Consider the following 55,054-nt stretch of genomic DNA (forward strand, 5'->3'; position numbering starts at 1 on the left):
GATGGCGGCATTGGAGGCGGTGGTCTCGCTGGCCGGGCAGGGCGACAAGCCCGCGCGCGATATCGTCGTCGTCGCCTGGATGAACGAGGAAGGCTCGCGCTTCGCGCCGGGCATGATGGGCTCGGAGGCCTTTACCGGTGAGCGCGACATGGACGCGATCCGCGCTGCGCGCGATGCAGACGGCATCAGTGTCGGCGAGGCGCTCGACCGCCTCCACCAGGCTTTTCCCGATATGCCGCGCCGGTCGCTCGGCTTTGCCGCCGGGGCCTATCTCGAATTACACATCGAGCAGGGACCCCTGCTGGAAGCGGCCGGCTGCACCATCGGTGTCGTCACCGGCATCCAGGGCAAGAAGACCTTTCAGGTCGTGCTCGAGGGTGCCGAGGGCCACGCCGGCACGCTGGCGCAGCAGGAGCGGCGCGATGCGCTCGCGGCTTTTGCCCGGATGGCGACCGCGCTGCATTCCGAGATCGGCACCATCGATGCCGACATCAAGTTCACCATCGGCCGGATCGCCGTCGTGCCGAACGCGCCGTCGGTGGTGCCGTCGCGCGTCAGCTTCAGCATCGATCTGCGTCACCCTGACAATGCGGTGCTCGACGCGGCCGGCGCGCGCATCAACACTCTTTGCCGAGAGAAGGCGCCGCCGTGCTCGGTTACTGTGACGCCGCTCGTCGATGCGCCGTCGAACGTCTTCGATTCGCGCCTACGTGCGAGCATCGCGAAGGCGGCGCGGGAGCAGGGGCACCCCGCCATGGACATCCTGTCGGCCGCCGGTCACGACGCGCGTCATCTCGCAAAAATCTGTCCGGCCGCGATGATCTTCATCCCGTGCCGCGACGGGGTGAGCCATGTCGAGCACGAATGGGCCGAGCCCGATCATGTCGCCGCCGGCGCCTCCGTGCTAGCGCAGGTGCTGCGCGAACTCGCATATCCGCCCGCGGCGGGGGCGTGAGGATGACGATGCGGAGCGTGGCCTCTCAGGATTATCGCGACGCGATGGCCTGTCTCGGTGCCGCCGTCAGTATCGTGACGACCGACGGCAGCGCGGGCCGCGCTGGGTTTACCGCATCTGCGATTTGCAGCGTCACCGACGATCCGCCGACGCTACTGGTCTGCATCAACCGAGCGTCTTCCGCCTATGCCAGCGTGACACGCAACAAGGCGGTCTGCGTCAACGTGCTCTCGGCGCGGCACGAGCCGCTGTCTCGCCTGTTCGGCGGCAAGGTGCCGGCCGAGGAGCGGTTCGCCGCGGCCACATGGTCGACGCTCGAGACGGGAGCGCCGCTCCTCGTCGACTGCACTGCTGCGTTCGATTGTCGGATCGCCCACATGGTCAATGTCGGCACGCACGACGTGCTGTTCTGTCGCGTGGTCGCGCTGCAGAGGTCATGCTATACGGATAGTTTGATCTATTTCGGCCGTGCTTACCACGCTGTTGGGACAGGCTCGGGCTGAGATCGGCGAATGGGGTTGATCCCACCCATTCGATCGCTATGGTCGCGCGGCTCTAGCCTTCGAACATCAGTGGTGCGCCGCAGCCTTCTGTCCGGAAGGACGGCTATTTGACCGAAGAGAATGCCGTCGGGGCCAGAATCTGGCTGACGATGTTGGCGATGATCTGGCCGTCCGCATGGGACTTGTTGCTCGCCTCGTGCCAATCCGGATCGGCCACGAACGCGCCCCATTTCTTTTCGCGTTCGGCGAGCGACTCCCAGGCCAGGAAATAGGTCAGCTCCTGGTTAGATTCGCCGATCATCGTGGTGAAGAACCCGGCCTGCTTGATGCCATGCTTCTCCCAGATCTTCAGCGTGGCAGTCTCGAACCGCTTCAGCAATGCCGGCAGGCGGCCGGGTACGCAGCGATACTGGCGCATTTCGTAGATCATTCTCGTTTCCTCTCTGAACAGTCCTGCGGTTATAATGACGGGCCATAACCCGTGAATGGCCCATCGTGTTCGGCGACAAGATGGCGATCGCGCTGCTCGAGCGCCTCACTCATGATTGCGACACGTGATTCCTCCGTAGCACTTGGTCATTCCCTGGATGTCCAGCCGGCATGCCTGGTCTGGCCCTCGGCCGGCGACCAGTCAGGGGCGAGGCGCCCGTTTCGATAAGCCTCGTCACCTGCGTGCTGCGTGAAGAGGACGGTGAACATCGCAGCAGGGACGGCGAGATGGGTTTCGCAGGCTTCGGTCAGTCTGCGAGCGAACCGCGTGCGCTGATCGACACTGCGTCCTGCCCTGATATCGACCATTGCGAGCGCCACCGTCTCAATCGGCGCGAAGCCTGTGCGATAGAGATTATCGCACCCGAGCTCTACAAAGCCGATGTTCACTACCCCCGGCGGCGCCAGTAGTTCCTCGCAGTAGAGTTTGCCGATGACTTCAGCTGCCTTTCGCTTGGCTGCGGCTGGGTAATGTCCCGGAAGGTTCAGCTGAACATAAGGCATTGGTCCCCCTTGTGATCGCGCAGGTCTAGGCGAGCATGAGATGTGCAAGCTTGCGGGGCAGTCAGCATGGGCTGTGGCCAGTTTGCAGCTGATGGTAATTGCAGTCCACGCTTGTACTGAGGTATTCCGCAGCGAGGGCGCGCTATAGTGTCCGCGGGGCGACCTGCAGGGCACCTCACAGCGATCGTTACCATGCCTGGCATGTTTGCCTGCGCATGAACCTGCTCGGAATAGTGCCCAAGAGCCATGGCGCCACAAAGGAATGCTCGTCTCCACAGCATCTCTAACACGATCTCTCAGAGCTCGTCCCGCGTCAGGAACCATACTGGTCCTTCGAACGAAAGCGTGCCAACGGAAATTGTACAAAAAAGCTCCAGTCTGTGCGCTATGCGCACAAGGCGAATGGACCGTGCTCCTACGGCAGCATCGACGAAAGCTCGCCCGCCATCCCCTTCAGCTTGGAGACAAATTCTCCAGCCAGTTTTTCCCTGTTGGCGCGCGCCGAGCTCGTGCTCGCATTGAGCGTCGCGACGACAAGACCGGCTCGATTGAACACCGGAACCGAGACGCTGACTAAACCGTCCTCCAGCTCTTGGTAGTTGATGCAGTAGCCCTTCACCTTGCTCTCGACGATCAGCGAAAGAATCTCGCGCTTGAGCATGACCGTGTGCCGCGTGTGGCGGACGATCCTGGTCCGCGCCAGCAGCCGCTCCACTTCGACGCGTGGCTTGTAGGCGAGCAACACGCGTCCGGATGCGGAGGAGAACGCCGGCAGTCGCATGCCTGTCGTGACGACGTAAGACAGTCGCCGGCCGGGAATGTCGGATCGCGCGACGAATACGACTTCAGCTTCGTCGAGCACGGCGAGTGAGACTGTCTCGCCGATCGAACGGGCGAGCTGGTCTAGAAATGGTTGCAGGGAAGCGCCGAAACCGGCGGACGACAGAAACGAGTAGGCGAGCCGGAGCACGCGCGTTGTCAGCTCGAAGCGACGCTCATGCAGGCGAGCGAAGCCAAGCTCCACCAGCGTAAGGAGGAGGCGACGCGCCACCGCCCGGTCCATCCCGGTACGTTCGGCGACCTGCGCCAGCGTCATGGCCCTGTTCTCGGCGCCGAACGACTGGATGACCGCAAGTCCGCGCGCAAAAGCCGTTACGAAATTCCGGTTCAGTTTCTCCTCCGCAATCGGCCGACAATACCGCGGTTTCGACGATGCCATCGATCAGATCTCCACTGCTGTGCGTATAGCGCACACTTTGGCACGAAAACGCACAGTTCGCCCTAGCGTCCAGTCTCGGCCTGCGCACATAGTCCGGATAAGAACACGGGCGTTGAACACGCGAGCGAAGGGAAGGAGCGCCATGACCATCGGCAGTAGCGAGGTGTTGCAAAGGGCCGGCCGGCTTCCGCCGGTCTGCTCGGGTGATCATTTTGATATCGTGGTAGCCGGCGGGGGTGCTTCGGGTCTAATGGCGACGGTGTCTGCCGCCAGGCAGGGTGCACGCGTCCTCGTCGTGGAAACATCCGGCTGCTTCGGTGGCGCCGGCACAACGTCGATGGTGGCGCAGTGGCTCGGCTTCTACAATGGCGAGACATGCGCTGTCGGCGGCCTGCCCATGGAATTCGCCGAGCGGGTGATCGCCCGGGGCGGATCCAACGGCTTTGAAAACTACGTGCTGGCGGAAGCCACCGTGCGTCCCCTTCACCTCAAGCGCCTTCCGTTCAATCCCGAAATCGTAAAGCTCGTCGCCGATGAGCTCGTCCTGGAGAGCGGGGCGTCTGCATTGGTTCATGCCCGGATTTGCGGCGCCTCCCGAGACGACGACCGTGTGACCGGGGTGCAGATCGAAACGTCCGGCGGACGGCTCAACGTGGGGGCGAGCTGCTTTATCGACGCGACCGGGGATGCGGTCGTTGCGCGCCATGCAGGAGCGCCACTGGCGGACGTACAGGCAGGTCGGCACCGCATGGGAATGAGCCTCGTCTTTCGATTGTCCCACGTCGATGTCGCTCGCTTTCGCGCCCTCTCAAGGCAGGAAAAGCGCGCGATTGCTCTCGAGGGCATGGCCACAGGTGAGCTGTTCTGGGATGTCCTGTCCGTCTCGCCGGTCGGCACGTCTGACGCCATCTGCCTGATGAGCCATCTGGATGGGCTCGATAATCTCGACCCCAACGATCTGACCAGGGCGGAGTTTATCGGACGCTATCAGGTCAGTCGCATCGCCAGCTTCCTCAAGCGGAGAATGCCGGGATTTGCAGCTTGCGAGCTGGCTGGAATTGCAAGCCATGTCGGCGTGCGAGAAAGCGTTCGGCTGGTCGGCGACTACCTGCTTACGGAACAGGATGTGGTCGGTGCCACACCGTTCGAGGATGCGGTAGCGCTGGGCTGCGGTCCCTTGGATGTGCATGAGGAAGATGGCAAGCTCCGGCTCTTCATGCCGGCGCAGCCGTTCGAGATTCCAGCGCGCAGCATGACCTGCATTTCGGTCAGGAATCTCGTCGTCACTGGTCGGGCCATCTCGGCGACCCGCGAGGCGAATGGGGCGATCCGGCACCAGGCCACGGCCATGGCACTGGGCCAGGCCGCCGGCCACCTCGCGGCGCATGCCGGGGCGTACGGCTGGGACGTGCGGGCGTTGCCGCACGGGACTGTTCAGAAGAGTCTGACTGCAGCAGGGGCCCTGCCGTCGCGTGGCCATCTGCCGCCGGCAACTGCCGTTAGCTGAGCGGATGATCGAGACCAATACCATGCGCACAGCGCCCCGCTTGACCAAGCCGGCCGGGGCGGATCTCGACACGATCTACGTGAGTTGCGAAGCGCCTGCAATGGCGGCGATCGACCCGTTCCGGGCGCGTGCACGACAACAACAGGGTTGGCGCTTCCAGGCCATCCCCTCGTCGCACGCCTGCATGGCGACCGCGCCGGAGCTGACCGGCAAGACACTGGAAAGGGCCGTCCCATGAATGTCGTTGCGAACACGCGACCGCGCGTTGCACAGGATGATGCGACAAGTGCATCTACGGGGGGCGCCAATGCAGGGGTTGGCGCGTCAGCAACGGCTCCGGCCGAGCCGAAAGGTTCGGTTGGTTCTTATCGATGGGTGGTCCTTTCGGTCGTTTTTGCCGCTTTCCTGGTGACCTTCCTCGACCGGCTGGCATGGGCGAATGCCAATCTCATGGCCAGCAAATCACTGGACATTCCGGTCGCAACACTCGGCCTGTACGTGACGGCCTTCTACACCGGCTACGTGATCGCGAGCGGCCTTGCAGGCTTCGTAACCGACCGTATCGGATCGCGGCTGATGCTGTTTTTCGCGCTCGCGCCGCTTGCCGCGTGCACGTTTCTGTTCGGGTTGACCAGTTCATTCGCGATGGGGCTCGTACTGCAGGCCCTGATGGGCCTGTTCGCCGGCGCGGACTATGCTGCTTGCGTCAAGGTTGTCGCCGATTGGTTCGGCCGAACCGAGCGCGGCAGGGCGCTTGGTCTGTTTTCGACGGCGCCGTCGATCGGTGTCGCCGCCGCAAACGCGATCTTTCCGATGCTGCTGGGCGTCGTGGGCTGGCGCGCGCTCTATTGGGGCCTCGGTGGCCTCACGGTACTCGTTGCCGTGATCTGCCTGTTCCTCTTGACCGACTTGACGCCGGCGGGGGCCGGCGAACGCAACTCGAAGACGCCCGATCAGGTGACATGGCGCCGCGGATTTGCAGCACTGTGGGCCGACAGGAACCTCGTTCTGATCGCGCTTGCCGGCTTCGGTGCCAATTGGGGTACGTGGGGATTTGCGTTCTGGGCGACCGCGCTGATGATCCGGGGCTATCAGCTCAGTCCAGTGGATGCGGGCGCGATCGCCCTGATCTTTGGTATCGCGGCTGCAGTCTCAAAGCCCCTCTATGGACTGCTCTCGGACATGCTTGGCGGCAAGCGCCGCAATCTTGTCATCTGCGACCTTCTCGCGTTCGCCGCGATGCTGATCGTATTCGGTATGATGCACACGAAAAGCGGATTCCTGATCGCAGCGCCGCTCCTTGGGTTGACTGCCGTGGTCTACAGCCCGCTGCTTGCCGCAATGATCACCGAGAGGGTCGACATGCGGATGACGGCGACCGCGACCGGTATGATCAATGCTCTCTGGCAGCTCGGAAGCGTGATCGTTCCGAGCGTTGTTGGCGTGGTGTTCGCGGCAACCGGCTCGTTTGCGGCGGCCTTTGCTGTCCTCGCGGCAGGACCCCTCATCGGAACCTTGTGCATGCTTGCGGTCCACGAGCGATGATCAGCATGTGTTGACCAGAAGACACGCTGCAAAGGATTCCAAGGCCGGGATCAGACGGGCAGGGCTCCTCCGCGGCGCAATCGATGTTCGACGGATCCGTATCAAGCGGTCATCTTAAGACAATTCAATACGTTGCGCGCCCTCCGGAAAGATCGAAGACGGCGCCGGTCGAGAACGAGCATTCATCGGAGGCGAGCCAGGCGACCAGCGCGGCGACTTCCTTCGGCAGGCCTGCGCGTCCGAGCGGGATCTTTGCCAACACGTTCCGATAGGCTTCCTCCGTCATCTGCTTGACGAGATCGGTGGCGATCACGGCAGGTGCAATGGCGTTGACGCGAATTTCGGTACCGGCCAGCTCCTTGCCGAGAGATTTCGTTAGCGCGATCACGCCGGCCTTTGCCGCGGAATAGCCGGTCATGCTGGCATTGCCTTCCTTGCCCGCGATCGAGGCCAGGTTGACGATGCGGCCACCGTTTTGCTGTCGCATCGGTGTGATGGCGGCCTTGCAGCAGAGGAAGGTGCTGGTCAGGTTCACGTCAAGAACACGCCGCCAATCGGCAAGGCTGTACTGCTCGATATTGACCGTGGGGCCGGTGATGCCGGCGGCATTGACAAGAACGTCGATGCGGCCGTGTCGCGCAAGGAGGCGCGCCATCGCCTCGTCGACGGCGGTCTCGTCGGTGAGATCGACCCGTTCATCTGCCTCATCCGCGACATCCCAGACGAGCACTTTGGCGCCATCGGCTACAAGCCGTTCGCGAACCGCCCGGCCGATGCCGCCGCAGCCGCCCGAAATGACGGCGATGCGACCTTCAAAATTGAGCCCGGTCATGCGCTCGCCGTCCCCCTTGCCGCGTGCGCGACGGTCGTCTTGGCTGCGGCCAGCGCCCGCCGTGCCCATTCCTCCGCTCCGAGCTTCGGAAGCCACTCGTCGTTAGGAATCTCGAGACTGAGCGGAAGATCGTCCGGCAGCGCGCGGACGATCCCGGCGAGATCGATGCCGCCGTCGCCCGGCAGAAGCCGCGCGCAGCGCGCGGTGTGGATCAGCTCGTCATTGCTGGTGGGGATGCCGGCGGGTGCATCGCAGAGCTGGGCGTAGCTCAGCAAGTCGTGCGGCAGGCACGCGATATCGGCGAGAGTGGTCGCGGAGCGCGCGGCGTGCAGCGCGTCGACCAACACGCGGCCGTTGGGCTCATTGGCGTTGGTCACGATCCGCAAAGCCTCCTTGGCGTTCTTCACCGCTGTCCATGGCATGAATTCGAGATCGGCGGTGAGGCCGTAAGGCGCGGCGGCGCGGCAGAAGTTTGCGAACGACTCTGTCAGCCGCGCTTCGTCTGGATCGTCGCCAGCGACCAGAATCGCGCGCGCATTCAGCCGTCCGGCCGTGTCGAGAAAGGACGCGAAGCGCTCCGGCTCGAAATCCACCCCCAGTCGTGCGATCTCGACGTCGAACACTGCAACTCCCGTATCGTCGATGCGCCGGATGGTTTCGCGCAGCATGGCTGCATCGGTGGTGAGCGGTGAGAAGTCGCCGCCCGGCGCCGCAGGCGCGATGCGAACCCCGATCGCCTGGTAGCCGAGCTTGGCGGCGAGGACCAGCGCATCCGGGGGCGCCATTGGCGCCGAAGTGAGGTAAGCGAGTGAATAGATGTGCGGCATGATCGTCGCCTCAGGCCAGCGGAGAGATTGCCGTTGGCAGTGCAATGATCGAGCGCATGTCGCCGGTCAGCCAGTCGGGTCCGCCCTTCGGCGGCCAGATGCCATTGGCAACGGACTCGGCGCGCACCGCGGCGCGGGCATCCAGGCTGGCGAACGGCCAGATATGAGTGAAGCGTGGCGGCCCGTCGAGCGCATACATTGCGATCGAGAGCGGCGACAGCTTGCCGCGCTCGGGCATGGCTGCTTCCCATGCCGCGATCGTCGGAGGAACGCCGCCGTGCTTGAGACGATAGGTGCGGATCTCGTAGACGCTGCCGTACTTGCCCGGCGCGAGCGGCGGCAGGAACGGAAACGGCGCATAGGTATCGAAGCTCATCCCGGTGATGGCGTCGCCGGCTCCGAAGGGATTTGTCGTACGCAATGCACGCTCGCGCTCGGCGCGCCACGCCTCGTGATCGCTGAATGAGCGCAGCACCAGGAGCTGGTTGAGCTCGCCGATCTCGCTGGCCCAGCAGCCGAGCAGCGTGCCATTGGCGCCCGATGCGCTGACGTAGTCGCCGATGCCGGCCACGGCCTTGGCCGCGGTGCCGAGTTTCACCGTCAGGGTTGCGATCTCGTAGAGCATGTTCTTCTCCATGCGGTCAGGCCGCGGCCGACCGGTTGTTCGCGAGTGGAATTCCGCCGGCATGGTGCGCGGCGATGTAGCCGAAGGTCATGGCTGGGCCGAGCGTAATGCCGCCCGACGGATACCGCCCGGCCATGATGCTCGCCATGTCGTTGCCGACGGCGTAGAGGCCGTCGATCGGCGTGGCCTGCCCATCGAGCACGCGGGCATATTCGTCGGTGGCGAGGCCTGCGAACGTGCCTAGACTGCCGGCCACGATCTTGACCGCATAGAACGGGCCGGATTCGATGGGCGCGATGCAAGGATTTGGCAGATGCGCCGCATCACCCTGCACGCGATTGTAGGGCGCCTCACCGCGCCCGAAGGCGGGATCTTCACCGCGGGCGGCGAAGCGATTGTAGTGCTCGATCGTCGCTACGAGTCCGTCGGCGGAGATGTTGCAGGCCCGCGCGAGCGCTGCGATGGTCGCGCCCCGCTTCAGATAGCCGTTGCGGATCCAGGGCGCGACGGGGAAGGGCGGGGGACGCACGCGGCCAAGACCGTAACGCTTGAGGAACTTTGCGTCGCAGATCGCCCAGGCTTCGGCCGGCGTGCCTTTCGGCGTGGCGGCAAACAGCGCCTTCATCACGTCATGATAGGAATCGGCCTCGTTGGCAAACCGCGTCCCGTCGCTGCGCACCATGATCAGCCCGGGCTTGGCGCGCTCGATCAGATGCGGGAAGTGAGCGAACGAGCCGTCGCGATGCGGTACCAGCGACACGGGCGCCCAGGCCCCTGCATCGGAGAGATCGGTCCGCAGCCGCCCGCCGACGGCTTCGCCGAGGCGGATGCCTTCGCCGGTGTTGCTCGCGGGTGCCGCCGACCAATGCTCGTGGCCGGTCGGGGCATGGGCAAACAGCGCAGCCTTCCGTTGCGCGTCGTGCGGAAAGCCTCCACAGGCGAGCACGACGCCGCGGCGCGCGCGAATCTCGACCGTCGTCCCGTCGCGCCCAGCGCGGGCGCCCACGACGCGAGCCCCCTCCCGCAGCAACGATTGCGCGGGTGTCCCCGGCATGATGCGGACGCCGAGGCTATCGGCGGATTTCAGCAGCCGTGCCACCAGGGCATTGCCGTTGACGAGATGCATGCCGCGACCGAAGCGCAGCAGATCGAGCATATGCCGCGCAAGCCGGCGGGCGACGTGGAAGAACGAGGTCGGAGACGAGCGGGCATTGAGGAAATGCCTGAGATCGGCGCCGGAGGCGATGCCCATTCCGAACGGGGCGACTTCATCCAGAGGCGGCTTGAGATCGCGGATACGAGGGCCGAGCTCGCGGCCGTCGATCGGCGCGGCGCAGACCGAGCGGCCGCCCGTCACCGCACCCGGACTCCTGCCGTGAAAATCCGGAATCTGATTGCCGTCGATGAAGGCCAGATGGGTTTCGCGCCGGAAGAACTCGACCATGCGCGGACCTTGCTCGAGGAACATCTCGACCCGGCTCTCGTCATAGCCGTCCGCGAGTTCGTGCCGCAAATAGAGTCTCGGTTGCTCGGGAGGCTCGACGATGCCGGCGGCTTTCGCCAGCGGATTGCCCGGGATCCACATCCAGCCGCCCGACCAGGCCGTGGTCCCGCCGAGCTGCTCTTCTTTCTCGATCAAAATGACGTCGAGACCGAGCGAGGCGCCGGTGACCGCCGCCGCCAGGCCGCCCGCGCCCGAGCCGATGACGAGCAGATCGCAGTCGAGATTGTGGTCGCCTGTCAAATCAGCCTCCGGATCACGCTGCGCGCCGTGCCTGGGCCGCGCCGACGGCGTGCCGCACTGCGCGGTAGGCGAACGTGATGGCAGGACCGATGGTGATGCCGGGCCCGGGATAGGTGCCGCCCATGATCGAATTGGCCTCATTGCCGCAGGCATAGAGGCCCGCGATCGCAGTGCCGTCGGCGCGCGTGACCTGCGCCCATTCGTTGATGACGAGACCTGTGGCCGCCCCGATGTCGCCGGGATAGAGCCGCACGGCATAGTAGGGCGCGGTCGAGATCGGACCCAGCGTCGGATTGGGCCCGATGGATGCATCGCCATTGACGCGGTGATAGGCCGTGGTGCCGCGGCCGAAGTCGGGATCGACGCCGCTTGCGGCATAGCGGTTCATCGCCGCGATCGTCGTTTCGAGACTGGCCGCCGGCACGCCGATCCTGGCGGCGAGGTCGGCGATACTGGCGCCTTCCATCAGGTAGCCGTCGGCAAGATAAGGCGTGAGGTCGCGCGTGCCCATCCGCACCATGCCGAGACCGTATTTCGAGAGCCCGACCGCGTCGGTGATGATGAAGCAGGGGATGCACGGCACCTGCTTGTTGTGCTCGAACATCGCGCGTCCGAACAGGTGATAGGAGACGGATTCGTTGACGAAGCGTCGTCCCGTCTGATCGACACAGACCGTCCCGGGCTTGCTACGATCCATGACGAAATGCGGGAAGCTCGCCGTGCTGCCGTCAGCGCGCTTGCGGATCGAGACCGGCGCCCAGAAGGCGTTGTCGAGATTGCCCTCGCCAAACCGGGCGCCAAGCCGCAATGCGATGTCCTGCATGGCGCCGGTATGTCCCGGCGCCGAAGGGCTGTACGTTTCGCCCTGGGGCAATAGCTCGGCGCGGCGTCGCGGATGCCGGTTGAATCCGCCGGCCGCGAGCACGACGCCGTTGGTGGCCGCGACGCGGCGGGTCGTGGCGCCCGATTTGAGGATCGCGCCGGTGACGGTGCCGTTCTCGCTCACGAGATCCTGGACCTCGGTCCGGATCAGGATCTCGACGCCGCGCGCATTCAGAGACGCCAGGAAACGACCGATCAATGCGTTGCCCATCACCAGGCGCGAGCCGCGCCGGCCCCTGAGCCGATCGCCGGCATAATGTGCGAGGATCTTGATAGCGTGAGCCGCGGAGCGCGCCGATTTCCTGATCGCGAGCAGGTGGCCGATGTCGGTGCGGTCGACCATCATGCCGCCGAAGATCGTGAACTCCGGGATCGGCGGGCGGATCTTGTCGAGGTCGGGTCCGAGGCTGCGGCCGTCGAACGGCACCGGCTCGAGCGCCCGGCCGCGCATGGTGGCGCCCTCGAACTGCTGCTCGTAATCGGGATGGGTGGCGTAGGGGCGGAACTTGACCACGCTGTTGGCTTCGAGCGCCGCAATTGCTTCCGGCGCGCTGTCGAGAAAGGCCTCGCGCATCGACGGGGCGGAATGATTGCCGACGACGCCGTCGAGGAACTTGCGCGCCTTGTCCCGGCTGTCGTGGGGGTTGACGCTCCTGGAATGGTGGGAGTTGGGCACCCACGTGGTTGCCGCCGACAGCGCGCTGGTCCCGCCGACATATTCGGTGCGCTCGACCAGGAGGACCTTGCGCCCTTCGATTGCGGCGAACAGGGCGGCTGCCATCCCGGCGGCACCGGAGCCGATCACGACCAGATCGTAGGGCGCGCCGTCGGAAATCTCGTTGATGTTCCTGAACATGGCGGTTACCTCGAGCTGTCGCTTTGAAGCAGGAAATCGACCATCGAGCTCTGCAGCGCGTTGTACATCTCGCTGCCCGTCGACGTCTTGCAGCCGAGACGGCGCGCTGCTTCAACGAGCGGCGAGATCACAGGGCTCGTGATGACGCAGCCGACGAACGTACGTTCGTTGAGCTTTGACACGTCGAGCGGCAGCGGATCGCCGGCCTTCATGCCGAGCGGCGTCGCGTTGGCGACGAGATCGAAGCCGGACGGATCGGCGGAGCCCGGGCCGATCTCGGCCTTACCCAGCGTCTTCAGCTTTCCGATCAGCTGGTCGCGCCGGGCCACATCATTGTCGTGGATGGCGAGGGTGCGTACGCCGGTTTCGACCAGTGCCATGGCGATCGCCGACCCGGCTCCGCCGGCGCCGACCAGCAGGGCGCGCTTGCCGGCCGGATCGTAGCCGCTGGCGCGCACCGCCCCGACGAAACCCAGCCCATCGACATGATCGCCATGCCACCCCCCCTCGCGGCGCCGCCGCATGATGTTGACAGATCCGAGCAGGCGGGCGCGGTCGGTCGCGCTCGAACAGAATTCGTAGCAAGCGAATTTGTGCGGGACCGTGACGATGACGCCGTCGAGGTTGCGGATCTCGGTCGCGGTCGTCAGCAGTGCTTTCAGGTGGTCGTTGTCGATCTGCACCGGCACCAGGATGGCGTCATAGCCGCGGTCGACGAAAGCCTGCGTCACACCGGCAGGCGATTTCACCTGGGCGATGGGATCGCCGACGATGATGTTGAGGCGCGTTGCGCCGGTCAGGTTCAGGCTGATCATTGTTGTTCTCTTCTCGGTTAGGCTGCTCCGCGGGCCTGTGCCGTCTCGGCTTGGACCACGCCGAGCAGGCGCGCCTGCAACTCATGATCCCGCTCCAGGATCTCCGCGTCGCCGGCAAAGGCGATCTGGCCGTTCACCAGCACGTAGGCGCGGTCGACGATCGGCAGCACGGTCTCGGCGTGGTGCTCGACGATGACCATGGCGACCTTGCCGCGCAGCTTGACGAGCGCGTCCATCACTTCCTTGACCACGGCCGGCGCGAGGCCCTCGAATGGCTCGTCGAGCAGGATCAGCTTGCTCGGCACGACGAGGGCGCGCGCGATCGCGACCATCTGCCGTTCGCCGCCCGACAGCATTTCGGCCTTCGCGGACCGGCGCTCCCGCAAGCGCGGGAACAGCTCAAACACCTCCGCAAGCCCGAGGCCGCCCGGCCGCGCGGCAAGCTGCAGATTTTCGGTGACGGTGAGGTTGGGGAACAGCCGGCGTCCCTCGGGGACCAGCGAGATGCCGAGGCGATTGATCTCGTAGGGCTTGAGGCGCGCGAGCGGCGTTCCTTCGAGCGCGATGCTGCCGCCGGAGATGGCGAGCGTACCACTGAGGCTGCGCAGTAGCGTGGTCTTGCCGACGCCGTTGCGGCCGAGCAGGGCGACGGCCTCGCCGGCATGAACGGCGAGATCAACCGCCTCGAGGACCGTGCTGCCGCCGTAGCCTGCCGACACCGCATTTGCCGCGAGCAGCAGCGGGGCCTTGGCGTGGGCCATCCGCTCGATTGCGGGCGGCGGCGACTGGCTGCCATCCCTGGCGGCGCCGAGATAGGCCGCGACCACGTCGGGGTTGGCGGCGACCTCCGCTGGCCTGCCGTCGGCGATCATCCGGCCCTGGTGCAGAACCGAGATGCGGTCGGAGATCGCGAGAACGCGGTCGATGTCGTGCTCGATCAGGAGCACGCCATGCGTTTGCGTAAGCTTCCGGATCAGATCGGCGACGATGACACGATCGGCCTCGGCGAGGCCGGCGAGCGGCTCGTCGAGCAGCAACAGCCTGGATTCGATTGCGAGCGTAATGCCGATCTCCAGCAGCCGTTTCGCCCCGTGCGGAAGGTTGACACAGGGTTCGGCCGCGACATCCGCGAGGCCGACGGCATCGAGGATCGACCAGGTCCTGGCGTTGGTCTCCTCGAGAGCATAGGCATCTCGGAGCAGCCGGCCCGATCCCTTGCGCTGGGCCTGTACGGCAACCCGGACGTTCTCGAACACGGTCAGGTTCTGGAAGATCGACAGGATCTGGAACGAGCGCCCGATCCCGAGTCTTGCGCGAACATGCATCGGCAGGCGGGTGATGTCGCGGCCGTCGAACACGATGCGTCCGCCGCTCGGCTTAAGCGCGCCGGACAGCATGTTGAAGAACGTCGTCTTGCCGGCGCCGTTCGGCCCGATGATGCTGTGGAGCACGCCGCCATGGATGTCGAGGTCGATGCTCTTCGCCGTCACCAGGCTACCGAAGTTCTTGCTCAACCCGATGGTCTGCAGCAGCGGCTTGCCACGGTGGAGCCCGCTGGCGCTGCTCGCGAAGGGCGCAATGACGTCGGGACGCGGCGGAATATCGGCACGCACCAGCGTCCAGCGCTGGCGGCCGAACAGCCTTTGCCACAGGCCCTGGATTCCTTCCGGCGAGGTCAGCGCGAACAACATCAGGATCGGCGCGAAGATCAGCCACCAGTTTTCGGTGATCGCGGACAGGCGGTCCTCGAGCAGGATGAAGGCGATCGCGCCCCACAGCGGCCCGAGCACGTGATGCACGCCGCCGAGCACGGTCATCAGAAGGGAATCGCCGGCGTGCTGCCAGCTCAGATTGTTGGCATACACGCCTTCGAGCATCAGCGTGAGCAGGCCGCCGCCGAAGCCGACGAAGGTGCCAGTCAGGATCAGGGCGCCATGGCGGAACCGGTGGACGTCATAGCCGAGGCTGCTCGCCCGCTGCTCGTTGTCGCGCAGTGCCTGCAGCACGCGGCCGAACGGCGAGTGCGCGATCCGCCACATCAGCCAGATGCAGAGCACGGTGGCCGCGACCACGAAGACGTGAAACGACCACGGCCCGGCAAAGCTCGTGCGATAGACGCTCTGCAGGCCGTTCTCGCCGCCGGTCACCGCGGTCCATTTGAAGGCGATCTCGAAGGCGATCTGGGAGAAAGCCAGGGTCAGGAGCGAGAAGTACAGTCCCCTGCGGCGCAGGATGATGGCGCCGATCACGAGCGCCAGCAGGGCGGAGAAGGCCGTCGCAAGCAGCAGCGAGACGAGATCGTTGCCGTAACGGCCGAGGATGAAGAAGGCCGCCGCATAGCTCGCGCAACCGAAGAACACCGACGCACCGAACGGGACGAGGCCGGTATAGCCGACGAGAAGGTTCACGCCGGCGCCGTAGAGCGTATAGATCGCGATCTGCGTGATCAGTGAGATCGGCGCGCCGAGCAGGGACCACACGGCCGTCAGTGCGGCGAGAACGAGCGCTGTGACGAGCGCCGGATGGCGCAACATGGCGAGATGTCTCACTCGAACCTCTCCCAGCGTTCACCGAACAGCCCGCGCGGGCGGATGAGGAGAATGGCAGCCATCAGGATGTACATGGCCGCGCCCGACCATTCCGGCTGGAACTGGATGGTCATCGCGGTGGTGATGCCGACCAGGAGGCCGGCGACGACAGCGCCGAGAAACGATCCGAGGCCGCCGATGGTGACGATCACGAAGGCCGGCATGATCGCGCCGGCGGCCATCGAGGGCGTGATGGTCCACAGCGGAGCGGCGAGCAGTCCGCCGAGGCCGGCGAGCAGGCAGCCGATGCCGAAGACGCCGCTGAAGACGATCGGCAGATTGATGCCGAGCAGGCCCACCATCTCCGGATCGCGCGATCCTGCGCGGATGATCCGGCCGTAGGGCGTGTAGGCGAGGAAGGCCCAGAACGCGACGAGCACCGCCGCGGTCGTGATCAGCACGAACATCCGGTATCTGGTGATCAGGATCGGGCCGTATTCGACGAAGCCGGCCAGGAATTTCGGTGCGGCGAAGGGCACGGGCGCGCCGCCGAAGACCAGCCGCAGCACGGCCTCCGCCAGCAGCGCGAGCGCGAAGGTCAGGATCAGGCCGAGCAGCGGCTCCTTGCCGTAGAGATGCCGGATCAGGGTCATCTCCACGATCACGCCGATGATGCCGGTCAACAGCGGTGCGGCGAGTGCGGCCCACCAGCCGAACTCCCGGCTCAAGGCGTAGGCGAGATACGCGCCGACGGCGAAGAAGGCCCCATGCGCGAAATTGACGATGCCGAGCATCCCGAAAATGATCGAGAGCCCGATCGCGATCAGAACGTAGAGAAAGCCGAGCACCAGGCCATTGACGGCTTGCGAGAGGATCATGTCGAGCATGGCGACATCCGTTTCGGATCGGGCGAGGCGATGGCGCAGGCGCGGGGCCTGCGTCACGGCCTCATTCCAAGGGAAGGAAGGCTCAGAGAGTGTCCATCTTGCAGGCGCTGTCGCCGGCAGAGCCGAAGGCCTTGGCGAGATCCTCCGACGTCTTCGGCAACTCGGCCTTGACGTCGAAATAGTCCCATTTGTCCGTGATCTTGGGATGGATGCCGGCGACCAGCAGCCGGCTCGTCATTTGATGATCGAAATCGCGGTAGCCGATATCCAGGTCGCCGCGGCGATACGTCCAGCCCTCGAGCGCCTGCACGATGGCAGCAGGCTCGGTCGATTTCGCCATCTCGATGGAATCGAGAAGGCTCTTCATGCCGAGCCAACCCATCCAGGCCTTGTCAGCCGCCGGCCTGTTGTATTTCTTCTCGTAGGCGGCGGCCATCGCCTTTTCCTCGGGCGAATTGTTCGGATTCTTGTACCACCAGGTGATGGTATAGAGCCCGTCCGCCGCTTCGGGACCGACGCCCCAGAGGTCGGTGTTGCCGACCGAAATCTCGGCAAAGGGAATCTTGCCTTTCATGCCGAGCTCGTTCCACTGCTTGAGGAAGGTGGTGAGATCGCTCGCGGCGATGCCGCCGATCACGACGTCGGGCTTGGCGGCGCGGATCTTCAGGATGAACGAGGAATAGTCCGGCGTGCCGACCGGGACCTCGTCGGCGCCGACCACGGTGCCGCCATTGGCTGTGATGTAGTCGGTGAAGGCGCGCTTGATGTCCTGGCCGAACGCGTAGGATGCCGTCAGCAGGTACCATTTCTTGCCGATCGAGGCGCAGTAGGGCGCGAGGATGCGCGCGTGCACGTCGACGGGAGGCTGAAGGCGGAAGGTGTACTTGTTGCAGGACTTGCCGGTGAGGTCGCCGGTGGCGGCATTGGCAGCGACGTAGGGGATCTTGGCCTTCTTGGCCACCGAGGAGATCGCTAGCGCGAAGGAGGACAGCGCGCCGCCGACCATGCCGACGACCTTCTGCTCGCCGACAAGACGCTCCGCGCTCTGCTGCGCGCCCTGCGGATTGGGCTCGTCCAGCCAGACGATCTCCGCGGGCCGTCCCAGCAGCGTGTTGTTGCGCTGCTCCAGCGCGAGCATGCCGCCCTGGGCGAGATATTCGGCCTGGTCGACGATCGAACCGGTCTTCGCCCAGATCATTCCGATCTTGATCGGCTCGGCCGCGGCCGCATTGCCGATATAGGGCATGCCGAGGCGTGAGGCCGCGAGTGAGGTTGCGCCGAGGAGCAGGCCGCGACGGCCGATGCGCAAGCCCGTCATGGCCGATGTCGTCTTCCGATCCGTCATTTGTTTCCTCCCGTTCCGACATGCGCCGGTCGCTGCCGGCGGGCCGTGCAAGCGGCTCTTGAGCCTGCCGTACCACAACTGGAATCGAATTCCAATATCAAAGATCAAAAACTGGAATCCCATTCCAATTCCAGACATGGCGTGCTAAGAGCCGCCTCGGAAGCAACGGCAATTCGTGAGGACGCAGATGACAGAGGTCGCGGTGGCGGTGATCGGAGCCGGCGCAATCGGACGGGCCCATTGCGAGACGATCCGCCGTTCGACGAGCTGCCGGCTCGTCGCAATCGCCGAACCCGCTGCCGCGGGAAGGGCTTATGCAGAAGGCCTTGGCGTGCCCTGCTACAGCGATGCGCGCGATCTGTTGGAGGCGGTGAAGCCGCAGGCGGCGATCATCGCCACGCCGAACGCGACCCACCGCGCGTTTGCGATCGCCTGCATCGAGCGCGGCATCGTGGCCCTGGTCGAGAAGCCCGTCGCCAGCACGCTAGCCGACGCGGCGGCGATTGCGGCGGCCTCGGAGCGTGCGGGCGTGCCTGTTCTGGTCGGGCACCACCGGCGCCACAATCCGATCGCACGCCGGGCGCGTGCAATGATTGCCGAGGGCGCGCTCGGCCGCCTGACCAATGCGACGGTGCTGGCAACCTTCTACAAGCCGCCGGATTATTTCGACGTGGTATGGCGTCGCGAGGCGGGGGGCGGCCCGGTGTTGATCAACCTCATTCACGAGATCGACCTGATCCGGCATCTCTGCGGCGAGATCGCCTCCGTGCAAGCCGTCACGTCCAACGCGGTGCGCGGCTTCGAGGTCGAAGACTCCGCGGCGATCCTGCTCCGCCTTGCCGGTGGGGCGCTGGTGACGCTGAGCCTCAGCGATACCGCGGCGAGCCCGTGGAGCTGGGATCTTGCCAGCGGCGAGAGCCCGAATTATCCGCCGCAGCCGGCTATGGTGCAGACGCATTTCCTCTGCGGCACCGATGGCGCGCTGGCGCTGCCGACGCTGGAACATTGGCACTACGCCTCGGCCAAGAGCTGGTTTGCTCCGATCTCGCGCGACGAGATTGGCCTCACGCGCGGCGATCCCTATCTTGCGCAGATCGATCATCTGGCGCGGGTGGTCCGCGCCGAAGAAGCGCCGCTGATCACGGCGCGCGACGGCATGCTGACCTTGCGGGCCACGATGGCGGTTCACAAAGCCGCCGAAACCGGTCAGATAGTGCGACCTGATCAGGAGATGCAATTGTGAATCAGGATGCTGCCTTGATGTTGAAAAACCCGGATCCCGCCGAGGCGCCGAGTGGGCTGTTGGAGCGGACGCTCGGCGTGCTCGAGCTGCTCGCGACCAATGCCCATGGCATGCAGCTGTTCGAGATCGCCGATTCGCTGCACATTCCGCGCAGCGCGACCCATCGCGTGCTGACGAGCCTGATCGAGCATGGTTACGTCAGGCAGGAGCGCGAGCAGGGCGCCTACCAGCTCACCGCCAAGATCGCCTCGCTCGCCTTCACGTTCCTCGCCGGCAGTGGCATCACGGATTTTGCCCAGCCGTTGTTGGACCGCCTCGCACGAGAGAGCGGCGAACTCGTGCGTCTGGCCATGATCGACGGGCGCGAGCTGGTGTGGGTGGCCAAGGCGCAGGGCTCGCCTGCCGGCCTGCGCTACGATCCGGACATGGGGCAGGTGGGGCGGCTGTCCTGCTCGGCGAGCGGTCACGCCTGGCTCTCGTGCCTGCCGGATGAGGAGGCGCGCGCGCTGGTGGAGAAGCAGGGCTACGGGCTGCGCAAGGACTATGGTCCGCGTGCGCCGGAGAGCTGGCCGGCGCTGCTGAAATATCTGCGCCAGACCCGCAAGCGCGGCGTCAGCATCTGCGTGCAGACCTATACGCCGTGGATGAGCGCGACCGCGGCTCCCATCCGTCATCCCAAGACCAGGGAGGTGACGGGCGCCGTGGTGATCGCGGGTCCCCACATCCGCCTGACCGAGGAGCGCATGCTCGAGCTTGCGCCGGCGCTGTTGCAGACGGCGCAGGAGCTGTCGATGGCGACGCTGGCTTCGCCCGGGCTCTATGGCCGCGTCGCGCGGCCGGGCGAGAGCTTCTTCGGTCACGGTTCCTGATCAGCACGGAAGCTCGTCATGAAGATTCTGATCACGGGCGGCGGCGGGTTCATTGGCGCCTGGCTGGCGCGGCGGTTGGCCGCGGAGGGCCATCAGTTGCGCGTCTTCGAGCCGGTCGGGCGTTCGGCGCAGTTCGATCGCATCGTCGGGGTTTCGGCCGCTGCGATGGAGTGGCGCATCGGCGATATCGCGGATGCGCAGGCGGTGCGTGCGGCGGCGGAAGGCTGCGAGGCCATTGTCCATCTCGCCGGCGTGCTGACGCCGGCCTGCAAAGCCGATCCGGTGCGCGGCGCGATGATCAATCTCATCGGCACGTTGAACGTATTCAATGCGGCCCAGGCGTTCGGCATTCGCCGCATCGTTTTCACGAGCAGCGCCGGCGTCTATGGTCCACATGACGGGACGACGCCGCGCCCCATCACCCATTACGGCGCATTCAAGCTCGCCTGTGAGGGCAGCGCGCGGGCCTATTGGGAAGACCACGGCATCGCCAGCATCGGTTTCAGGCCCTACATCGTCTATGGCTTCGGTCGGGAGACCGGGATGACCGCCGGTCCCTCGCTCGCCTGCCGCGCGGCGGCGCGGCGTGAGACCTACGTCATTCCCTATGTGGGGACGGCGGGTCTCGTCCTCGTCGACGATGTGGTGGCGGCCTACGAGGCCGCGCTCCGTCGCGAACCCGACGGTGCGCTCGTCTTCAATCTGCCGGGCGAGGTGGCTTCGAACGACGAGGTCGTTGCGGCCGTGCGCGCCGTTGTGCCCGAGGCCAGGATCGGCATCGACGGACCCGTGCTCCCATTCGCGGAGGACATCGGCGAAGGCGATTTGCGGCGCGTCTTTCCGGATTTGCCGGCGACATCCTTGCGCGACGGCATTCGGCGGACCATCGAGCTTTATCGGACGGCGTCATGACGCTCCCGGTGCTCGGCGCCCACACCTTCGGATTCACCTGGGACTGTATCGCCGAAGAGGCCATCGAAAGGCTCGCGGCCGCCGGCTATCGCGCCATTCAGCTGATGGCCACGCCGCCGCACTTCGATCCCTGGAGGGAGGATGCCGCTCGCACGCGCCGCATTCGCGCTTTGATCGAGCGCCACGACCTGTCGCTGCTGGCGCTCGATCTCGCCAGCAGCGACATCAATCTCGCGAGCCCGTCGCGTGATGTGGTGGATTTTGCCGTCTCATCATATGCGGCCGCGATCGACCGCGCCGCCGAGCTGGGCGCGCGCTGGATCTGCGTCGGCTCCGGCCGCCGGCATGCGTTGCTTGCCAGGGCCAACGACCGATTGATGCCAAGCTTTCGTGGCGCCTTCGCCCGCATTCACGACAAGGCGGAACGCGCCGGCGTGCCGATCATCCTCGAAAATCATCCGCAGGGGCTGCTCGCCAGCGCTGCCGACATCTCGGCGTTCCTCGATGCCGGCGGTTATGCGAGCATGCCGGTGATCTACGATGTCGCCAACGCCTTTGCGATCGGCGAGGATCCGGTCGATGGGCTCGAGGTGCTGTGGCCGCGTCTCGGCATCGTTCATTTGTCCGATGCCCCGAAAGGGCAGTGGCGGCATGATCCGCTCGGCTCGGGAGCGATCGATTTCGCGGCCATTGCGGGACTCCTGACGCGGCGGGGCTATGCAGGCCAGATCGTCCTTGAGATCCTGTCTGACCGTCCGCTCCATGATCTCGACGAAGGCGCCGCGGCCCTCAAGCGACATGGATTGGCCTTTTCTCTCGCCGGCTAAAGGCACCATGCCGGCTCAACCGGCGGCGCGCGTCATGTCGGACAACAGCCGGTCGCGGAATCGTCCGGGCGACAGGCCGACATTGCGCGAGAAGAACCGGTTGAAGTAGCCCGGGTCGGCGTAGCCGAGCGCAGCGCCGATCTCGTTCACGCTCATGTCCGAATAGAGCAGGTTGCGCTTGGCCTCGGTGAGTAGCCGGTCATTGATCAGGGCCAGTGACGACTTGCCTGTCGTGAGCCGGCAGCACGCGTTGAGGCGGGCCGTCGTCACGCCGAGCCTGCGCGCATAGAAATCGAGCGATGCATGCTCGCGAAAATGCCGTTCGACGAGCTCGCGAAAGCGGATCACCGTGTCGGCCTCGCGCGCGCTGGAGATCGGGCGAACCCGCTCTTGCTCCTGCAGCCGGCGCACGGCCACGGCGAGCAGCTGCAGATAGGCCTTGATGGCGGTGCGGCGGCCGGGAGCCGACCAGACGAACTCGTGCTCGAGCGAGGCGAACAGGCCGACGAGGTCGACGTCGCGGCCGATCTGTTGCGGAAGGAAGCGCGCCGGCAGGCGAAAGGCGTCGACGAGGTCGGCGTCGCCGTCGAGGGCAGAGCGCAGGAATGGCGGCGCCACGGTGATGACATAGCCGTCGGTGCCGGGCTTGAACCGGATCGCATGGATCGTCAGTGCCGGGATGATGATCAGGGCCGGTGGCGAGACCGCCCAGCTCGTGCCCTCGACCTCGATGGCGCCGCCGCCTTTGCTGATTACCAGGATCTGGTGATGGTCGGGATGGGTATGGGTCCGGATTGTCCAATTGTGACGGCCGCTGCGCACGGGGATCGGCTCGATGTGAAGGAACGATGGCTCGACCTCCGATGCCGCTTCCTCATACAAAAAATAGTGCGGGATCATCGCTTCCGTTCCCTCCGTGCGGCCTCCGGTCGGCCGCGGGCTGCTGCACTGCGCTCATGAAAAGTACAATACAAAAGCGGGTTCGTCCATTGGCGGCGCCGGCCGCCGCGTCTATCCAGGATCGTGCCTCGGCAGAGCTGACAAACAACGCTGCGCGAGGCCAAGGGGAGGACGAGGGAGAAGCGGCAATGTCAGGGCAAGGGCGCGACCTCTCGTGCGACGTGCTGGTCGTTGGCTCCGGCGCCGGCGGAATGTCCACCGCGATCACGGCGCGAAAATGCGGGCTCGACGTGATCATCGTCGAGAAGGATTCTTATTTCGGCGGCACCACGGCCTTCTCCGGCGGCGTGCTCTGGATTCCCGGCAACCGCCATGCCCGCGACGCCGGCGTGAGCGACAGCAGGGAGGCCGCGCGCACCTATCTCAAGAACGAGACCGGCAACCATTTCGACGATGCTGCGATCGACGCCTTTCTCGATGTCGGTCCCCGCATGCTCGACTTCTTCGAGACCGAGACCGAAGCGAAGTTCGTGCTGTCGGCTTATCCCGACTATCACCCCGATGTGGAAGGCGGCGCCAGGCTGGGCCGCTCGGTCACTGCGGCGCCCTACGATGCCCGCGCCCTCGGTGAGGAGATCCGACGGCTGCGGCCGCCGCTCGAGACTATCACCTTCATCGGCATGATGTTCAACTCGTCCAACGATGAGCTGAAGCACTTCTTTCGGGTGACCAGCTCGCTGCCATCGGCGCTGTACGTGACGAGGCGGCTTGCGAGCCACCTCTGGGATCTCGCGCGCTATCGCCGCGGCGTCAAGATCACCAGCGGCAACGCGCTGGCGGCGCGGCTCGCCAGGACGGTCTTCGATCTCGGGATCCCCCTGCTGACGGCGACTCCGGCGCAGCGGCTGATCAGCCGCAACGGCGCGATCGCCGGTGCGGTCGTCAGCGATGCCAGGGGCGCGTACGAAATCACCGCGCGCCACGCCGTGGTTCTCGCCAGCGGCGGATTTCCGCATGACCAAGCGCGGATCGCGCGCGCCTATCCGCACCTCGCCCGCGGCGGCGAGCACCTGTCGCCGACGCCCTCGGCCAACACGGGCGACGGCATCCGCATGGCGGAAGAGGAGGGCGGCAGTTGCGACATCCGCTTTCCGAATGCGGCGGCCTGGATGCCGGTGTCGCGTGTGCCCTTGGGGAACCGCACCGGTGTGTTTCCGCATCTGGTGGATCGCTACAAGCCTGGCGTGATCGCCGTCAATCGGCAGGGGCGGCGTTTCACCAACGAGTCGGAATCCTACCACGACGTCGGCGCCGCGATGATCGCCGACGGCGTCGGCGCCAGGGAGACCGCAGCGTGGTTGATCTGCGATCACGCCACCATCCGCAAATACGGCCTCGGCTATGCCAAGCCGGCGCCGATGCCGGTCGGACCCTTCGTGCGCAACGGCTATCTCAAGCGCGGCGCGACATTGCGGGACCTTGCCGCTGCCGCGGGTCTCGATCCCGAAGGCCTCGAAGCAACGGTGCGCGAGTACAATGCGGGCGCCGTCGACGGCGTCGATCGCGCGTTCAAGCGCGGCAGCACGGCGTTCAACCGTTATCTCGGCGATCCCGAGCACAGGCCGAACCCGAACGTCGCCCCTGTCGGAGCCGGACCTTACTACGCGCTGAAGATCATCATGGGCGATCTCGGCACGTTCGACGGCTTGACCACTGACGTGGTCGGCCGCGTGCTGCGCCGGGACGGCTCGGCGATCGCCGGGCTCTATGCGGTCGGCAACGATCGCGCCTCCATCATGGGCGGCAACTATCCCGGCGCCGGCATCACGCTCGGGCCGATCATGACCTTCGGCTACATCACCGGCCGCCATCTCGCCGGTCAGCAGGCCTGATCCAAGCCGTCCGATTGCAATGACAACAGCTCTGCGCAGGCAGGGCAGGTGAGGGAGAAACGACATGAGCATGACACGCCGCAGTTTCGTCGGGGCCGGCCTCGCGACGGCGCTCGCACCGCCCCTCGCCCGGGCGCAATCCGGCAACACGATCCGCATCGGCGTGATCACCGACATGTCCGGCATTTATCGTGACGTGTCGGGGCCGACGACGGTTGCCTGCGCGCAGCAGGCAGCGGCCGAATTCATGGCTTCCAATCCCTCGATCAAGGTCGAGATCCTGGTCGCCGACCATCAGAACAAGGCCGATGTCGGCCTTGCGATCATCCGCAAATGGTTCGACCAGGATGGTGTCGACGTGATCGAGAATGTCGGTAATTCGTCGATCGCGCTCGGCGCCAAATATCTGATCGAGGACAAGAACAAGGTCGCCTTGATCACCACCGCAGGCTCGTCGGACCTGACCGGCAAGAGCTGCAGCGCCAACCTCGTGCACTGGTCCTGGGATTCCTGGTGTCTCGCCCATTCGACGGCGACCTCGCTCGTGCGCACCGGCGGCTCGAAATGGTTCTTCCTCACCGCCGATTATGCGTTCGGCCATGCGGCCGAGGCGGATGCGGCGAAGTTCGTCAAGGCGGCCGGCGGCAGCGTGCTCGGCTCGGTACGCTATCCTTTCGGGTCGACCTCGGATTTCTCGTCCTTCCTGCTGCAGGCCCAGTCAAGCGGCGCGAATGTGATCGCCTTTGCCAATTCCGGCAACGAGCTGATCAACTGCCTGAAGCAGGCCCAGGAGTTTGGCCTCGACCAGGGCGGTACACGCATGGCGGCGCTGGTCGGCTATGTCACCGATGTCATCGGCATGGGCCTGTCGACGGCCAAGGGCCTGTCGCTCACCGAGACCTTCTACTGGGATCTTAACGAACGAACGCGCGCCTTCATGAACCGCGTGAAACCGCGCCTGGCAGCAAACGTCTATCCCAATATGAGTCAGGCCGGCGACTATGCCTGCGTGCTGCACTACCTCAAGGCGGTGAAGGAGCTCGGCGTCGAGCAGGCCAAGCGCAACGGCCGCGAAGTCGTCGAGCTCATGAAGAAGATGCCGACCGACGATGACTGCTTCGGCCAGGGCATGATCCGCGCCGATGGGCGCAAGATCCATCCGGCCTATCTCTTCGAGGTGAAGAAGCCGGCGGAGAGCACGTCCACCGGCGACGTCTACAAGCTGGTCTCGACGCTGAGCGCGACTGAAGCATTCCGGCCTCTCGAGGAGGGAAGCTGCGCACTCGTGCGCAGCTGAGAGGGGCAACCCGGGAGATCGTGCAATGACCGAGCCTGCCATTGTCGACCTGCGCGTCTACACCATCCGCCTGCGCAAGATGGCGGAGTTCATCGAGATCTTCGACCGGCTCGCGATGCCGGTCCAGCTCAGATATCTGGGGCGCCCGCTCGGCATGTTCACGAGCGCAGTCGGGCCGCTCAACCAGATCGTCCATCTCTGGGGCTTCCCGGACATGGGCGAGTTCGAGCGCCGGCACGCGTCGCGCGACAAGGATCCGGACTGGCCGGCCTACTTGCAAGCCTCCGAGCATCTCATCGTCGCCCAGGAGAACCGGCTGATCCGCAGGATTGAACTGCCATCCCTGTCTGGTCCGGCCATTTGAGGCGCCGGTCGCCTTCCCAAGGTTCGGAGCACCTTGCATGGTTTGGATCGATCTCTCGACGAAAGTTGCCGTCGTCACGGGCGGCGGTGCTGGCATCGGCCGCGGCATTGCCCTTGGTCTTGCGGCGGTTGACGCGACAGTCGTAGTGCTGGACCGCGACGAGGCTGGTGCGGCCGTGGCCGCGGAGATTCGCTCAACTGGCGGCCGCGCCGAGTTCCTCGCCTGTGACGTCACCAGCGATGACAGCGTTGCACGTGCTGCCCGTGACGCAGCTGCGAAAGTCGGCGAGGCCGCGATCCTCGTCAACAATGCCGGCACCGTGTTGCCGGGTGGGCTCGAAACCACGAGCATGGCGGACTGGGACCGCATTCTCTCGTTGAACCTGACCGGCTATCTCCGCTGCGCGCGCGCGTTCGGACAGCCGATGCTGGCGCGCGGTGCGGGCGCGATCGTCCATGTGGCGTCGATCTCGGCCTCGCTTCCGCAGAGCTACAGCGGCGCCTACAGCGTGAGCAAGGCCGGCGTGGTCATGCTGTCGCGTCAGCTCGCGGTGGAGTGGGGACCGCGTGGCGTGCGCAGCAACGTTGTCAACCCCGGCATGATCCGCACGACGATGACCGAGGCCATCTATCGAACACAGGGCGTGCATGAGGCGCGGCGCGCGCTGGTGCCGGCGCAGCGGATCGGCCGTCCCGAAGATATCGCCGATGCGGTCGTGTTCCTGGCAAGCGAGCGTGCCAGCTATATCACCGGCGAGGAGATCGTCGTGGACGGCGGTTTCACCCGCACTCTGATGGGTACCATTCCGCGTCCGGGATTCGAGAAGAACTGAGCTCGGCGGACCAATCTAGATGGGAGCAACCGATGCTGCTGCAGGGAAAAGTGGCGGTCATCACTGGCGCCGGCTCCGGGATTGGAGCCGCCGTCGCGCGGCTGTTTGCGGTCGAAGGGGCGAAGGTCATGGTGGGAGACCTCGCCGAAAGCGGCGCTACGCTTGCGGCCGGGCTTGCCGCTGAGGGCCATGCAGCGGTCTTCCAGTACGTCGACGTTACCGATGAAGCTTCGGTTGCCGCGCTGATGCAGGCGGCCGTGACGCAGTTCGGCCGGCTCGACATCCTCGTTGCCAATGCCGGCATTCCCGAGCGCAAGTCGCCGATCCACGCGCTTGATCTCGCTGACTGGCGGCGCGTGATCGACGTTGACCTCACCGGCGTGGCGATTTGCAACAAGTTTGCCGCGGCCACCATGCTCGCGATGGGTGGCGGCGCGATCGTCAATATGGCCTCGATCCTGGCCCATGTCGGCCAGGAGAACAGCAACGCCTATTCGGCCGCGAAAGCGGCTGTCGTCAATCTCACGCGCTCGGTTGCGCTGACCTATGCGCGACAGGGCATCCGGGCCAACTGCGTCTCTCCGGGCTATGTCGATACGCCCCTGCTGGCCAAGCTGCCGGAGGCGACCCGCGAGACGATGCTGGTGCGGCAACCGATCGGTCGGTTGGCCCGGCCGGACGAAATCGCCCAGGTGGTGGCGTTTCTCGCCAGCGACAAGGCCTCGATCGTCACCGGCGCGTGCATCAATGCCGACGGCGGCTACACCGCTATTTAGTCCGCTAGTTTGTGCCAGCTACAGCTCACGCGGTATCTCGCCGGGAAATGTGAGATTGGTCGGTACCACGAATTGGGATGCTCGGTCCTTTCAGTGAATTGCCGCCGTCCTGATTGTTGCGCAGGTGCCCAGCGCTTGCGTCGGATGTGCCCCATGCTCGCCCATGCTACCACATCTGCATCGCCTCTTTGGAGCCAGTGTTGATGTCTGTCTCGCCCACCGCCACGCGACCGCACGCCACCGCCCTCGAAACCGACCCCGAAACCCTCGGCTGGATGCGCGGCTTTCCGCCGCCGGCGGACCGCACCATCACCTTCCAGGACGGCTCGTTCCGCAGCTTCCCCGAGCTGCGCTGGGCCTGGAGCAACATCCGCCAGCTGGTACCGACCGTGAACGTCTGGCGCGGGGCGGGGCCGGCATCGGTGTTGCCGCGCCAGGACCACGACATCGGCGCGGTCGCCTCAATGACGATGGACGGCCGGCCCGTGACCTTCGCAAAAATGCTGGAGGAGACCTACGCCGACGGCATCGCGGTGCTGCATCGGGGCAGGCTGATCTATGAGCGCTACTTCGGCGCGCTGAAGCCGCACAAGCCGCATATCGCGATGTCGGTGACGAAGTCGTTCACCGGCGTGCTGGCGGGCATTCTGGTCACCGAGGGCAAGATCGATCCGCAGGCACCGGTCACGGATTATGTGCCGGAGCTGAAGGCAAGCGCGTTCGGGGACGCGCGCGTGCACGAGGTCATGGATATGACCACGGGGCTTCTCTACACCGAGGTCTATACCGACAAGAACTCGGATGTGTGGGGGCTGCGGCGCGCCAACGGCATGGCGCCGATTCCGCCTGGCTATGACGGCCCGACCACCATCTTCGACTTCCTGATCGCGCAGAAGAAGCAGGGCGAGCACGGCAAGGCTTTCGCCTACAAGACCGTCAACACCGACGTGCTGGCCTGGATCGTCAGGCGCGCCAGCGGCATGACGCTGTCGGATCTGCTCTCCGAGCGCATCTGGCAGCCGATGGGCGCGGAGGAGGACGCGCATTATCACGTCGACCGCATCGGCACCGAGAGCGGCGGCGGCGGTCTCTCCACCACCTTGCGCGATCTCGCCCGCTTCGGTGAGACCATGCGCAATCACGGCCGCTTCAACGGCCGCCAGGTCGTGCCTTCACAAGTCGTAGAGGACATAGGGCGCGGCGGCGATCCCGAAAAGTTCAAACCGGCCGGCTACACCACGCTGCCGGGCGCCTCCTATCGCAATCAATGGTGGATCACGCACAACGCGAACGGCGCCTACATGGCGCGCGGCGTCCACGGCCAGGGCATCTACATCGATCCCAAGGCCGAGATGGTGATAGCCCGCTACGCCTCGCACCCGATGGCGGGCAATGCCGCCAACGATCCCGTGACGCTGCCGGCGTATATGGCGCTGGCGAGGGCGCTGATGGCGGGCGGGTAGGGGCGCGACACACTCGCTGTCATCGCCCGGCTTGATGTTCAGGAAGTCATTGGGGCCGAGTTCGGTATCACCCAGGCGGCCGGCTCGCAGCACCTCAAGGTGCTGCGCGAGAGCGGCTTTGCGAGCGTTCGGGCGGAGGCGCAAAGGCGGCTCTATTCGGTCGACGTTGCCGGGCTGCGCGCGGTGGATGCATGGATCGGCCAGTTCAGGAATTTCTGGGAGCCGAAGCTGGACGCGCTGGCCACCGAGATCGCGCGCGGCAAACGAGAGCGTCGCAATGCGCCGATCAACAAGCGGAGCGGGAAGAGGGCGTGAGCGGGCTCCATCCGGTTCTACATGGCTCAAATTGGTGGATGACACTGTCGCCAATCCCCCCTATGCGTTCCGCGACATCTTCTCGAACTTCTTCACCAGCCGTTCCCGCTTCAGCCGCGACAGCCGCTGGATCCAGAACATCCCGTCGAGCTGGTCGATCTCGTGCTGATGGCAGACGGCGCGCAAGCCCTCCGATTCCTCGTTTTGCATATTGCCCTCGACGTCCTGGTAGCTGATCCGCACCCGCGCATGGCGCTGCACCTCGTCGTTGACCCCGGGCATCGAGACGCTGCCCTCGCGATGCATGATCATCTCGGGCGAGGCCCATGTGATCTCCGGATTGACGTAAGTCCGCGCGCCATCCTTGGCCTCGAGCTCCAGCACCACGACGCGCAAGGGCACGCCGATATGCGGCGCGGTAATGCCGATGCCGGGCGCGGCGCGCATGGTCTCGAGCAGGTCGTTCACGAGGTCGCACAAGGACTCGTCGAACGCGGTGACGGGGCGGGCCGGCAGCGCGAGCCGGCGGTCGGGATAGCGCACGATCGGGCGAATACTCATGCAGGCTCCTACCACTCACTCACGGATCGTTGAAGCATCCCCGCACGGCGCTGTGAGCCGCTCTGTTATTCCGGATACGGCGTGCCGTCCTTGTGCAGGAAGGGAAGCGCTTCGATGGCATGCGTTACAGCCTCCTCACCGGCGACACCAGGGGCCGCAAGACCGCGATCGAAGCCTTTCAGAACGGCGCGGCGAAGGTGTTCCTGGTCAGCCTCAATCTCACCGCTGCCGTCACCGTGATCGTCTTCGATCCCTGGTGGAATCCCGCGGTCGGGGAACAGGCCATCGATCGTGCCTACCGGAGCGGGCAAGACAAGGCGGTGTTCGTTTACAGATTTGTCGCCGCCGGCACGATCGAGGAGAAGATGGACGAACTCGAGGCCCGAAAGCGGGCCCTGGCTGACAGCCTGCTCGAGGGCGATGGACAGATCGCTTCGGCGCTCACCGAGGACGACGTCAGGGCCTTGTTCGAGGCTTGACCGAGCGCGGCACGGCGGTGAGCGCGGCCGGGGGATGTTGCCATTATGCCGGTGTTTTGCCCGACAGGTCAAATCGCGCCCTGACATCGCAAATGACCGTCCTCGTAAGTCATTGATCCCGCTGGTGCCGGCTACTGTGCATGGGGTTGTTTTTTCACTTTTTGCTTCGGGTCACAAAAGCGTGCGGCAAAAATGACGTGACCGCTGTCGGCCGGCGCCGTTCCCATTCGTCTTCCATGTGAGACAGACCTGACGGGAGACCGAAATGACCTCTTCCAACTATCGCTGGGTGATCGTCGTCGCTGGCGGCCTGCTTGGCTGCGTCGCGGTCGGCGGCATGTTTTCGCTGCCGGTGTTCCTGCAGCCGATCGCAAAGGACACCGGCTGGTCGGTGACCGGCATCTCCAGCGCGATGACGATCGGCTTTCTGGCAATGGCCTTCACCAGCATGGCCTGGGGCACCGCAACGGACAGGTTTGGGCCGCTGCCGGTGGTGCTGACGGGATCGACCGTGTTGGCGCTCAGCCTGTTCGCGGCGAGCCATGCGACCTCGCTGATCGTGTTCCAGATCGTGTTCGGCCTGCTGGTCGGGGCGGCCTGCGCGGCGATCTTCGCGCCGATGATGGCGACCGTCACGGGCTGGTTCGACACAAATCGCAGCCTCGCCGTGTCGCTGGTCTCGGCCGGCATGGGCATGGCGCCGATGACGATGTCGCCGCTGGCGGCCTGGCTCGTCTCCGGCCACGACTGGCGCACCTCGATGCAGATCATTGCGCTCGTGGTCGGCGCCATCATGATCCCGGTCTCGCTGCTGGTGCGCCGTCCGCCGGCGCTCGCGCAGGCCGCGGCCGCACCGGCGGGCGAGGGTGCCGCGCAAGGCGAGATGTCGATGGGCGAGGCGCTGCGCTCCCCGCAATTCCTCATCTTGCTTGCCACCAACTTCTTCTGCTGCGCGACCCATTCCGGTCCGATCATCCATACCGTCAGCTATGCCGTGAGCTGCGGCATTCCGCTCGTCGCGGCGGTGACGATCTACAGCATCGAGGGGTTCGCCGGCCTCGGCGGGCGCATCGCCTTCGGCCTGATGGGCGACCGCTTCGGCGCCAAGCGCGTGCTGGTCTCCGGCCTCCTGCTGCAGGCGTTCGGCGCGCTCGCCTATGTCTTCGCGCATCAGCTCACGACGTTCTATGCGGTCGGCGCGATCTTCGGCTTCATCTATGCCGGCACCATGCCGCTCTACGCCGTTCTGATCCGCGAGAACTTTCCGCTCAAGATGATGGGCACGGTGATCGGCGGCACGGCGATGGCCGGCAGCCTCGGCATGGCAACCGGCCCGCTCGCCGGCGGCCTGATCTACGACGCCTTTTCCAGCTACGCCTGGCTCTACATCGCCTCCTGGGCAATGGGCTTGGGTGCGTTCCTGATGGCCATGACGTTCCGCCCCTTCGCAAAGCCGCAAGGCGAGATGGCGCCGGCAGCGGCGTGAGCGCCGGATCGAGGCGCGGCCTCAGAGCTGCGTCTCGATCGCCGCCTTGTCGATCACCGACCAGACCTGCCGGATCTTGCGGTTGCGAAATTCGTAGAACACGTTTTCGTGGAAGGACACGCGCTTCCCATTGACCGCAAGGCCGAGGAATATCCCGACTGGTGTGCAATCAAACTTCAACCGGGCAGCGATGCGGGAAGGATCGGAGATCAGCATCTCGATGTGAAATTGCAGATCGGGTATCTCCCGAACATCCCGTTCCAGCATCGCGCGATAGCCCGCAAGCCCAAGCGGCCGCGCGTTGTGGGCGACCTCATCGTGCACGAATTGTCCGAGGGCCGGCCAGTCCCGCCGGTTCAGGCAGGCGATGTAGTCGCGGTAGATGGCGGCAAGATCGTCCCTGGCCATGGCAGGTTCCTTCGGCTCATGCGCGCCGCTGCACGTGATCGATGAGCGCGCATAGTTTTGGCGCGACGTTGCGGCGGCTCGGACAATAGAGGTAGAAGCCGGCGAAGAACGGGCAATAGTCTTCCAGGATCGGCACCAGCTCGCCGCGTGCGATCGCGGGCCGGAAGCTTGCCTCCATTCCAAAGGTGATCCCGACGCCGGCCGCCGCGAGCTTGGCTCACCGCCGATCGGGTCACGCGCGATGAAGACCTATCGCGCCATCGCGCTTCAGCCCGACGCGATCGCGCGAGCCGTGCGCTTTGCCATCGAGCAGCCCGAAGATGTCGATGTCAACGAGATCGTCGTGCGCCCGACGCGGACGAGATGACGATGCCCCGCCGCATCAGAGGCGCTTCTCGAAGAAGAGGTCCGGATAGGGATCATCGTTGAAGCGCGGGATCTCGCGCCAGCCCGTGCTGCGATAGAGCTGACCGGCTTCGGGCAGCGCGCTGTTGGTGTCGAGCCGCAGAAGCGTGATACCGAGCTCGCGCGCGGTGCTCTCGGCCGCATCCATCAGCCGCCGGCCGAGCCGCAATCCGCGTGCCGCGGGCGCGACCCAGAGTCGCTTGATCTCGGCGTAGCCGTGGTCGGTCCCCTTCAAGCCGACGCAGCCGATCGGCAGCGTGTCCGAGATCGCGACGATGAAGCTACCGCGCGGTCGGCGCATGTCGTTGGCGTCGGGGTCGCGCGACAGCGAGACGTCAAAGCCCTGCTTGAAGCGGCGGCCGAGCTCGGCATAGTACTCGCCGAGACAGTAGCGGGCCTGCTCGCTTCGCGGATCCATCTCATCGAGTGCAACACGCTCGCGCGTCAGCGCAGAGGCGACCAGGTCCATCGCCGCCAGCAGCACCTCGGCTTGCGAATGTTGCGCCAAGATGCCGTCGGCCTGCGCGTTCGACAGCGCCTCGTAGGCCGCGAACTCGCGCCGGCCCGCCCGCGTGAGCTTTGCCATGCGCCGACGCGCATCGTCTTCGCGCGCGGCGGTCTCGATCAGCCCTTCGTCCTCGAGGCTGCGGAGCAGCCGGCTCATCAATCCGGAATCGAGACCGAGATAGTCGCGGATCTCGGCGACGTCGGAGCGCCCGTGGCCGATCGCATTGAGCACGCGCGCCGCGCCGAGCGGCCGGCCGCGCCCGAGGAACGAGGTATCGAGCGCACCGACGGCAGAGGTGACGGCGCGGTTGAAACGGCGGACGCGGGCGACCGGGTCGAGCATGATATCTGACTTTAGTCAGAGATCGTGGACTGTCAATCGCGGATCGAGCCGCGTGCGCGGGCGCGGACGGCAAATCTGTCGGCAAGGACCGCGCATCGTTGTCGCCATGATGCCCGGCGGCGGACTCGGCTTCCTTCAGGAAGGCGACCAGCGCGGTCATGAACGCGACCGTCTCTTCCGTCGTGATGTGGCGGACAGTCTCGGCCTTCTCGGCGCGGCGGTTGTTCTGCTCGGATGCAGCCATCGGCCCTGCTCCTCGTCAGCGTTCGCGGAAAGCACGGGTCAGCTCGTCGCGGAGCGGACCAAACAGATATTCGAACAGCGTGCGCGGCCGCGTCGGCACGATCACGGCGGCGCCGTCTGCCTTGGCGCTGAGTAGCGCAGCCTTCAGCGCCTCCTCGCCGGGTGCGTCGAGATTTGCATTGGGCTCATCCAGCACGAGCGGCGGCGGCCGGCCGATCAGAGCGCGCGCAAGACCGAGCCGCTGGCGCTGTCCGCCGGAGAGGCCGACGCCGCCGACGCCGAGCCGGGTGTCGTACTGCCGCGGCAGATCGAGCACCATGTCGTGGGTCGGCGCCGAGACCGAAGCATCGGTGCCGCCGGTTCCCGCAAGGGCAGCGCGCTTGACTCTGTTGTGCGAGGTATTTGAGACGCTGCCGCGAACACCAATCCATCACCGTCACCCCTCAGGATGACGGAACGTGCTCAGACAACGAATAAAGTGTTCAGTCCACGCTGCATTGTGAGTTGTGCCGGAACGATGGACGGCTACGATGGGCGGCTCCCGGAGCTTGGGATGCGTAACGAGCGGAGACGACATGAGCGGACAGGACCATAAGGTGAAGGGATCGGACCTGTTCGTCGCGGCCCTGGAGAATGAAGGTGTCGATCGCATCTTCGGCATTCCCGGCGAAGAGAATCTCGATCTGGTCGAATCGCTTCACGCCTCCAAGATCGAGCTGGTCCTGACCCGCCACGAGCAGGCCGCTGCCTTCATGGCCGCAACCCATGGGCGGCTGACCGGCAAGCCCGGCGTTTGTCTGTCGACGCTCGGCCCCGGTGCCCTCAACCTGTCTACCGGCGCCGCCTATGCGCATCTCGGCGCGATGCCGATGATCCTGATCACCGGTCAGAAGCCGATCATGAGCAGCCGGCAGGCGCGCTTCCAGATCGTGGACGTGGTCGCGACCATGAAGCCGCTGACGAAGCTGTCGCGGCAGATCGTCAGCGCCTCCAGCATTCCAACTGTTGTACGCGATGCGTTCCGCGTGGCGATGGAGGAGCGGCCGGGCCCGGTGCATCTCGAACTGCCCGAGGACATCGCGGGCGACGAAGTGCCTGGTGTCCCCGTGATCCCCGTCCATCCGATCGAAATCCCGGTCGCCCATCGCGCCGCGCTCGACCGCGCCGCCGAGATGATCGTGGCCGCAAGGCGCCCGCTGGTGATGATGGGGGCGGCGACCAGCCGGCCGCGGTCGACACATGGCATCGCAAGTTTCGTGCGGCGGACCGGCATTCCGTTCTTCACCACGCAGATGGGCAAGGGGACCGTGCCCGGCGGCACCAATCTCTACATGGGCACTGCGGCGCTGTCGGAGCGCGATTACGTTCACGACGCGATCGATGCCGCCGACCTGATCGTCGCCATCGGGCACGATCCGGTCGAGAAGCCCCCCTTCATCATGGGCCCCTCGGGCCCGAAGGTCATTCACGTCAGCTATACCCCGGCGAGCGTCGAGCAGGTCTATTTCCCCGATGCCGAGGTTGTTGGCGACGTCGGTCCCAGCCTGGAGCTGTTGGCGGATCGGCTCGAAGGCAAGCTGCCGCAGGCGGCGGCGCTGCTCCCGCTCCGCGAAGAGATTCTGAACCACATCGCCGATCGTGCCACCGAGGCGCGCTGGCCCCCGACGCCGCAGCGCATCGTGCACGACATCCGCCAGGTGATCCCCGAGAACGGCATCGTCGCGCTCGACAACGGCATGTACAAGATCTGGTTCGCGCGCAACTACCGCACCCGCGTCGCCAATACGCTGCTGCTCGACAATGCGTTGGCGACCATGGGCGCCGGCCTGCCGTCGGCGATGATGGCTGCGATGCTCTATCCCGACCGCCGCGTGCTCGCGGTCGCCGGCGACGGCGGCTTCATGATGAACAGCCAGGAGATGGAGACGGCGGTCCGCCTCAAGCTCAATCTGGTCGTGCTGGTGCTGGAGGACAACGCCTACGGCATGATCCGCTGGAAGCAGGCCGTCGATCATTTCGCCGATTACGGCATGACTTTCGGCAATCCCGACTTCGTCCTCTATGCAAAGGCTTACGGAGCGAAAGGGCATCGGATCGTGAGCATCGACCGCTTTGGCCCGACTCTGGAGGCTGCCTTCAAGGAGGGCGGCGTGCACCTCGTCTCGATCCCGATCGACTATTCGGAGAACGTGCGGGTGCTGGTCGACGAGCTGCGCGCGCATGAGAAGGCAAAGGCGTGAGAACCACGGTCTCGTGCCCCGGCTCTGCGCAGCAACGTCAAGAGCGTTGCAGCGCGTCCGGGACACGAGAGCAATACTGCGCTTGTGCCGCGCGTCCCGATCGCCGACACTCTCAATCACTCGACCAACCACAGGACTTTGAAATGACTCGCGTTCGTTGTGTCACCGAGATGGGTATGGGCGTCGATGTCCACGGCAGGGACGCCACCAAGGCGGCGAAGCGGGCGGTGTCGGATGCCATCAGGCATTCGAGTCTCGGTTTCTTCCGGATGATCGGCAAGACCGCGAACGACATGTTCGTCGATGTCACGATCGGAGTGCCCAACCCCGAGGCGGTGGACAAGGAAGCCGTCGCAAAGGAGCTGCCTTACGGCACCGTGACCGTGACTGCGGTCAAGGGCGGGCTGGAGATCCCCTCGGCGACCGAAGTCGCCAACGACCCCATCCTGATCGCAAATGCCGCCGTCATCGTCAGCTTCGACAAGGACTAGGCCGGTGTCCGACAGTGACTTGGCGCTGCTGGATCGCCCGATCTGGAGCGCGCTGACGACGAGCCAGAAGCATCTGGCCGAGGGCGGCCCGCAAGCGCTGCGCTATCCCGTGGACATGACGCCCTTTGCCGACATGGCCGACATGTCCGCTGCAAGCTTTGCGGCGCTCGGCGATCTCATGTCACCTTCGCAGGTCGCGGCGCTGTTCACGCCGGAGCCGGTTGACGTTCCCGCCGGGTTCAAGGTCGTTCTTGCCGACACCGGCGAGCAGATGATCGGCTCGCCCGCCGATAGTCCGCTTCGCGATGCCGAGATCGTCACGCTGGGGGCGGCCGACGTGCCTGCCATGATGCGGCTGATCGAGCTGACCAAGCCCGGTCCATTCGCGCTGCGTACCCATGAGCTTGGCACTTTCCTCGGCATCCGCGCAGGTGGCGAATTGGTCGCGATGACGGGTGAGCGGATGAAGCCGGGAAAATTCGTCGAGATGACGGCCGTCTGCGTGCATCCGGACTATCGCGGGCGCGGCTATGCACAGGCGCTGCTCGCAGCGGTCGCGCGCCGGATCGAAGCGCGCGGCGAAATTCCGTTCCTGCACGTGTTTTCGAGCAATACGTCGGCGATTGCGCTGTACCAGCGGCAGGGAATGAAAATCCGTCGCCGCCTGTACGTCACCGCGCTCATGAAGCAGGGATGAGCTGCGCGGCAGGCTTCATATCGTAGGAAATCTCGTTATATCGATCCCAACCAGAATTGGGGGAAACACATGGACGCCAGGACGACAGATTTTTCCGCCGCACGGACGGCGATGCAGCGCTACGTCGATCAGGAGATCATTCCCGGTGCGTCGTGGGCGGTGCTGCGGGGGCGCGAGGTCGTCGATCAGCAATGCGTCGGCTTTGCCGACCGCGAGGCGAACACGGCGCTCCGGCCCGACCATATCTTCCGCGCGTTCTCCAATACGAAGATCTTCGTCACCTGCGCGATCATGCTGCTGACCGAGGAAGGTCGCATCGGACTCGATGATCCGGTCGAAAAGTTCCTGCCGCAACTCGGCAACCGCAAGGTCTTGAAGCAGGGCGCGACAAGCCTTGCCGACGTCGAGCCGGCGAGGGGGCTGATCACGATCCGCCAGCTGCTGACCCACACATCGGGCCTCAGCTACGGCATCTTCGATCCCGGCACCGTGCTGTTCAAAGGCTACAACGAGGCGCGTGTGCTCAATCCGCTGACGCCGCTCTCCGACATGATCGACAGGCTTGCCGACTTGCCGCTGTCCTATCATCCGGGCGAAGGCTGGGAATATTCGGTGGCGACCGACGTGCTGGGCCGCATCGTGGAGGTCGTCTCGGGCAAGTCGCTCGATGGCTTCCTCAAGGCGCGCATCTTCGATCCGCTCGGAATGACCGACACCGGCTTCTACGTCCCCGAGGCGCAGCAGGGCAGGCTGGTTGCGCTCTACAACGGCGTCGACGTGCTCGATCCCATGAAGCCCGGCCTCACGCGCGCCGACCATCTGCCATATCCGCAGGCGTATCGGCAGCCGTTCCCGCGGCTCTCGGGCGGCGGCGGTCTGGTTTCGACCCTGCCGGACATGCTTGCGCTCGTGCGCGCTCTACTGCCCGGGCCGGATGCTCTGCTGAAGCCGGAGACGCTGCGGCAGATGATGACGAACCAGCTCCCCGCAGGCCAGACCATCCGCTTCGCCAATCTCGGGCCGATTCCCGGCAAGGGTTTTGGTCTCGGTGGCGCCGTGACCTTCGCGCCGACGCCGTTCGATCCGCCGAACTCCACCGGCGAATTCCAGTGGGGCGGGCTTGCCGGCACCCATTGGTGGATTTGTCCTGAGGCCAATACCGCGGGCGTGTTGATGGCCCAGCGTTACATGGGCTTCTGGAATCCGTTCTTCTTCGAGTTCAAGCGCCTGGCCTACCAGGCCCTTGGAGCCTGATCTCAAAAAAAATTGCACGCGCCCGCGAATCCTTTTCGGCCAGCGCGCCCTCTTGATGCTCGAGGCATTCGGCCTCGGCTCATCTCGGAGGATGCGATGGCATTTTACAGGAAGAATATCGGCGGCCTGCACCAGGCGGTGCGGATCGCGCTGGGCGTGGCAGTGGCGGGCAGCATAGAGGACGCAGGCGAGAGGCTTGCCTTCCGTCTGCAATTCGCGTCAGTCTTTCCACCGATCGAACTCGCCTTCGCCGGCCTCGGCGACGGCGAACGGCCGCAGCGAGTGCAGCACCCGCACGGTGCCGGCGTGTGAGAATTGCAAGTGACGGACGCATGACGTGCCAAACTATCTCGGCCTCGATGGATTTCGCTTCGGCTGGGTCGCTGCCTGGATCGACGACCGCGGCGATCACGGCTTCGACTATTCGCCGGGCTTGATGCGCCTGCTCGCGATCCCGCACGCACGTGCGATGATCGACATGCCGATCGGATTGAACCCGAACGGCTATCGCGCTTGCGATCTGCGGGGGCGCGAATTGGTCGGCCCTGCCGTGTTTCTCGGTGCGCGCCGAGACCTTTGGACGTTCCCGGACATGGCTGCCGCCAATCGCCATTACTGGGAGCACGAAGGCAAGGGCAGGGGCATATCTGCGCAGCTCTGGAACATCAGGGACAAGATGAGAGAGCTCGACGAGGCCATGACGCCGACGCGGCAGGCGATGATCGGCGAGGCCCATCCCGAATTGATCTTCTGGAATCTCGCAGGGCGTGGCCGTCTCGCAAGGAAGACGTCGGCGCACGGTCTCGAACAGCGGACCGCGCTCCTGGCGCAGCGCGGTTTCACGCGCCTGCCGAAATGGCTGACGCAACGCCACGGCACTGGCATCGGCCGCGACGATCTCGTCGACGCCTGTGCCTGCGCGGTCGCGGCGCGTGACAGCACGGAGTGCGTCGGCGGCGAGGAGATCGATCCTCGCGGCTTGCGGATGGAGATCAACTACTGAAACCGATCAGCCATTCCGATCGCCTTGGAGATGTCAGTGACTATTGCGACCCGGAGTCGAGGAGCCGCCTTCGTCGTCCAATCTTGTCGCCCTCGCTTCGTACTCGTCTGCCATCGCTCGCAACCGTTGTGCAGCTTCGCCATGATCGAGCTCGTTCGCGACGCGGCGACAGCGTTCAGCATGATCGAGCAGGGCGCGCTTCTCGATGTTCATGCAGCGACAACGCTCAAAGGGATCATTCGTCCCTGCACGGGTCGTCGGAACAGCGCGATGGCTTCGCGCAGAATTCGGGAAAAAACAGCAATATTTCCATGCCGCCTCGGAACGTGGCGCTTGCGCCGACGTTTACGCCTAAGACTGCTGAGGAACAGAATTTGATGTACGACGTGTGCCAATTGGCGACCGCGATGCTCGCGATCGCCTTCACGGGCCTCCTGTTGACCACGGGTCAACGGTTCATCGCGTATCGACTGCAGCATGAGGCAATGATCCCGATCGCGGCGATGGCGACGCTGCCGCGATGAGTGCGGGTTCGCAGGGATAAATCGTGACTTGCGCCGGACGGCGTCCTGCCTAGATTGTGCACGCTCAGTCATGCACCAAAGGTCCCGATGCCCGATCTGTCCGCCTTTCCCATCACCAAGCGTTGGCCGGCGAAACATCCCGAACTGCTTCAGCTCTATTCCTTGCCGACGCCGAACGGCGTCAAGGTCTCCATCATGCTGGAGGAGATCGGGCTTCCTTACGAAGTTCACCTCGTCGATTTCGGCAAGGACGATCAGAAGACGGCCGAATTCCTCTCGCTCAATCCGAACGGCAAGATCCCGGCGATCCTCGATCCCAGCGGCCCCGGCGGCAGGCCTCTGCCGCTGTTCGAATCCGGGGCGATTCTGCAATATCTCGCGGAGAAAACCGGCAAGCTGCTGCCGCAGGATGCCGCGCGCCGCTACCAGGCCATCCAGTGGCTGCACTTCCAGATGGGCGGCATCGGACCGATGTTCGGCCAGGTCGGCTTCTTCCACAAATTCGCCGGCAAGGAGTTTGAGGACAAGCGGCCCCGCGACCGCTACGTGGACGAGTCCAAGCGCCTGCTCGGAGTGATGGAGGCGCATCTGTCCGGCCGGCAATGGTTCATGGATGACGACTACACCATCGCCGACATCTCCATGCTCGGCTGGGTGCGCAATCTCATCGGCTTCTATGGCGCCGGCGAGCTCGTGGAGTTCGGTCAGTTCAAGGCCGTCGGCAGCTGGCTCGAACGCGGGCTCGCGCGTCCTGCGGTGCAACGCGGGCTGAACATTCCGAAGCGACCGTAAGTTCAGCTCAGCGCCTTGTGGGTCATATAGAGCGCCATCAGCGAGACGAAGGCGATCATGGCCCGGCGCAGCGCTGATTTGCTGACGCCATTGGCCATGCGTGCGCCGAGATCGATCCCGATCCAGAGGCCGGCAAGTATGCCGGTGACGGCCGGCCAGCCGACCATGAGCCCCTTGCTCCAGTAGATCCAGGCCGCTGGAACGTTGGTGGGGATGATCGAGAAGACGAGGCTGACGAGCTGCGCCTGGTGCTGTGGGACGCGAAGACCCGCAGCAAGGCCCACAGTGGTCGCGAGGCCGCCGCCGATGCCCATGAAGCCCGAGGAAAATCCGGCAAGCAGACCGATGAGGAGCAGGGGCAGCCAGGGCAATTCGGCTGAAGCGCTTGCCTCGCTGACGTCGTCCTTGCCGTCACGGCGCAGAGCCAACATTGCGATCAGCGCGGCGAGATAGACCACGTAGGTCCATTGCAAGACCGAATCGGAGGCAGCCGCCGCGGCATAGCCACCGCCCGCGCCACCGACGAGAAATCCGATTGCGATCCAGACGATCCATTGCAGCGGGCTGCGGTTGCCGCTCTGCCAATAGCGGCGTGCGCCGGCGAGACCGGTCGGAGGGATCTGCGTGATCAGCGACGTGCCCTGGGCGACGTGCTGCTCGGCACCGAGCAACAGCACGGAGAAGATCACGAGGCCGCCGCCCGGGCTCGTGCCCGTAAAGCCTGACGCCAGTCCTGCAACCAGACCGACACCGACGCCGGCGAGGAGTTCATGAAGCGAGGACATCGTTCATGTCCTGGTTCGTCGCTTGACGTCCGGCTTCGGCATGCGCAAGCCGTCGATCACGTTGTCGACGGCCGCCATGCAGGCGTCGACGTCGAGGTCCTCGCCCCAGCACTGTTGCAGCACAAAGCCTTGAAAAGTCGCGATCAGCACGCGCGCGATCGCCTCGGCGCGGAGCTCGCGCTTGATGAGCCCGTCATGCTGGCCGCGCTCGACCAGCGCCACGATCAGCGCGCGCGGCATGTCGATGCCTTCGACGACGCTGCTGCGGATGCGGCGGTTGCGCAGCGCTTCGGCCCAGCCATGGATGCCGACACGGCGGCGGGCTTCGCCGGCGGGATCGGTGAGCCATTGCGCGTAGACGCGGACCAGCGCGTGCAGCCCTTCGATTGGATCACCGGATCCTTGCGCCACCGAGTTGAGCACGGCCTCACGGCGATGCCGGTCGTCCGCGAGCGCTTCGATCAGGTCGTCCTTGCTCTGGAAGTACAGATAGACCGCGCCGTGGCTCAAGCCCGACCGCTTGACGATATCGGCCATGCCGGTCTGGTGAAAACCGTTCTCGGCAAAGCAGGCGAGGGCCGCTTCGAGGATCTGCTGACGCCGGCCTTCGCGCTTCTTGTCGCTGATCTTTGGCATCGGCCCGGTCCATAAATAACTGACGGATCGATCGTTTTGGGGAGTTGGTCGAGGATGCACCAATTCCGGCGCGATAAAATAAAAAAAACGATCGATCAGTTATTTTGAAAGGATGACGATGGCAAGTCAAGACCTGCTGACGCCGATCGGGAGACAAGCCGGTGAAGTGGCTGGCGCGCCCCTGCCGGAGGCGGCGGGGCGGCTCTGGTTCGTGTGCCCGCTAGAACAGCCGTCCGCCGTTCGGCACAGGCTTGCTCGGCTGCACCAGCACGAGCTTGCCGTTCGCATCGGGGAAGCCGAGCGTCAGCACCTCGGAGACCACTGGGCCGATCTGGCGAGGCGGGAAATTGACGACGGCCGCGACCTGTTGCCCCACGAGGGTATCGAGTGGGTGGTTTTCAGTGATCTGTGCCGAACTCTTGCGCACGCCGACGGCGGGACCGAAATCGATCCACAGCCGCCAGGACGGCTTGCGTGCCTCCGGAAACGGCTTGGCGTCGACGATGGTTCCGACACGGACATCGACCGCGAGGAAGCTGTTGAAGTCGATGGTCGGTGAGGCGGCAGCTGCGGGATCGTGGGTGACGTGCATGGAATGTCCGTTCGGAGAGTTGGCGGCGTCCGCAATATTGTCGCGCGAGCCGGAGTTTCGTACAACGCCAAGAGTGTCACGATACGCCATGCGCGAGGAGCGTCTTGCCCAACATCATTTACGGCATCAAGAACTGCGACACCATGAAGAAGGCCCGCGCCTGGCTCGATGCGCATGGCGTGCCTTACGACTTTCACGACTACAAGGCCGCAGGTGTCGAGAAGGACAAGCTCAAGCAGTGGAGCGACAAGGTCGGCTGGGAGGCGCTACTCAATCGCGCCGGGACGACCTTCAAGAAGCTCCCCGATTCCGACAAGAAAAGCCTCACCGAGAAGAAGGCGTTGGCATTGATGCTGGCGCAACCATCGATGATCAAGCGGCCCGTGCTGGAAATCGGCAGCAAGCTGCTGGTCGGCTTCAAGCCGGATATCTATACCAAGGAGGTCGGCGGCAAAGCGCGCTGACTGCTGAAGCATGATCGGGAAAAGTGCGAAGCGGTTTTCCGGAAAGATCATGCTGAAGCGACGATGATTCCAAATCTCATCGCGCTTTAGTTCAACTCGATGATCCCGGTGGCGATGCCGGAGCCCGGCTGGTCGGCGAACTCGACCGTCTCGGCGGGCGCAATGCGGCCGGGGGCGCGATGAAACAGCTCGCGATCGATTACCGCGCGCATCTTTGGACGCGGCAGCGCGTCGTTTCCGCGCATCAGATTCTTGATCTCGAAGCCGCCGTCCTCGCAGAACGTCTTGACCGAGGCGATGACGTGACAGACCTTGCCGTCAGTCTGGAAGGGCAGCAGCAGCCGTTCATAGGCGACGATGCGTCCGTAGACGTCGTCGACGTCGGCCACGCTGTAGACGGGCAACCCGCGCGCCACGCATTCGTGATAGATCGGTATCACGAATGGCGCGTGCCGCGGTCCGACATAGTCATCGAGCGGAACGCCCTTGCCGGTATGTCCATAGGCACGCGAGATGCGCGTGCCTTCGCTCTGGATGATGAGGCGCGTCGTCGGCGTCGAAAATTCCACCGTATAGTAGATGAGATCCGACAGTTCCTCCTCAAGTCGCACAGGCTGATACTCCCAGATCGCCGGCGCGATCTGCCGGCGCGCGTAAAGTCGCAGCCACGTGTTCAGGAGATCGCGTTGCCGGATCGACTTGACGACGGAGGGAGCGGCGCTTGCAAAATCCAAAGCAATATTCTCCGCACGTGAAGACCCGTACATGATCCCGCTTGCGGGAAAATTTTCTATGAAGGCTGGCGCGGGAGACGAAAGACCGTTAACGACGGCTTGATGGCCGGCGCCTTGCGAACCGGACGCCGGGCAGGCACGACATCAAAACGTCTCCGACTAAGGGAGCATTTGTATCCCAGCCGGAGGCTTGATCTGCTCAGCTTTCCGCCTTGCCTAACCCCCGTCACCTCCGGCATATTCCGCGCCCGGAGGCGGCGTCCCGGGCGGGCTCCAAGGCCTCCGGACAGCCGAAGTAACAAGGATAGCCACGCGTCTCGCGCGGGCAGGGGGAAATCTGTTTGGCCAATGAGTTCATTCTCGAAACGGAAGGCTTGACCAAGGAGTTCGCGGGCTTCTTCGCCGTCCGCGACGTTGCGCTCAAGGTTCGCCGTGGGAGCATTCACGCATTGATCGGCCCGAACGGGGCCGGCAAGACGACCTGCTTCAATCTATTGACCAAGTTCCTCAAACCGTCTGCCGGAAAGATCCTGTACAAGGGGCAGGACATCACGGCGATGGCACCGGCCGATGTGGCCCGCATGGGTCTTGTGCGTTCGTTCCAGATTTCGGCGGTGTTTCCGCATCTCACCGCGCTGGAAAACGTCCGTGTCGCGCTTCAGCGCCAGCACGGCTCTTCGTTCGACTTCTGGCGCTCGAAGTCCGTGCTCAACCGCTTCAACGATCGCGCGCGCGAGCTGTTGAACGATGTCGGCCTCAGTGAGTTTGCCAATACGCCCGCGGTCGAGATGCCCTACGGGCGCAAGCGTGCACTCGAGATCGCAACCACGCTTGCGCTCGACCCTGAGATGATGCTGCTGGACGAGCCGATGGCCGGCATGGGTCACGAGGACATCGACAAGATCGCGGCGCTGATCAAGCGCATCTCCGCGAAATATACCATCCTGATGGTCGAGCATAATCTGAGCGTCGTCGCCAACCTCTCCGACATCATCACCGTGCTGACGCGCGGGCAGGTGCTCGCGCAGGGCCACTACTCCGAGCTCACCAAGGACGAGCGCGTCAAGGAAGCCTATCTGGGAGCCGGTCATGCCTGACACTGCAATCGCCGAGGCTCCGGCCAGGGCTGCGACCGGCGGCAACATCCTTCAAGTCCGCAATCTCGAATCCTGGTACGGCGAGTCCCACATCCTGCACGGGATCAACTTCGACGTGAACGCGGGCGAGGTCGTCACCCTGCTCGGGCGCAACGGCGCCGGCAAGACCACCACGCTGAAGTCGATCATGGGCATCATCGGCAAGCGCTCGGGCTCGGTGAAGTTCAACGACGAGGAGATCATCCGCGCGACCTCCGACAAGATCGCGCGCATGGGCATCGCGTTCTGCCCGGAAGAGCGGGGTATATTCTCCAGCCTCGACGTGCGGGAGAATCTGATGCTGCCGCCGGTCGTCCGCGCAGGCGGACTGCCGCTCGACCAGATCTTCGACCTGTTTCCAAACCTCAAGGAGCGGCTGTCCAGCCAGGGCACCAAGCTGTCGGGCGGAGAGCAGCAGATGCTCGCGATCGCGCGCATCCTGCGCACCGGCGCGAGCTTCCTGATGCTGGACGAGCCGACCGAGGGCCTTGCGCCCGTCATCATCCAGCAGATCGGCCACACCATTGCGCGGCTCAAGAAGGAGGGCTTCACCATTCTGCTGGTCGAGCAGAATTTCCGCTTCGCATCCACCGTTGCCGACCGCTACTACGTGGTCGAGCACGGCAAGATCATTGACGGATTTTCCAACGCGGAGCTTGCCACCAACATGGACAAGCTCCACACCTATTTGGGTGTCTAGTGCATGATCAGGACCCTGAGGGCCGCGCTATCACAAATGGTGCGGTTTCCGACAAGATCATGCTCAAACTGAAGAACTGCCAACGAGAAAATTCAAAAAGGAAAGTTGCATGAACACCAGGTCGATTGCGTCATTGCTGCTGACCACCGCGCTCACGTTCGCCGCTGCAGGCGTCGCGTCCGCGCAGGACAAGACCGTGAAGATCGGCGCGCTGTCCGATCAGTCCGGCCTCTATGCCGATCTCGGCGGCCCCGGCTCGACGCTCGCCGCGCAAATGGCCGTTGAGGATTCCGGCCTGGCCGCGAAGGGCTGGAAGATCGACATCATCTCGGGCGATCACCAGAACAAGCCCGATATCGGCACCGCGATCGCGCGGCAGTGGTTCGACGTCGACAAGGTCGACATCATCGTCGACGTGCCGAACTCGGGCGTCGCGCTCGCCGTCAACAACGTCATCAAGGAAAAGAACGGCGTCTACATCAACTCCGGCGCCGCGACATCGGACCTCACCAACGCGCAGTGCTCGCCCAACACCGTGCACTGGACTTACGACACCTACATGCTGGCCCACACCACCGGCCAAGCCCTGGTCAAGGCCGGCGGCGACACCTGGTTCTTCCTGACCGCGGACTACGCCTTCGGTGCCGCGCTCGAGCGCGACACCAGCGCGGTCGTCACCGCCAACGGCGGCAAGGTGGTGGGCGGCGTCAAGCATCCGCTGAACACGCCGGATTTCTCCTCCTTCCTGCTCCAGGCGCAGGCGTCCAAGGCCAAGATCATCGGTCTTGCCAATGCCGGCGGCGACACCACCAACACCATCAAGCAGGCGGCCGAGTTCGGCATCGGCAAAGGCGGCCAGAAGCTCGCGGCGCTGCTGCTCTTCCTCACCGACGTCAAGGCGATCGGGCTGGAGACGGCGCAGGGCCTCAACTTCACCGAGACCTTCTACTGGGACATGAACGACCAGACCCGCGCGTTCTCGAAGCGTTTCGCCGCGAAGATGAAGAACAATGCGCCGCCGACCATGGTGCAGGCGGGCGTCTATGCCGGCGTGCGTCACTACCTCAAGGCTCTCGAAGCACTCGGCGGCAATCCGCATGACGGCGTCAAGATCGTCGAGAAGATGAAGTCGATGCCGACCGAGGACGATCTGTTCGGCAAGGGCGAGATCCAGCCCAACGGCCGCACCATCCACAGCGCCTATCTGTTCGAGGTGAAGAAGCCCTCCGAGTCCAAGGGACCGTGGGACTTCTACAAGCTGGTCGGCACGGTGCCGGGCGACCAGGCTTTCACCCCGCTGTCCGAGAGCAAGTGCGCGCTGCTCAAGAAGTAAGATAACGGCCCGCAGGCCATCGAGCCTGCGGGCGACTTTCACGGGAACGCCGAAGGGACCGGGTGCGGGATCGATGCAGGCTCTTTACGCTCAGCTACTGGTGGGACTGATCAACGGCTCGTTCTACGCGCTGCTCAGTCTCGGGCTTGCCGTGATCTTCGGCATGCTCAACATCATCAATTTCGCCCATGGCGCGCTCTACATGATGGGCGCCTTCGTGGCCTATTTCCTGCTGAACCTCGGCGGCATCAACTACTGGTGGGCGCTGCTGCTGGCGCCGATCATCGTCGGCATCTTCGGCATGATCCTGGAACGGACCATGCTGCAATGGCTGACCGGGCTCGACCATCTCTACGGCCTGCTGCTGACCTTCGGCATCGCGCTGATCGTGCAGGGCGTGTTCCAGAACTACTTCGGCTCCTCGGGCCTGCCTTACGCCATTCCGGACCAGCTCAAGGGCGGCATGAATCTCGGCTTCATGTTCTTGCCCGTCTACCGCGGCTGGGTCGTCGTGTTTTCGCTGGTGGTGTGTCTTGCCACCTGGTTCCTGATCGAGAAGACGCAGCTCGGCGCCTACTTGCGCGCCGCCACCGAAAACCCCACGCTGGTCCGCGCCTTCGGCATCAACGTGCCGCGCATGATCACGCTGACCTATGGTCTCGGCGTCGGCCTCGCCGCGCTCGCAGGCGTGCTCTCGGCGCCAATCAACCAGGTCCGGCCGCTGATGGGCGCCGACCTCATCATCGTCGTGTTCGCGGTGGTGGTGATCGGCGGCATGGGTTCGATCATGGGCTCCATCATCACCGGCTTCGCGCTCGGCGTGATCGAGGGTCTGACCAAGTATTTCTACCCCGAGGCCTCCAATACCGTCGTGTTCGTACTGATGGTGCTGGTGCTCCTGGTGAAGCCAACGGGATTGACGGGAAGAGCGGCCTGATATGACAACCCTGACGGACGATACGCTGCCTGCAAGCCCGCGTGCGATGCGCGACGAGATGATTGTGTTCGTGGTGATGGCGCTGCTCTTGGCGTCTGTCCCGTTCACGGGAGTCTATCCGTTCTTCGTGATGCAGGCGCTGTGCTTTGCGCTGCTCGCCTGCGCCTTCAACCTCTTGGTCGGCTATGGCGGCCTGCTGTCGTTCGGCCATGCAATGTTCTTGGGGACGGCCGGCTATTGCAGCGCGCACGCGCTCAAAGTGTGGGGACTGCCGCCGGAGCTCGGCATTCTCGTCGGCGTCGCCGCGGCGTTCGGCCTGTCGGTCATCACCGGTTACATCTCGATCCGCCGCCAGGGCATTTATTTCTCGATGATCACGCTGGCGCTGTCGCAGCTGCTGTACTTCATCTACCTCCAGGCACCGTTCACCCATGGTGAGGACGGCATCCAGGGCATTCCGCAGGGGCACATGTTCGGCGTGCTCGATCTCTCGAATGCGACGGTGCTGTACTATGTCGTGCTGGCCGGCTTCCTCGCTGGCTTCCTGTTGATCTTCCGCATCATCAACTCGCCGTTCGGCGAAGTCCTGAAGTCGATCCGCGAGAACGAGCAGCGGGCGATTTCGCTCGGCTATCGCACCGACCAGTACAAGTTCCTGGCCTTCATCCTCTCAGGGACTCTGGCCGGCTTTGCCGGATCGCTGAAGGTGTTCGTGGCGCAAAATGCCTCGCTCACCGACGTGCATTGGTCGATGTCGGGCGAAGTCGTGCTGATGACGCTGGTGGGCGGTCTCGGCACCATTTTCGGCCCCGTGGTCGGCGCCTTCGTGATCATCGCCATGCAGCAGTATCTGGCGGGCTTCGGCCAGTGGGTCACGGTGATCCAGGGCGCGATCTTCGTGATCTGCGTGCTCACCTTCCGCCGCGGCGTCATCGGCGAAATCGCGCATTACTTCCGAAGATCGCTCTAAGTAATTGATTTTAAACAGAGTTACCGACCGCTTGAAAGCGGTGGATGATCCGGCTCCGCGGGCGCGAGATGACACGCGCGCGGATCGAAAATGGTCTATGACAGTTTCGTGACGGCCCCTTCGGGCCTGGCCATTTCCAACCGGTAGCCTGTCCCCATGATGCGATGGTTTCGTGCGTTCCTGCCCAAGGAAGAACGGTTCTTCGACCTGTTCGACCGGCATGCCCAGACGGTGATCCAAGGGGCGATCGCGCTCCAGGGCATGCTCAATGGCGGCGAGGAGACGCCGGTCTATTGCCAGCGCGTCAATCAGTTCGAGAACGACGCGGACAACATCACCCGTGAGGTGCTGACGGCGGTGCGCCGCACCTTCATCACCCCGTTCGACCGCGGCGACATCAAGAACCTGATCACGTCGATGGACGATGCCATCGATCAGATGCAGCAGACGGCCAAGGCAGTGATGCTGTTCGAGGTTCGCGCCTTCGAGCCGCCCATGCGCGAGATCGGCGGGCTCCTGATCGAATGCGCCAATCTGGTCGGGCGTGCGCTGCCGCTGATGCAATCGATCGGCCCGAACGTCGCCATGCTGACCGCCATCACCGAAGAGCTCGGCAAGCTGGAGGGCCGGGTCGACGATCTTCACGACATCGGCCTGAAGGAGCTGTTCCTCAAGCACCGCGAGGGGAATGCGATGGACTTCATCGTTGGCGTCGAGATCTACGACCACCTGGAGAAGGTGGCCGATCGCTTCGACGACGTCGCGAACGAGATCAACAGCATCGTCATCGAGCAAGTGTAGGCGGGGCTGCCGTGGATGCTGCGTTGGGTGTTCCCGTCCTGGTCGGACTGATCGCCGTCGCGCTGCTGTTCGACTTCCTGAACGGCCTGCACGACGCCGCCAATTCGATCGCGACCATCGTCTCGACCCGCGTGCTGCGGCCGCAATTCGCGGTATTCTGGGCCGCTTTCTTCAATTTCGTCGCCTTCATGGTGTTCGGCCTGCACGTCGCCCAGACCATCGGCACGGGCATCATCGATCCCTCGATCGTCGATGCCCAGGTGATCTTCGCGGCGCTCGTCGGCGCCATCGTCTGGAACCTCGTGACCTGGGCGCTCGGCATTCCTTCTTCATCCTCGCACGCGCTGATCGGAGGCCTCGTCGGCGGCGGCATGGCCAAGGCGGGGATTTCGGCCGCGGTGTGGAGCGGGCTGTCCAAGACGGTGCTGGCGATCGTATTGTCGCCGCTGGTCGGCTTTCTGCTCGCGATGATGCTGGTCGCGATCGTGTCCTGGGCCTCGGTGCGTTCGACGCCGTTCGCGGTCGATCGCGCGTTCCGCATTCTGCAATTCGCCTCCGCCTCGCTCTATTCGCTCGGCCATGGCGGCAACGACGCGCAGAAGACCATGGGCATCATCGCGGTGCTGCTCTATTCGCAAGGCCATCTCGGCAGCGAGTTCTCGGTGCCGTTTTGGGTCGTGCTGTCCTGCCAGGCGGCGATGGCGTTGGGCACGCTGATGGGTGGCTGGCGCATCGTCCGCACGATGGGCCTGCGCATCACGAAATTGACGCCGATGCAGGGCTTTTGCGCCGAGACGGGGGGTGCCGCGACCCTGTTCATGGCGACTTATCTCGGGGTTCCCGTCTCGACCACCCACACCATCACCGGCGCCATCGTCGGCGTCGGCGCGGCCCGCCGCGTCTCGGCAGTGCGCTGGAACGTCGCCAGCTCGATCGTCTATGCCTGGGTGATCACGATCCCGGCCTCGGCCATCGTCGCCGCGCTGACCTGGTGGGTGGTTCAGATCTTCGTCAGGTAACGAGCTTCAGCCCGGCAATCCCGGCGACGATCAGGGAGATGCTGGCAAGACGGAAGGCCGTTGCCGGCTCGCCGAACAGGACGATGCCGAGCGTCGCAGTGCCGACCGCGCCGATGCCGGTCCAGACCGCATAGGCGGTTCCGACGGGAAGTGATTTGAGCGCAAGCCCGAGCAGGATGACGCTGCCGGCCATGGCCGCCAGCGTGATGACGGACGGAACGAGCCTGGTGAAGCCCTCGGTGTATTTCAAGCCGATCGCCCAGGTGATCTCGAGAAGACCGGCGACAAACAGGATGCTCCAGGCCACGACGACCCTCCATTTCAGCAGGGTCGTCCCCGCGGCTGACGTGCTGATGGATAGGGAGGCCGTCCTCCCCAAGACTGATATCCAAGCGCCGATATGGGGCTGGCCGAAGGCCTGTGCAATCACCAAATGAGGCTTGATCAGGCCCGTTTTCCCTGCCACACGCTCCCGCCATGTCCGACATCGCCACAACCACAGCCGAATCGCCGGCCCGTTCCCCGCTTGCCGCTGAAGTGGCGCGGCGGCGGACCTTCGCGATCATCTCCCACCCCGACGCCGGCAAGACCACGCTGACCGAAAAGCTGCTGCTGTTCGGCGGCGCCATCAACCTCGCCGGCCAGGTCAAGGCCAAGGGCGAGCGGCGCAATACGCGCTCGGACTGGATGAAGATCGAGCGCGAACGCGGCATCTCGGTCGTCACTTCGGTGATGACCTTCGAGTTCGAAGGTCTCGTGTTCAACCTCCTGGACACGCCGGGCCACGAGGACTTTTCGGAAGACACTTATCGCACGCTCACCGCGGTAGATTCCGCGGTGATGGTGATCGACGCCGCCAAGGGCATCGAGGCGCGCACCCGAAAACTGTTCGAGGTGTGCCGCCTGCGCGATATCCCGATCATCACCTTCATCAACAAGATGGACCGCGAGAGCCGGGATGTGTTCGAGCTGCTCGACGAGATCGAGAAGACGCTGGCGCTCGACACCACGCCGATGACCTGGCCGGTCGGGCGCGGCCGGGATTTCCTCGGCACCTATGACGTCGTCAATGGCGGCGTGCGCCTGCTCGAAGGCGGCGGCGCCAAGACCGGCGCGGCGCTTGAGATCGAGATCGAAGAGCTCGCCAAGCTCAACGCCAATCTGGACGTCACTGCCGTGAAGGACGAGCTCGAGCTCGTCACCGCAGCGTCAAAGCCGTTCGAGCTCGAGGCGTTTCGCGAGGGCCATCTGACGCCGGTCTATTTTGGCAGCGCGCTGCGCAATTTCGGCGTCGGCGATCTCCTGGAAGGCCTCGGCAAGTTCGCGCCCGAGCCGCGCGCGCAGGACAGCGACCAGCGCAAGGTCGAGGCGACCGATCCCCGCATGAGCGCGTTCGTGTTCAAGATCCAGGCCAACATGGATCCGAACCACCGCGACCGCATCGCTTTCGCGCGGCTCTGCTCCGGCAAGCTCAGTCGCGGCATGAAGGCCAAGCTGGTGCGCACCGGCAAGAGCATGCCGCTGTCGAGCCCGCAATTCTTCTTCGCGCAGGATCGCTCGGTGGCGGACGAAGCCTTCGCCGGCGACGTCGTCGGCATTCCCAACCACGGCACGCTGCGCATCGGCGACACGCTGACGGAAGGCGAGGATTTCAACTTCGTGGGCGTGCCGAGCTTTGCGCCGGAAATCGTCCGCCGCGTCCGTCTGACCGACGCGATGAAGGCGAAGAAGCTGAAGGAAGCGCTTCAGCAGATGTCGGAAGAGGGCGTGGTGCAGGTGTTCCGTCCGCGCGACGGCGCGCCGGCGCTGGTCGGCGTGGTCGGCGCGCTCCAGCTCGACGTGCTCAAGGCGCGGCTCGAGGCGGAATATTCGCTCCCGGTGGAGTTCGAGGTCAGCGAGTTCCAGCTGGCGCGCTGGGTCTCCTCCGAGGACCGCAAGAAGCTCGACAGCTTCATCGCCGCCAACACCTCCAGCATCGCGGACGATGTGGATGGCGATCCCGTGTATCTCGCCAGGAACGAGTTCTACCTCGGCTACACCAGGGAGCGCGCCGAGGGCATCGAGTTCACCAACGTCAAGGACGTCAAGAAGAAGGGGTAGGGTGCGTTCCCCCTGGGGCAGCTGCACCCAGCTGTCATGCGCCGGCTTGACCGGCGCGTCCAGTACGCTGCAGCCTCTCGATTCAATTACAAGCGCCTCGGAGTAGGGGTCGCCCGGTCAAGCCGGGCGACGACAGTTGCCCTGAACGCGAGCACGTGAATTGCGATAGGCTTGACCTTGTTGGAGGCAGCGCCACGTTCCATTTGTATCACGTTGTGAGCTCGCTCCATGTGGCGCGTCATCCTTGTTGCTCTCCTGCCGGCGACGACGCTCGCCGCCGAAGCGCGGCCCCGGCAGATCAATCCGATCCCGTTCTCGCATGAGTCGTGTAGCGTGCTCGACGGCCGGCCCTGCACGCCATCTTATTGCAGCCCGCTCGAGCCCGGCCCCTGTATTCCCGAGATGGACTATCCTTACGGCCAGAACCTCCAGCTCACGATCGAAAGCGTGCCGTCCGATGCCGACCGCGCCAAATACCGGAAGCCAGATCACGATCTCGACACGATCGGCGATCTCTTTGCCGAGCTGCGCAGCTGCTGGTCGCCGCCATCGAATAATGCGCGCGCGGGCATGCAGATGTCGGTGCGGTTCAGCCTCAACCGATCGGGTGGCCTGATCGGCCCACCGCGCATGACATTTGCGACCGCGGGCGTTCCCGTAGACACCCGCACGACCTATCTCAACGCGATCAATTCATCGCTGAAGGCTTGCTTGCCGCTGAAGTTGACCGCCGGGTTTGCCGGCGCGCTGGCCGGCCGACCCATCGCGATCCGTTATGTCGACAATCGGCACCCAAACTGACCCGCTGTCGGGTTTAGCCCAGCGGCAAGGCCACCGTGAGAGGTCTTGTCAGTTCAGCAGATTCCATTTGTGAAGTTTGAGTGCGATGGTGGCTTCGAGGTCTTCGATCCTGTCGAATTCCTCATAGGTGACCCCGTTGAGATCCGATGGCAGTTTCAACGGTTTCTTCAGCAGGATAGCGACTCGGTCGAACGCTCGGAATTTGGCGAATAGCAACCCCATCTCGAAGATGACGTTCTCACGTGCCCGTGCAGCACATTGGTCGTTGGATTTTGCCAGGCGTCCCTCGTCGTCGGGCGTGGCAAGGATGAAGCCTGCTTTGCAAGTTCGGATGAGGTCTTCCAAGGCTGCCAAGATCGTCGTTGCGTTCTTGTCTTCCCGCGCCAGCACCTTGGGAGTGACCTTCCTGTCCCGAAGGATGTCCTCGAGCGCCTTCCGGCTGACGTTGTCTCGGCCATGCACGATGAAGACGTTCCGATCGATCTGGAGCTCCGGGTGAGGTGTATGAAGGGCGAGTGCCAAGATGTCAGTATAGGCCTCTAGTACGCGTTTATCCTCGGCAGAAAATGCCTTCGCCGGATCGTTGTTATGGAAGCAGGCGACGCCAAATGGTCTTTGACCTTGTCCCAATTTGATTGGAAAGCAAACCATGTTCTGGATTGGGCTTTCGCCGTAGAACTCACCTCCTTCGGTCCGTGAAAACGTGGTCGGCATACCCGTTCTAAAGCATACTCCAGCAGTTGTACCGTAGTAGCCCAACGCGGACGGAAAGCTGGCACGTTCTTGCGGATCCAATAGGCGATCGCGAAAGAGAAAATCGCCTTCGTTGAATAGCACAAGCCGCTTTGTCCTTTGATGGT

At 64.6% G+C, this 55,054-nt stretch carries 59 protein-coding genes and 3 pseudogenes (2 of these 62 cut by a window edge); 37 read left to right on the forward strand and 25 right to left on the reverse strand.

The features are described 5' to 3' along the window. Window positions 1–955, forward strand: partial view of a Zn-dependent hydrolase gene (locus P6U28_RS10670; RefSeq protein ID WP_122403665.1) — the 3' portion only. Its footprint begins 299 nt before the window's first position; the window shows 955 of its 1,254 coding nt (coding positions 300–1,254); the start codon falls outside the window, past its left edge; its stop codon occupies window positions 953–955. 8 nt (window positions 956–963) lie between these two features. Continuing rightward, window positions 964–1,458 carry a flavin reductase gene (locus P6U28_RS10675; RefSeq protein ID WP_162500606.1) on the forward strand — a complete coding sequence of 165 codons (495 nt, stop codon included), beginning with the start codon at window positions 964–966 and terminating at the stop codon, window positions 1,456–1,458. Window positions 1,459–1,561: 103 nt separating this feature from the next. On the opposite strand, the gene P6U28_RS10680 is transcribed toward P6U28_RS10675, so the two are convergent. The 3 genes from P6U28_RS10680 to P6U28_RS10690 all read right to left on the reverse strand — a co-directional run bounded on the left by P6U28_RS10680 (window position 1,562) and on the right by P6U28_RS10690 (window position 3,670). Further along, a complete protein-coding gene (locus P6U28_RS10680) occupies window positions 1,562–1,888 on the reverse strand; it encodes an NIPSNAP family protein (RefSeq protein ID WP_122403663.1) in 327 nt (108 codons plus the stop codon). Window positions 1,889–2,034: 146 nt separating this feature from the next. Beyond that, window positions 2,035–2,451, reverse strand: coding sequence for a tautomerase family protein (locus tag P6U28_RS10685; RefSeq protein ID WP_209295157.1), 417 nt, complete (start codon window positions 2,449–2,451; stop codon window positions 2,035–2,037). A gap of 415 nt (window positions 2,452–2,866) precedes the next feature. Next, the gene (locus tag P6U28_RS10690; protein ID WP_407122191.1) at window positions 2,867–3,670 is read right to left on the reverse strand and encodes an IclR family transcriptional regulator C-terminal domain-containing protein; all 804 of its coding nucleotides are present in this window, start codon (window positions 3,668–3,670) and stop codon (window positions 2,867–2,869) included. 142 nt (window positions 3,671–3,812) lie between these two features. On the opposite strand from P6U28_RS10690, the gene P6U28_RS10695 reads away from it, so the two are divergent. The 3 genes from P6U28_RS10695 (at window position 3,813) to P6U28_RS10705 (ending at window position 6,722) form a co-directional block, all read left to right on the forward strand. Next, window positions 3,813–5,177, forward strand: coding sequence for an FAD-dependent oxidoreductase (locus tag P6U28_RS10695; protein WP_407122192.1), 1,365 nt, complete (start codon window positions 3,813–3,815; stop codon window positions 5,175–5,177). A gap of 4 nt (window positions 5,178–5,181) precedes the next feature. Beyond that, window positions 5,182–5,415, forward strand: a complete 234-nt coding sequence (locus P6U28_RS10700; protein WP_122403659.1) for a hypothetical protein — start codon at window positions 5,182–5,184, stop codon at window positions 5,413–5,415. Window positions 5,416–5,552: 137 nt separating this feature from the next. Continuing rightward, window positions 5,553–6,722: a nitrate/nitrite transporter gene (locus tag P6U28_RS10705; RefSeq protein WP_160118831.1), complete on the forward strand. Its 1,170-nt coding sequence runs from the start codon at window positions 5,553–5,555 to the stop codon at window positions 6,720–6,722. Between the two features lie 124 nt (window positions 6,723–6,846). On the opposite strand, the gene P6U28_RS10710 is transcribed toward P6U28_RS10705, so the two are convergent. Genes P6U28_RS10710 through P6U28_RS10750 form a run of 9 tightly spaced genes read right to left on the reverse strand, consistent with a single transcriptional unit; the run spans window position 6,847 to window position 18,063 of the window. Then, a complete protein-coding gene (locus tag P6U28_RS10710) occupies window positions 6,847–7,554 on the reverse strand; it encodes an SDR family NAD(P)-dependent oxidoreductase (protein ID WP_122406720.1) in 708 nt (235 codons plus the stop codon). Further along, window positions 7,551–8,381, reverse strand: coding sequence for a sugar phosphate isomerase/epimerase (locus P6U28_RS10715; protein ID WP_122403657.1), 831 nt, complete (start codon window positions 8,379–8,381; stop codon window positions 7,551–7,553). Before P6U28_RS10715 ends, P6U28_RS10710 begins: the two co-directional genes overlap by 4 nt. A 10-nt stretch (window positions 8,382–8,391) precedes the next feature. After that, window positions 8,392–9,006 (reverse strand): NIPSNAP family protein, encoded by a 615-nt coding sequence (locus tag P6U28_RS10720; RefSeq protein ID WP_122406719.1) that lies wholly within the window; start codon window positions 9,004–9,006, stop codon window positions 8,392–8,394. 16 nt (window positions 9,007–9,022) lie between these two features. Next, a complete protein-coding gene (locus P6U28_RS10725) occupies window positions 9,023–10,750 on the reverse strand; it encodes an FAD-dependent oxidoreductase (protein ID WP_122403656.1) in 1,728 nt (575 codons plus the stop codon). A 13-nt stretch (window positions 10,751–10,763) separates the two neighbouring features. Then, window positions 10,764–12,488 (reverse strand): FAD-dependent oxidoreductase, encoded by a 1,725-nt coding sequence (locus P6U28_RS10730; protein ID WP_122403655.1) that lies wholly within the window; start codon window positions 12,486–12,488, stop codon window positions 10,764–10,766. A gap of 5 nt (window positions 12,489–12,493) precedes the next feature. Next, window positions 12,494–13,303, reverse strand: coding sequence for a shikimate dehydrogenase (locus P6U28_RS10735; protein WP_122403654.1), 810 nt, complete (start codon window positions 13,301–13,303; stop codon window positions 12,494–12,496). A gap of 17 nt (window positions 13,304–13,320) precedes the next feature. Then, the gene (locus tag P6U28_RS10740; protein WP_244607668.1) at window positions 13,321–15,852 is read right to left on the reverse strand and encodes a branched-chain amino acid ABC transporter ATP-binding protein/permease; all 2,532 of its coding nucleotides are present in this window, start codon (window positions 15,850–15,852) and stop codon (window positions 13,321–13,323) included. Continuing rightward, window positions 15,849–16,775, reverse strand: coding sequence for a branched-chain amino acid ABC transporter permease (locus tag P6U28_RS10745; protein WP_407122194.1), 927 nt, complete (start codon window positions 16,773–16,775; stop codon window positions 15,849–15,851). Before P6U28_RS10745 ends, P6U28_RS10740 begins: the two co-directional genes overlap by 4 nt. A gap of 25 nt (window positions 16,776–16,800) precedes the next feature. Continuing rightward, the gene (locus P6U28_RS10750; RefSeq protein ID WP_122403652.1) at window positions 16,801–18,063 is read right to left on the reverse strand and encodes an ABC transporter substrate-binding protein; all 1,263 of its coding nucleotides are present in this window, start codon (window positions 18,061–18,063) and stop codon (window positions 16,801–16,803) included. 187 nt (window positions 18,064–18,250) lie between these two features. Here P6U28_RS10750 and P6U28_RS10755 point away from each other — a divergent pair, with 187 nt between their 5' ends. From P6U28_RS10755 to P6U28_RS10770, 4 genes are read left to right on the forward strand one after another with little or no spacing between them, the layout of a single operon-like run. Continuing rightward, window positions 18,251–19,306, forward strand: a complete 1,056-nt coding sequence (locus P6U28_RS10755) for a Gfo/Idh/MocA family protein (RefSeq protein ID WP_162500312.1) — start codon at window positions 18,251–18,253, stop codon at window positions 19,304–19,306. 17 nt (window positions 19,307–19,323) lie between these two features. Then, a complete protein-coding gene (locus P6U28_RS10760) occupies window positions 19,324–20,175 on the forward strand; it encodes an IclR family transcriptional regulator (protein ID WP_162500311.1) in 852 nt (283 codons plus the stop codon). 18 nt (window positions 20,176–20,193) lie between these two features. Continuing rightward, window positions 20,194–21,087, forward strand: a complete 894-nt coding sequence (locus P6U28_RS10765) for an NAD(P)-dependent oxidoreductase (RefSeq protein WP_122403650.1) — start codon at window positions 20,194–20,196, stop codon at window positions 21,085–21,087. Then, entirely contained in the window at window positions 21,084–21,914 is an 831-nt protein-coding gene (locus P6U28_RS10770) for a sugar phosphate isomerase/epimerase (RefSeq protein ID WP_122403649.1), read from the forward strand. Before P6U28_RS10765 ends, P6U28_RS10770 begins: the two co-directional genes overlap by 4 nt. A 15-nt stretch (window positions 21,915–21,929) precedes the next feature. Here P6U28_RS10770 and P6U28_RS10775 read toward each other — a convergent pair whose 3' ends face one another. After that, the gene (locus P6U28_RS10775) at window positions 21,930–22,814 is read right to left on the reverse strand and encodes a helix-turn-helix domain-containing protein (protein WP_122403648.1); all 885 of its coding nucleotides are present in this window, start codon (window positions 22,812–22,814) and stop codon (window positions 21,930–21,932) included. Window positions 22,815–23,002: 188 nt separating this feature from the next. On the opposite strand from P6U28_RS10775, the gene P6U28_RS10780 reads away from it, so the two are divergent. From P6U28_RS10780 to P6U28_RS10810, 7 genes and pseudogenes are all read left to right on the forward strand, one after another. After that, window positions 23,003–24,706: an FAD-dependent oxidoreductase gene (locus tag P6U28_RS10780; protein WP_122403647.1), complete on the forward strand. Its 1,704-nt coding sequence runs from the start codon at window positions 23,003–23,005 to the stop codon at window positions 24,704–24,706. 64 nt (window positions 24,707–24,770) lie between these two features. Further along, window positions 24,771–26,003 carry an ABC transporter substrate-binding protein gene (locus P6U28_RS10785; RefSeq protein WP_122403646.1) on the forward strand — a complete coding sequence of 411 codons (1,233 nt, stop codon included), beginning with the start codon at window positions 24,771–24,773 and terminating at the stop codon, window positions 26,001–26,003. Window positions 26,004–26,028: 25 nt separating this feature from the next. After that, window positions 26,029–26,367: an NIPSNAP family protein gene (locus tag P6U28_RS10790; protein ID WP_122403645.1), complete on the forward strand. Its 339-nt coding sequence runs from the start codon at window positions 26,029–26,031 to the stop codon at window positions 26,365–26,367. A 37-nt stretch (window positions 26,368–26,404) separates the two neighbouring features. Beyond that, on the forward strand, window positions 26,405–27,199 hold the full coding sequence (locus P6U28_RS10795) for an SDR family NAD(P)-dependent oxidoreductase (protein ID WP_407122197.1): 795 nt from the start codon (window positions 26,405–26,407) through the stop codon (window positions 27,197–27,199). A gap of 32 nt (window positions 27,200–27,231) precedes the next feature. Next, entirely contained in the window at window positions 27,232–27,975 is a 744-nt protein-coding gene (locus P6U28_RS10800; protein WP_122403643.1) for an SDR family NAD(P)-dependent oxidoreductase, read from the forward strand. 203 nt (window positions 27,976–28,178) lie between these two features. Further along, window positions 28,179–29,438: a serine hydrolase gene (locus tag P6U28_RS10805; RefSeq protein WP_122403642.1), complete on the forward strand. Its 1,260-nt coding sequence runs from the start codon at window positions 28,179–28,181 to the stop codon at window positions 29,436–29,438. A 33-nt stretch (window positions 29,439–29,471) separates the two neighbouring features. After that, window positions 29,472–29,753: pseudogene (locus P6U28_RS10810) on the forward strand (ArsR/SmtB family transcription factor); the annotation flags it as partial. Window positions 29,754–29,813: 60 nt separating this feature from the next. Here the strand turns inward: P6U28_RS10810 and P6U28_RS10815 are convergent. Further along, complete coding sequence (locus P6U28_RS10815; protein WP_122403641.1) at window positions 29,814–30,314, reverse strand: peptide deformylase; 501 nt, start codon at window positions 30,312–30,314, stop codon at window positions 29,814–29,816. A 119-nt stretch (window positions 30,315–30,433) separates the two neighbouring features. On the opposite strand from P6U28_RS10815, the gene P6U28_RS10820 reads away from it, so the two are divergent. Both P6U28_RS10820 and P6U28_RS10825 read left to right on the forward strand, forming a co-directional pair. After that, window positions 30,434–30,793: a helicase-related protein gene (locus P6U28_RS10820; RefSeq protein WP_407122198.1), complete on the forward strand. Its 360-nt coding sequence runs from the start codon at window positions 30,434–30,436 to the stop codon at window positions 30,791–30,793. Window positions 30,794–31,058: 265 nt separating this feature from the next. Continuing rightward, window positions 31,059–32,279 (forward strand): MFS transporter, encoded by a 1,221-nt coding sequence (locus P6U28_RS10825; RefSeq protein WP_122403640.1) that lies wholly within the window; start codon window positions 31,059–31,061, stop codon window positions 32,277–32,279. A 21-nt stretch (window positions 32,280–32,300) separates the two neighbouring features. Here the strand turns inward: P6U28_RS10825 and P6U28_RS10830 are convergent, their stop codons facing one another. Together P6U28_RS10830 and P6U28_RS10835 are read right to left on the reverse strand one after the other, a co-directional pair. Further along, window positions 32,301–32,687 (reverse strand): ester cyclase, encoded by a 387-nt coding sequence (locus P6U28_RS10830; RefSeq protein WP_122403639.1) that lies wholly within the window; start codon window positions 32,685–32,687, stop codon window positions 32,301–32,303. A gap of 16 nt (window positions 32,688–32,703) precedes the next feature. Further along, window positions 32,704–32,901 (reverse strand): annotated as a pseudogene (locus P6U28_RS10835) (LysR family transcriptional regulator); the annotation flags it as partial. Window positions 32,902–32,925: 24 nt separating this feature from the next. Between P6U28_RS10835 and P6U28_RS10840 the strand changes: the two are divergent. After that, window positions 32,926–33,054 (forward strand): annotated as a pseudogene (locus P6U28_RS10840) (oxidoreductase); the annotation flags it as partial. Window positions 33,055–33,069: 15 nt separating this feature from the next. Here P6U28_RS10840 and P6U28_RS10845 read toward each other — a convergent pair. Beyond that, a complete protein-coding gene (locus P6U28_RS10845) occupies window positions 33,070–33,942 on the reverse strand; it encodes a bifunctional helix-turn-helix transcriptional regulator/GNAT family N-acetyltransferase (RefSeq protein ID WP_122403638.1) in 873 nt (290 codons plus the stop codon). A 259-nt stretch (window positions 33,943–34,201) separates the two neighbouring features. Further along, window positions 34,202–34,504, reverse strand: coding sequence for an ATP-binding cassette domain-containing protein (locus P6U28_RS10850; protein WP_122403637.1), 303 nt, complete (start codon window positions 34,502–34,504; stop codon window positions 34,202–34,204). A gap of 256 nt (window positions 34,505–34,760) precedes the next feature. On the opposite strand from P6U28_RS10850, the gene P6U28_RS10855 reads away from it, so the two are divergent. From P6U28_RS10855 to P6U28_RS10880, 6 genes are all read left to right on the forward strand, one after another. Next, window positions 34,761–36,425 (forward strand): acetolactate synthase large subunit, encoded by a 1,665-nt coding sequence (locus P6U28_RS10855; RefSeq protein ID WP_122403636.1) that lies wholly within the window; start codon window positions 34,761–34,763, stop codon window positions 36,423–36,425. A gap of 143 nt (window positions 36,426–36,568) precedes the next feature. Continuing rightward, entirely contained in the window at window positions 36,569–36,916 is a 348-nt protein-coding gene (locus P6U28_RS10860) for a Lin0512 family protein (protein ID WP_018646107.1), read from the forward strand. Window positions 36,917–36,920: 4 nt separating this feature from the next. After that, on the forward strand, window positions 36,921–37,613 hold the full coding sequence (locus tag P6U28_RS10865; RefSeq protein WP_162500310.1) for a GNAT family N-acetyltransferase: 693 nt from the start codon (window positions 36,921–36,923) through the stop codon (window positions 37,611–37,613). Between the two features lie 69 nt (window positions 37,614–37,682). Next, window positions 37,683–38,867, forward strand: a complete 1,185-nt coding sequence (locus P6U28_RS10870) for a serine hydrolase domain-containing protein (RefSeq protein ID WP_407122200.1) — start codon at window positions 37,683–37,685, stop codon at window positions 38,865–38,867. A gap of 96 nt (window positions 38,868–38,963) precedes the next feature. Next, on the forward strand, window positions 38,964–39,179 hold the full coding sequence (locus P6U28_RS10875) for a hypothetical protein (protein ID WP_244607665.1): 216 nt from the start codon (window positions 38,964–38,966) through the stop codon (window positions 39,177–39,179). A 25-nt stretch (window positions 39,180–39,204) separates the two neighbouring features. Next, window positions 39,205–39,870 carry a DUF429 domain-containing protein gene (locus P6U28_RS10880; RefSeq protein WP_407122201.1) on the forward strand — a complete coding sequence of 222 codons (666 nt, stop codon included), beginning with the start codon at window positions 39,205–39,207 and terminating at the stop codon, window positions 39,868–39,870. Window positions 39,871–39,903: 33 nt separating this feature from the next. On the opposite strand, the gene P6U28_RS10885 is transcribed toward P6U28_RS10880, so the two are convergent. Beyond that, window positions 39,904–40,083: a hypothetical protein gene (locus P6U28_RS10885; RefSeq protein ID WP_145987020.1), complete on the reverse strand. Its 180-nt coding sequence runs from the start codon at window positions 40,081–40,083 to the stop codon at window positions 39,904–39,906. A 164-nt stretch (window positions 40,084–40,247) separates the two neighbouring features. On the opposite strand from P6U28_RS10885, the gene P6U28_RS10890 reads away from it, so the two are divergent. Together P6U28_RS10890 and P6U28_RS10895 are read left to right on the forward strand one after the other, a co-directional pair. Next, window positions 40,248–40,394: a hypothetical protein gene (locus P6U28_RS10890; protein ID WP_164936862.1), complete on the forward strand. Its 147-nt coding sequence runs from the start codon at window positions 40,248–40,250 to the stop codon at window positions 40,392–40,394. An 87-nt stretch (window positions 40,395–40,481) separates the two neighbouring features. Next, window positions 40,482–41,186: a glutathione S-transferase family protein gene (locus P6U28_RS10895; protein WP_122403631.1), complete on the forward strand. Its 705-nt coding sequence runs from the start codon at window positions 40,482–40,484 to the stop codon at window positions 41,184–41,186. A gap of 2 nt (window positions 41,187–41,188) precedes the next feature. On the opposite strand, the gene P6U28_RS10900 is transcribed toward P6U28_RS10895, so the two are convergent. From P6U28_RS10900 to P6U28_RS10910, 3 genes are all read right to left on the reverse strand, one after another. After that, entirely contained in the window at window positions 41,189–41,971 is a 783-nt protein-coding gene (locus tag P6U28_RS10900; RefSeq protein WP_122403630.1) for a sulfite exporter TauE/SafE family protein, read from the reverse strand. A gap of 3 nt (window positions 41,972–41,974) precedes the next feature. Next, the gene (locus P6U28_RS10905; RefSeq protein WP_122403629.1) at window positions 41,975–42,607 is read right to left on the reverse strand and encodes a TetR/AcrR family transcriptional regulator; all 633 of its coding nucleotides are present in this window, start codon (window positions 42,605–42,607) and stop codon (window positions 41,975–41,977) included. A 220-nt stretch (window positions 42,608–42,827) separates the two neighbouring features. Further along, window positions 42,828–43,199 carry a tRNA-binding protein gene (locus P6U28_RS10910; RefSeq protein WP_407122203.1) on the reverse strand — a complete coding sequence of 124 codons (372 nt, stop codon included), beginning with the start codon at window positions 43,197–43,199 and terminating at the stop codon, window positions 42,828–42,830. 104 nt (window positions 43,200–43,303) lie between these two features. Here P6U28_RS10910 and P6U28_RS10915 point away from each other — a divergent pair, with 104 nt between their 5' ends. Continuing rightward, the gene (locus P6U28_RS10915; RefSeq protein WP_122403627.1) at window positions 43,304–43,663 is read left to right on the forward strand and encodes an ArsC family reductase; all 360 of its coding nucleotides are present in this window, start codon (window positions 43,304–43,306) and stop codon (window positions 43,661–43,663) included. A gap of 86 nt (window positions 43,664–43,749) precedes the next feature. Here the strand turns inward: P6U28_RS10915 and P6U28_RS10920 are convergent, their stop codons facing one another. Further along, window positions 43,750–44,430, reverse strand: a complete 681-nt coding sequence (locus P6U28_RS10920; RefSeq protein ID WP_122403626.1) for a PAS domain-containing protein — start codon at window positions 44,428–44,430, stop codon at window positions 43,750–43,752. 308 nt (window positions 44,431–44,738) lie between these two features. On the opposite strand from P6U28_RS10920, the gene P6U28_RS10925 reads away from it, so the two are divergent. The 7 genes from P6U28_RS10925 to P6U28_RS10955 all read left to right on the forward strand — a co-directional run bounded on the left by P6U28_RS10925 (window position 44,739) and on the right by P6U28_RS10955 (window position 51,293). After that, window positions 44,739–45,494 (forward strand): ABC transporter ATP-binding protein, encoded by a 756-nt coding sequence (locus P6U28_RS10925; RefSeq protein ID WP_122403625.1) that lies wholly within the window; start codon window positions 44,739–44,741, stop codon window positions 45,492–45,494. Continuing rightward, a complete protein-coding gene (locus P6U28_RS10930) occupies window positions 45,487–46,233 on the forward strand; it encodes an ABC transporter ATP-binding protein (RefSeq protein WP_122403624.1) in 747 nt (248 codons plus the stop codon). The genes P6U28_RS10925 and P6U28_RS10930 overlap by 8 nt, the downstream gene beginning before the upstream one ends. Before the next feature lie 109 nt (window positions 46,234–46,342). Further along, window positions 46,343–47,566 (forward strand): ABC transporter substrate-binding protein, encoded by a 1,224-nt coding sequence (locus P6U28_RS10935; protein WP_122403623.1) that lies wholly within the window; start codon window positions 46,343–46,345, stop codon window positions 47,564–47,566. Window positions 47,567–47,639: 73 nt separating this feature from the next. Next, window positions 47,640–48,503: a branched-chain amino acid ABC transporter permease gene (locus P6U28_RS10940; protein ID WP_028178028.1), complete on the forward strand. Its 864-nt coding sequence runs from the start codon at window positions 47,640–47,642 to the stop codon at window positions 48,501–48,503. Between the two features lies 1 nt (window position 48,504). Continuing rightward, entirely contained in the window at window positions 48,505–49,473 is a 969-nt protein-coding gene (locus tag P6U28_RS10945; protein ID WP_122403622.1) for a branched-chain amino acid ABC transporter permease, read from the forward strand. Between the two features lie 156 nt (window positions 49,474–49,629). Beyond that, entirely contained in the window at window positions 49,630–50,274 is a 645-nt protein-coding gene (locus P6U28_RS10950) for a DUF47 domain-containing protein (protein WP_122403621.1), read from the forward strand. An 11-nt stretch (window positions 50,275–50,285) separates the two neighbouring features. After that, window positions 50,286–51,293: an inorganic phosphate transporter gene (locus tag P6U28_RS10955; protein ID WP_129143360.1), complete on the forward strand. Its 1,008-nt coding sequence runs from the start codon at window positions 50,286–50,288 to the stop codon at window positions 51,291–51,293. Here the strand turns inward: P6U28_RS10955 and sugE are convergent. Next, entirely contained in the window at window positions 51,286–51,600 is a 315-nt protein-coding gene (gene sugE / locus P6U28_RS10960; protein ID WP_122403619.1) for a quaternary ammonium compound efflux SMR transporter SugE, read from the reverse strand. The genes P6U28_RS10955 and sugE overlap by 8 nt on opposite strands. A 170-nt stretch (window positions 51,601–51,770) precedes the next feature. On the opposite strand from sugE, the gene P6U28_RS10965 reads away from it, so the two are divergent. After that, window positions 51,771–53,393, forward strand: coding sequence for a peptide chain release factor 3 (locus P6U28_RS10965; protein WP_122403618.1), 1,623 nt, complete (start codon window positions 51,771–51,773; stop codon window positions 53,391–53,393). A 228-nt stretch (window positions 53,394–53,621) separates the two neighbouring features. After that, the gene (locus P6U28_RS10970) at window positions 53,622–54,194 is read left to right on the forward strand and encodes a hypothetical protein (protein ID WP_122403617.1); all 573 of its coding nucleotides are present in this window, start codon (window positions 53,622–53,624) and stop codon (window positions 54,192–54,194) included. 48 nt (window positions 54,195–54,242) lie between these two features. Here the strand turns inward: P6U28_RS10970 and P6U28_RS10975 are convergent, their stop codons facing one another. Next, window positions 54,243–55,054: the 3' portion of a TIR domain-containing protein gene (locus P6U28_RS10975; RefSeq protein ID WP_407122206.1), read on the reverse strand. Its footprint extends 112 nt past the window's final position; only the last 812 of its 924 coding nucleotides appear in the window; its start codon lies beyond the right edge, outside the window; it ends in the stop codon at window positions 54,243–54,245.

The organism is Bradyrhizobium sp. STM 3561, from assembly GCF_045571455.1.
Classification (GTDB): domain Bacteria; phylum Pseudomonadota; class Alphaproteobacteria; order Rhizobiales; family Xanthobacteraceae; genus Bradyrhizobium; species Bradyrhizobium vignae.

Bases quoted from the DNA above. Each gene is read 5' to 3' on its own strand.
- P6U28_RS10675 (WP_162500606.1), top strand. From the start codon at position 964: ATGCGGAGCGTGGCCTCTCAGGATTATCGCGACGCGATGGCCTGTCTC.
- P6U28_RS10680 (WP_122403663.1), bottom strand. From the start codon at position 1,888: ATGATCTACGAAATGCGCCAGTATCGCTGCGTACCCGGCCGCCTGCCG.
- P6U28_RS10685 (WP_209295157.1), bottom strand. From the start codon at position 2,451: ATGCCTTATGTTCAGCTGAACCTTCCGGGACATTACCCAGCCGCAGCC.
- P6U28_RS10690 (WP_407122191.1), bottom strand. From the start codon at position 3,670: ATGGCATCGTCGAAACCGCGGTATTGTCGGCCGATTGCGGAGGAGAAA.
- P6U28_RS10695 (WP_407122192.1), top strand. From the start codon at position 3,813: ATGACCATCGGCAGTAGCGAGGTGTTGCAAAGGGCCGGCCGGCTTCCG.
- P6U28_RS10700 (WP_122403659.1), top strand. From the start codon at position 5,182: ATGATCGAGACCAATACCATGCGCACAGCGCCCCGCTTGACCAAGCCG.
- P6U28_RS10710 (WP_122406720.1), bottom strand. From the start codon at position 7,554: ATGACCGGGCTCAATTTTGAAGGTCGCATCGCCGTCATTTCGGGCGGC.
- P6U28_RS10715 (WP_122403657.1), bottom strand. From the start codon at position 8,381: ATGCCGCACATCTATTCACTCGCTTACCTCACTTCGGCGCCAATGGCG.
- P6U28_RS10720 (WP_122406719.1), bottom strand. From the start codon at position 9,006: ATGCTCTACGAGATCGCAACCCTGACGGTGAAACTCGGCACCGCGGCC.
- P6U28_RS10730 (WP_122403655.1), bottom strand. From the start codon at position 12,488: ATGTTCAGGAACATCAACGAGATTTCCGACGGCGCGCCCTACGATCTG.
- P6U28_RS10735 (WP_122403654.1), bottom strand. From the start codon at position 13,303: ATGATCAGCCTGAACCTGACCGGCGCAACGCGCCTCAACATCATCGTC.
- P6U28_RS10750 (WP_122403652.1), bottom strand. From the start codon at position 18,063: ATGACGGATCGGAAGACGACATCGGCCATGACGGGCTTGCGCATCGGC.
- P6U28_RS10755 (WP_162500312.1), top strand. From the start codon at position 18,251: ATGACAGAGGTCGCGGTGGCGGTGATCGGAGCCGGCGCAATCGGACGG.
- P6U28_RS10760 (WP_162500311.1), top strand. From the start codon at position 19,324: ATGTTGAAAAACCCGGATCCCGCCGAGGCGCCGAGTGGGCTGTTGGAG.
- P6U28_RS10765 (WP_122403650.1), top strand. From the start codon at position 20,194: ATGAAGATTCTGATCACGGGCGGCGGCGGGTTCATTGGCGCCTGGCTG.
- P6U28_RS10770 (WP_122403649.1), top strand. From the start codon at position 21,084: ATGACGCTCCCGGTGCTCGGCGCCCACACCTTCGGATTCACCTGGGAC.
- P6U28_RS10775 (WP_122403648.1), bottom strand. From the start codon at position 22,814: ATGATCCCGCACTATTTTTTGTATGAGGAAGCGGCATCGGAGGTCGAG.
- P6U28_RS10780 (WP_122403647.1), top strand. From the start codon at position 23,003: ATGTCAGGGCAAGGGCGCGACCTCTCGTGCGACGTGCTGGTCGTTGGC.
- P6U28_RS10785 (WP_122403646.1), top strand. From the start codon at position 24,771: ATGAGCATGACACGCCGCAGTTTCGTCGGGGCCGGCCTCGCGACGGCG.
- P6U28_RS10790 (WP_122403645.1), top strand. From the start codon at position 26,029: ATGACCGAGCCTGCCATTGTCGACCTGCGCGTCTACACCATCCGCCTG.
- P6U28_RS10795 (WP_407122197.1), top strand. From the start codon at position 26,405: ATGGTTTGGATCGATCTCTCGACGAAAGTTGCCGTCGTCACGGGCGGC.
- P6U28_RS10800 (WP_122403643.1), top strand. From the start codon at position 27,232: ATGCTGCTGCAGGGAAAAGTGGCGGTCATCACTGGCGCCGGCTCCGGG.
- P6U28_RS10805 (WP_122403642.1), top strand. From the start codon at position 28,179: ATGTCTGTCTCGCCCACCGCCACGCGACCGCACGCCACCGCCCTCGAA.
- P6U28_RS10815 (WP_122403641.1), bottom strand. From the start codon at position 30,314: ATGAGTATTCGCCCGATCGTGCGCTATCCCGACCGCCGGCTCGCGCTG.
- P6U28_RS10820 (WP_407122198.1), top strand. From the start codon at position 30,434: ATGCGTTACAGCCTCCTCACCGGCGACACCAGGGGCCGCAAGACCGCG.
- P6U28_RS10825 (WP_122403640.1), top strand. From the start codon at position 31,059: ATGACCTCTTCCAACTATCGCTGGGTGATCGTCGTCGCTGGCGGCCTG.
- P6U28_RS10830 (WP_122403639.1), bottom strand. From the start codon at position 32,687: ATGGCCAGGGACGATCTTGCCGCCATCTACCGCGACTACATCGCCTGC.
- P6U28_RS10845 (WP_122403638.1), bottom strand. From the start codon at position 33,942: ATGCTCGACCCGGTCGCCCGCGTCCGCCGTTTCAACCGCGCCGTCACC.
- P6U28_RS10850 (WP_122403637.1), bottom strand. From the start codon at position 34,504: ATGGTGCTCGATCTGCCGCGGCAGTACGACACCCGGCTCGGCGTCGGC.
- P6U28_RS10855 (WP_122403636.1), top strand. From the start codon at position 34,761: ATGAGCGGACAGGACCATAAGGTGAAGGGATCGGACCTGTTCGTCGCG.
- P6U28_RS10860 (WP_018646107.1), top strand. From the start codon at position 36,569: ATGACTCGCGTTCGTTGTGTCACCGAGATGGGTATGGGCGTCGATGTC.
- P6U28_RS10870 (WP_407122200.1), top strand. From the start codon at position 37,683: ATGGACGCCAGGACGACAGATTTTTCCGCCGCACGGACGGCGATGCAG.
- P6U28_RS10875 (WP_244607665.1), top strand. From the start codon at position 38,964: ATGGCATTTTACAGGAAGAATATCGGCGGCCTGCACCAGGCGGTGCGG.
- P6U28_RS10885 (WP_145987020.1), bottom strand. From the start codon at position 40,083: ATGAACATCGAGAAGCGCGCCCTGCTCGATCATGCTGAACGCTGTCGC.
- P6U28_RS10890 (WP_164936862.1), top strand. From the start codon at position 40,248: ATGTACGACGTGTGCCAATTGGCGACCGCGATGCTCGCGATCGCCTTC.
- P6U28_RS10895 (WP_122403631.1), top strand. From the start codon at position 40,482: ATGCCCGATCTGTCCGCCTTTCCCATCACCAAGCGTTGGCCGGCGAAA.
- P6U28_RS10900 (WP_122403630.1), bottom strand. From the start codon at position 41,971: ATGTCCTCGCTTCATGAACTCCTCGCCGGCGTCGGTGTCGGTCTGGTT.
- P6U28_RS10905 (WP_122403629.1), bottom strand. From the start codon at position 42,607: ATGCCAAAGATCAGCGACAAGAAGCGCGAAGGCCGGCGTCAGCAGATC.
- P6U28_RS10910 (WP_407122203.1), bottom strand. From the start codon at position 43,199: ATGCACGTCACCCACGATCCCGCAGCTGCCGCCTCACCGACCATCGAC.
- P6U28_RS10920 (WP_122403626.1), bottom strand. From the start codon at position 44,430: ATGTACGGGTCTTCACGTGCGGAGAATATTGCTTTGGATTTTGCAAGC.
- P6U28_RS10930 (WP_122403624.1), top strand. From the start codon at position 45,487: ATGCCTGACACTGCAATCGCCGAGGCTCCGGCCAGGGCTGCGACCGGC.
- P6U28_RS10935 (WP_122403623.1), top strand. From the start codon at position 46,343: ATGAACACCAGGTCGATTGCGTCATTGCTGCTGACCACCGCGCTCACG.
- P6U28_RS10940 (WP_028178028.1), top strand. From the start codon at position 47,640: ATGCAGGCTCTTTACGCTCAGCTACTGGTGGGACTGATCAACGGCTCG.
- P6U28_RS10945 (WP_122403622.1), top strand. From the start codon at position 48,505: ATGACAACCCTGACGGACGATACGCTGCCTGCAAGCCCGCGTGCGATG.
- P6U28_RS10950 (WP_122403621.1), top strand. From the start codon at position 49,630: ATGATGCGATGGTTTCGTGCGTTCCTGCCCAAGGAAGAACGGTTCTTC.
- P6U28_RS10965 (WP_122403618.1), top strand. From the start codon at position 51,771: ATGTCCGACATCGCCACAACCACAGCCGAATCGCCGGCCCGTTCCCCG.
- P6U28_RS10970 (WP_122403617.1), top strand. From the start codon at position 53,622: ATGTGGCGCGTCATCCTTGTTGCTCTCCTGCCGGCGACGACGCTCGCC.